Here is a 57,666-nt window from a genome sequence, read left to right as displayed (position 1 = left end):
GAGAAAATTATAGAAATACAAGAGAAATTAAACAATAGACCAAGAAAAAGATTTAATTTTGAAACACCTAATTATATGTTTAATCAAAAAGTTGCATTTATAACTTGAATCCTGCTATTTAAAAAGGGTATCAATTTAATTAAAACCAATGGGTTTGGGATGCGTGTTTTTAAAACAAAAAAATTCGCCAAGTTCTTGCGAACGAGACGAATTTTAATCTAAAAAAAACTAAAAAAAATTAAAAAGGCAATTTTAATTAACTGCTAGTAATACGTAAAACGTCTTACTTTAGCAATATATTTTGCCAGTCTAATGACTTGATGGCTATAGCCATATTCGTTGTCGTACCAAATGTACAATACGATATTCTTTCCATCCTTTGAAACGATTGTTGCGTTACTGTCATAAATTGAAGGTGCTGATGTACCTACAATATCCGAAGAAACCAATTCGTTATTCAATGAATATTTTATTTGTTCTACCAATTCGCCTTCCAATGCATATTTTTTCATAATAGCATTGATTTCGGCAACGGAAGTTTCTCTCGATACTTCTAGATTCAAAACAACAAGTGATCCGTTAGGAACTGGAACCCGAATTGCATTGGATGTTAATTTTCCTTCTAACGATGGCAACGCTTTTGCAACAGCGCTTCCGGCACCCGTTTCGGTGATTACCATATTTAGGGCTGCAGCTCTACCGCGACGGTATTTCTTGTGCATATTATCCACTAAATTTTGATCGTTAGTATAGGCATGAATAGTTTCTAAATGTCCTTTTACCACTCCCAAAGTGTCTTCTACTGCTTTCAAGATTGGCGTTATTGCATTTGTAGTACATGATGCTGCCGAAAAGATATTTATTTCATCAGGGTTATATTCGTTTTGGTTTACACCGTGGACGATATTTGGTACCCCTTTTCCTGGAGCCGTAAGCAATACTTTTTCAACTCCTTTAGATACTAAATGTCTGCTTAATGCTTCATGCGTGGTGAAAGCACCAGTATTATCAATAACTAGAGCGTTATCAATTTCATAAAGTGTATAGTCAATTTCCTCTGGTGAATTTGCAGTAATGACATGAACGGTTGTACCGTTGATGATTAATGCATTATTTTCCGGATCAGCAGTTACTGAACCTTGAAAATCACCGTGAATAGAGTCGTAACGCAACAAAGATGCTCTTTTTTCTAGAGTTGAACCATCATTTTTATCTCTGGTTACAATGGCTCTCAATCGCAATTGATTTCCTTTTCCGGTTTTTGACATTAATTCTCTAGCCAACAAACGTCCTATTCTACCAAAACCATAAAGAATTACATCTTTAGGTTGAATTTCTTCCGATGACTTAGCTCCTTTTAATTTGTCGATTACAAAATGTTTTGCATCTGGATATTTCTCATCTTCTAAACGATATTCATAAGTAAGTTTACCAATGTCCAATTTGGAAGGTGGTAAATCCAATTCTAAAATGACTCTGGCAATTTCAACCGAATCAAAAACGGTAATAGGTTTTTCCACAAATTCACCTGCATATTGATGCAAGTTGATGATCTCATTTACGTTTTTATCCAGTAATTGATTTTTAAACAAAACCATTTCTATGGATTTGTCGTACCATAAGTCGCTTATAATTTTGATTAATTCGACTCCGGCACGTCGTCTGTCGACTTGAAATGAAACTTCTTTTTGGTACAAAGTTGTATTGCTCATAGTTGAAAATTTGTAAAAATTAAGTAGTTATTTTTTTAAATTTGGCGCAAAAATACCTATTTCAATCGATTTCGTAAACTATTTTGTCATTTATTTTTGAAATAAAAAAACCATCTTGTTTTTGCAAGATGGCTGTAAAATTTGATTTTGGGAATATCAGATGATAATTTGTAGAAGCTGTCCGTTTTTATTGATCATTTCTATTCGTATGCTTTGACTCTCCTCTTTTTTATTTAAAAGTTTAGAGACCGTTTCAACATCCTGGGCTTTTTCATTATCAATACTCAGAATTATATTTCCTTTAAGCTCGTTTTCATATTGTCTCAAATTTTCATTTGTTAGCGCTTTAATTTTTACGCCATAAGTCAAATTAAATTTCTTTTTGTCGTTCGCATTGATGTTCTCTAATTCCATCCCTTTAAACTCGGTACTGAAAAATTCATTTTTGCTCAAGATTACAGGAAGCACTTTGTTTTTTCCGTCTCTGATAAAAGTAACCTGAACTTTGTCATTTGGTCGTTTTGTATTGATGTAACCCGAAAGGTCTGCATAGGTTGCCACATTTTGATTGTCGAGTTTTATGATAATATCTCCTTTTTCAAGTCCGGATTTTTCGGCTCCTGAATTTTTAGTTATACCATTGATATAAAATCCTTCTGTCTCAGCAATTCCAAGTTGTTTTGATGCTGTTGCATTCAATTCGCCTCCTTCAACTCCCAGAATTCCTCTTTGTACATTCCCGAATTCCATGATGTCCTCAATTATTTTTCGGGCAATATTAGATGGAATCGCAAAAGAATAACCAACATATGAACCGGTCATAGAAGAAATCATGGTGTTGATCCCAATTAACTCTCCTCGTGTATTTACTAATGCACCACCACTGTTTCCTGGGTTTACAGCAGCATCTGTTTGTATGAAGGATTGGATCCCGCTGGTGTCTAAATTCCTTGCTTTGGCCGAAACAATCCCTGCGGTAACAGTAGAAGTCAAGTTATACGGATTTCCAACTGCCAGAACCCACTCGCCAATTTTAACCGAATCAGAATTGGCGAAAGCCGTATAAGGCAATTTTTCGCCGGCATCAATTTTTAATAAAGCAATATCCATTTTTGAATCGGTTCCAATGAGTTTTGCTTTATAAGATTGCTTATTGTTCAGCGTGATTTCAATTTCTGAAGCATCTTTTATGACATGATTGTTAGTAACGATATAACCGTCTTCAGAAATAATTACACCAGATCCTGTTCCAACTTGTTCCTGAGTTTGTCCACCTTTGTATCCGTAAAAATATTCTAACATTGGGTTGGTGACTGTTTTTCGGGATACATTTTTAACGTGCACCACCGTGTGAATTGTTTTTTCTGCAGCTTCGGTAAAATCGACATTCTCTGCTGATAATCCCACATTTCTGCTATTTGAGTCTGAAGCAAGTGTCACAATTGGGTTGTTACCTTTAGAAAAATACCCGTTATTGTCAAATAATAACTTATATGCGCCTAGTGTAGTGGCGCCACTCAACAAAGACACTAAAAATAAGCTTGAAAATCGTTTCATATTACAATACAGTTTTAAATTATTTTAGAGTAAAAATAGCGTTAAAATATTTTTTTAAAAAACAGTTTAACGCTCTTTAACAATGATTAACATATCATTAATAGTTTGTACTTTTGTGTAACACAATTAAAATAAAATGCAAATAGAATTTTATAAATACCAAGGAACCGGAAATGATTTTGTGATGATTGATAATCGTTCGAATTTTTTTCCAAAAGACAACATTCAACTGATTTCCCGTTTATGTGACAGGCGTTTTGGGATAGGAGGAGACGGACTTATTTTATTGGAAAATGACACCGAAACTGATTTCAAAATGGTCTACTACAATTCAGATGGGAACCAAAGCTCTATGTGTGGTAATGGAGGAAGGTGTTTAGTGGCTTTCGCCAAAAAGTTGAACGTGATTCAAGATAATACTACTTTTATAGCGACGGATGGTGTGCATCATGCATCAGTTGCTGCTAACGGAATAGTTTCTTTGCAAATGATTGATGTTCCAGAAGTGAAAATTACCCCTGATTATGTATTTATGAATACCGGTTCGCCGCATCATATACAATTGGTTGAGGATTTGGAGCATTATAATGTCAAAGAAAACGGAGCGAGTATTCGTTATGGAGAATTGTATGGAAAACAAGGAAGCAATATCAATTTCGTAAAAAAAATAGATGAAACTACCTTTTCACTTCGTACATACGAAAGAGGAGTAGAAGACGAAACCCTGGCTTGTGGAACCGGAGCAACGGCTGTCGCAATCGCGATGAATGTTTTAGGTGAAACAAAAGCGAACTCGATAGACTTGAATGTCGAAGGAGGAAAGTTAGTTGTTTCTTTTGATGAAAAAGACGGAAAGTTTACCAATGTTTTCTTGAAAGGACCGGCGGAGTTTGTCTTTAAAGGAACTATTGATATTTAAATCGTTGTTACAAAGTTTTATTATTTAAATAGATTGAGAAAATTACTTTTACAAACGAAATAGGAAATATGAACAAAGTGATTGTCATTCCAGATGATATTATAAGTAGTAAAATTTACTTAATAAGAAATCAAAAAGTAATGTTAGACAAAGATTTGGCGGAGCTTTATATAGTTGAAACCAAACAGTTAAAAAGACAGGTTCGTAGAAATATGGAGCGATTTCCGGAAGATTTTATGTTTGAGCTTAGTCAACAAGAGTTCGATAATTTGAGGAGCCAATTTGGCACCTCAAATTGGGGAGGTACCAGATACGTACCTATGGCATTTACAGAGCAAGGAGTGGCAATGTTGTCTAGTGTGCTGAACAGTCCAACAGCTATTAAAGTCAATATACAAATCATACGTGTTTTTACTAAAATAAGAGAAATGCTTACTGATACATTGAGTATGAAATTAGAAATCGAAGAAATTAAAAAGAAACTTTCTAATCACACTAAAAATATAGAACTGGTTTTTAACTATCTCGATGAACTGATTGATAAAAAAGAAAATATAGAACCAAGAAAGAAAATAGGATTTAAAAGTAATTGAATTATTGTAATGGTAGATTTATCAATTTTAGTTTTGTTATTATTTATTTTTTGTTTTTTGGTCTTTTCTCAATTCAAGAATGGTGGATTTTCAAAAATGAATTATTATGACAAATATCGTTCAATGATTGGCTATTTACTTATTCCTATTGTGATAATAATTTTACTTGTTACTATTTTTAATAAATTGATTGCCAATTCGTAATTATTTTAAAATGATAACATTAAAAGGAGAGAATATCTACATTCGTGCATTAGAGCCCAATGACCTGGAATTTATATATGCCATTGAAAACGACCAAAGTATTTGGGAAGTGAGCAATACGCATAAGCCCTATAGTCGTTTTTTGGTAAAACAATATTTGGAAAATGCACATCAGGATATCTATGAAGCCAAACAATTGCGATTGGCCATTTGTCAGGATCAGGATTTTCCGGCTGTGGGATTAATCGATTTGTTTGATTTTGATCCAAAGAATAATCGGGCGGGAGTTGGGATTGTAATTCAAGGAAATGAAAACCGGAAACAGAATATTGGATCGGAAGCTTTAGAGCTCTTAATTCAATATGCGTTTCGTCATCTTAATTTACATCAATTGTATGCAAATATAGGTACCGAAAATGAAGCTAGTAAAGCTCTTTTTACTAAATTTGGCTTTCAAAATATAGGAATAAAAAAAGATTGGAATTTAGTTAACGGCGTTTATAAAGACGAAGCTATTTTTCAACTAATTAATCACACGAGCGTTAGCGAACTGGCGTAACAATTTAAAAATATTTATTTTGAACTTAAAGAAAATTATAACAATTATAGCCGTTGCAGTAATATCAGTATTAATAGTTTACGGATTTATTTTGATGCGTCAAATTTTTTCAGCCAATACAAAGTTTACTGATAAGGAACTCTATGTTTACATTCCCACAGATTCTAAATACGAAGATGTCAAAAAAATAATTGCACCTTATGTCGAAAATATGGATCGTTTTGAAACCGTTGCCAACAAAAGGGATTATCCTGAAAATGTAAAACCAGGACGTTTCTTGTTTACAAAAGGAATGAATAGTTATGATTTGGTAAAATCTTTAAGAAGTAATGTTCCGGTAAATCTGGCCTTCAATAATCAAGAACGATTGGAGAATTTTGCCGGCAGAGTGGGTTCTCAAATTGAAGCCGACAGTTTATTGTTACTGAAATCGTTTAAAGATTCAATCTTTTTGAAAGAAAATGGTTTTACCGAAGAAAATGTTTTGGCAATGTTCATTCCTAATACCTATGAACTGTATTGGAATACTCCGGCTGAAAAATTCCGAGATAAGATGATCAAAGAATACCGCAATTTTTGGAACAAAGAACGAGTGGCTAAAGCTGCAAAACAGGGATTAACCCCGATTGAGACAACCATCTTGGCTTCGATTGTGCATAAAGAATCCGTAAAAAAAGACGAAAGACCGAGAATTGCTGGCGTTTATTTAAATCGTTTAAGATTACAAATGCCTCTTCAAGCAGATCCAACCGTGATTTATGCGATAAAAAAGAAGTCTAACGATTTTGACCAAGTAATCAAAAGAGTATTCTATAATGATTTGACGATGTCTTCTCCTTACAATACGTATATGAATATCGGACTTCCCCCGGGACCTATCGCAATGCCTGATATTACGGCATTGGAAGCAGTTTTAAATCCGGAAAAGAATAATTACATCTATTTCTGCGCAAGTGTGGACCGTTTTGGATACCATGAATTTGCCGCTACTTTGGAAGAGCATAATAAAAACGCCAAAAAATATTCTGATTGGATAAACAGTCAAGGTGTAAAAAGATAGTTTTGGAGTATCAAAAGAGCTACAGTTTCCTGATTTTCTTTTTGATTGGATTCCAGACTGTTTTTGGACAAAGCAAAATCGACAGTTTCCTGAAACCGTCCGATTCTTTAAATACTAAAAGACAAAATGCCGTAATCATTTCTGAAGCTGTATTGGCTTCAGGAACTTTAATTGGCTTAAATCAACTTTGGTATGCCGATTATCCAAAATCTGATTTTCATTTTATAAATGACAACTCGGAGTGGCTTCAAATGGATAAACTGGGTCATTCCTTCTCTTCCTATCATTTAGGCAGACTAAGTGCTGAGGCCTTGAATTGGAGCGGAACCAGCAAAAAAAATCAGTTGGTTTACGGAGCTGGTTTAGGATTTGTCTTTCTGACCGCTGTTGAGGTTTTTGATGGATTCTCTGCGGAATGGGGCGCATCAACAGGCGATATAATAGCGAATGCATCAGGTACGGTTTTGTATGTTTCACAAGAATTAATCTGGAAAGAACAACGTATAACTCCCAAATTTTCTTTTCATACCACACAATATTCTGATCAAAGACCAGCAGTTTTAGGAAGTTCATTTACCGAGCAAATCTTGAAGGATTATAACGGGCAGACCTATTGGCTTTCGGTCAATTTATATTCCTTTTCTAAAGACTCAAAAATTCCTAAATGGCTGAATCTTGCATTAGGCTTCGGAGGAGATGGAATGATTACCGGAAATAGGGGAAATTATTCCGAAAATTCAATTTCAAATCCACAAAGATTCAGACAGTTTTATTTAAGTCTGGATGTCGATTTGACAAAAATTAAAACAAAATCCCATTTTTTGAAGACAATTTTTTCCGTGTTAAACACGGTGAAAATTCCAGCGCCAACGATTGAAATAAGGCAGTTCAACGGTATTAAATGGCACTTAATCTATTTTTAATTTTCTTTAACACATTGATTTTCAGTATTATTAAAATTGTTGTATCTTTGCAGGCAGAAATTTCTTAACGGGACAGCGTTTAGAAGAAAAACAATTTATGATAAAGAAATGGTATTTTTACACTGGTTTGGCTCTTATTATAGCTTTTTTAAGCTCTGGTTTTAAACCTTTTAATTTAGAAACTACCCCATGGTTTCTAGTTGACGAACAAGATGGATCACACTACTTATTCCCATCTGAAAAACAAAATGATTACACCAATTTGAATATCCCTTTTACTGGCAATTTCTTCATTGGTTTCAAAGAAGCAATCGGCTACAGAGAATCTGAAAGTAAATACAAAAAAATCAATTCTTTAGGATATTTAGGTAAATATCAATTTGGTATAGAAACGCTAAAATCAGTTGGAGTGCGCAATAGCACTGCATTTTTGAACAGCCCTGAAATGCAGGAAAAAGCATTCATCGCTCTTTTAGCACAAAATAAATGGGAGTTAAAAAAAGAAATTGAAAAATATTCGGGTACATTGCTGAATGGCATTTACGTTACAGAATCTGGAATTTTAGCTGCGGCGCATCTTGGCGGTCCCGGGTCGGTAAGAAAATATTTTAAAAATAAAGGCAAACGGTATTTCCGAGATGCTTACGGTACTTCCATACAAAGTTATATGAAAGCGTTCGGTGGATACGACACTTCATTTATAGTTGCTGATAGCAACGCAACAGTAAAAAGTATATAATTCCTTAAAGATTATTTCAAAATCCTGTATTTCGACCTACCTACTGTGTGGACACCAGTTTAAATTAGGAAATAGATAACTCTTATTATGTCGGTTTACACTGATTTTTAAGTTGATATTAAAAGTAGTTAAACACAAATTTCACAAATTTACACGAATTAAATCGTGTAAATTTGTGAAATTTGTGTTTAATATCCTATCCAATTTTTACCGCCACACGACAGGTTTTTAGATAGTTTTTTTTATTTTATTAATAGTGGTTTGCTTGTTTTAGTGATTTCTCCATTTGGTTTTACTACCAATTTAACAACGTCCTTACCTTTCTTGATTTTTATATTATACTGTTTTTTAGTAACATCTCCTTTCTCTTGGGTATAAAGGAATTTATCATTGACAATAGTCCACCCTGGATATGTTCTGTAAACAGAGTAAATCACCTCATTGGGAAGTTTTACATTTTTGAACTCTTCAACAACACGTATCAATTTCCCGGTATTATCGTAAGTTGCTGCCAGAGAACCATTTTTTGCCTCCATAATCAAAAGATATTCTTCAGCCCCTTCAGCGTCTTTACCAAGGTCATAAGCAATGAATTTTTCTTCTACAGCTCTTACTCTTTGATCAGGGCTATTACTGGGTAAAAAAACAGAAAAATCTTTTCCTGCTCTTTTAATAATAACTTCGGGTAGTTCTTCTATTTTAATTTTCCCTGTGTCCTGAGAATACGAAGATGTTGTTACAGCCAAAAAGACTAAAATAATAATAAATGTTTTCATAATGTTCAGTTTTAAATTAATATTGGGTTTTTATTTTTCAACAAACGATTTAATTTAAGTTTATCTTTATTGTTTATGTAATTCATTGTAAATCATAATTTTGCAATTATTTTTCTTGATCAAAAAATTCTTTATTCTAGTAAATTTAGGTTTTTTATTAGGAACTTTCAGTTAATATTTACTATAAGTTATGTTAATTTAAATTAATTTTCAAATAGTTTTTTAGTAGGAAAAAAGTACGTCTATTGTAGACAACTGAAAAAAAAAGCATCAATTTTAAAATTGATGCTTTCAAATATAACTGTTGTTCCGTCCTGAGATTGGGAACAAAAATAAATTGTTATGGAAAAAATTATTCCATTCCTTCCATTAAAATTTCTAAGATTTTAATTGCTGCCTCGCTAATTTTAGTGCCAGGACCAAATACGGCAACCGCGCCTGCATCAAACAAAAATTGATAATCTTGGGCAGGAATTACCCCGCCAACAACTACCATAATGTCTTCACGACCGTATTTTTTAAGTTCCTCTATCACTTGCGGAACCAGCGTTTTATGCCCTGCTGCGAGAGAAGAAACCCCTAGAATATGTACATCGTTTTCTATGGCTTGTTTGGCTGCTTCAGCTGGCGTTTGAAAAAGTGGGCCAATGTCCACATCAAAACCTACATCGGCATAACCTGTAGCGACAACTTTTGCTCCGCGATCGTGCCCGTCTTGCCCCATTTTGGCAATCATAATTCTTGGTCGACGGCCTTCTTTTTTAGCAAATTCATCCGCCAGTTGTTTCGCTTTTTCAAAGCTTTTGTCGTCTTTTATTTCTTTGCTATACACGCCGCTAAAGGATTTAATTTGTGCTTTGTATCTTCCGAAAACGGTTTCTAATGCATCGCTGATTTCACCTAATGTAGTTCGGTTTCTTGCAGCTTCTACGGCAATTTCCAGTAAATTACCTTCACCAGTTTGAGCACAAAGGGTTAATTTTTTAAGTGAATTCTGTACTTTTTCAGTATCTCTGGTTGCTTTAATTCGGTCTAATTGTTCCAGTTGCTGTTTTCGTACCATCTGGTTATCTACATCCAGGATTTGCAAAGGATCTTCTTTTTCTAATCGGTATTTATTGACACCTACAATTATATCCTGGCTGCTGTCTATTCTTGCTTGTTTTCTGGCAGCCGCTTCTTCGATACGCAATTTTGGAATTCCAGATTCAATGGCTTTGGTCATTCCCCCAAGTTCCTCCACTTCTTCGATTAGTTTCCAGGCGTTTTCGGCAATCTCATTTGTCAGACTTTCTACATAATAACTGCCTGCCCACGGATCAACTGTTTTAGTAATCTTAGTTTCTTCCTGTAAAAATATCTGAGTGTTTCTCGCAATTCTGGCAGAGAAATCGGTTGGTAAGGCAATAGCTTCGTCTAAAGCATTAGTGTGTAAGGATTGTGTTCCTCCAAAAGCGGCTGCTGAAGCTTCAATACAGGTTCGAGCCACATTGTTAAAAGGGTCTTGCTCTGTTAAACTCCAACCAGAGGTTTGACAGTGGGTTCGCAATGCCAATGATTTATCATCTTTTGGGTTGAATTGTTTTACCAGTTTTGCCCAAATCATTCTACCGGCACGCATTTTGGCAATTTCCATAAAATGGTTCATCCCAATGGCCCAAAAGAAAGAAAGGCGAGGAGCGAACTCATCAATTTTCATTCCTGTGGCAAGTCCTGTTCTAATGTATTCCAATCCATCGGCAAGTGTGTATGCCAATTCAATATCGGCAGTGGCACCGGCTTCCTGCATGTGATAACCTGATATCGAAATCGAATTGAATTTCGGCATTTTTTTACTGGTAAATTCAAAGATATCAGCAATGATTTTCATCGAGGGAGTTGGGGGATAAATATAAGTGTTACGCACCATGAACTCTTTCAGAATATCATTTTGTATCGTTCCCGAAAGTTTTTCCGGTTTTACCCCTTGTTCTTCGGCAGCGACAATATAAAAAGCCATGATTGGCAAAACGGCACCATTCATAGTCATAGAAACTGACATTTCATCTAAAGGGATTTGGTCGAATAATACTTTCATATCCTCAACCGAGTCAATTGCAACTCCCGCTTTTCCAACATCACCCACAACACGTTCGTGATCGGAATCGTATCCGCGATGTGTAGGTAAATCAAAAGCGATTGATAATCCCTTTTGCCCGGCGGCAAGATTTCTTCTGTAAAAAGCATTACTTTCTTCCGCTGTTGAAAATCCGGCATATTGTCTCACAGTCCAAGGTCTGCGCACATACATCGTTGCGTATGGTCCGCGTAAATTTGGTGCAAAACCAGCCCCAAAATCAAGATGGGTAAGATTTTCAATGTCTTGTTTTGAGTATGTTTCTTTTAATTCGATTCCTTCTGCTGTTAGAAATGCATAAGCCAAAGAATTTTCATTCTCAACTTTCAACGGCGTGCTTTCTAATTTTATATGTTGTAAATCTTTTCTTTTCATTTTTTTAGAAAATAATTTTATTGATTTTGAAGTTCTTTTAATATTAATTTTAACCCCTTTCAATCCACATTTCAGTATTTCTTGAAGTATCAAAAATAGCTTTAATTACAATTCTGTTATCGTAAATATTAAAATGAATTATGTAAGAGAAATTTTCAATTAAAGCTACTCTGGAATCGTTTTATCTTATTTGAAATTGGAGAGGATTTGACTTAATTATTTTCAAACTTTCTTTAAAAGAGTTTTTATATCTTTTGCCTAATTTAGGTTGTATATTTTTATACCATTCAAAAGTTTCTTTAAAATCAAGTTTAGCCTCTTCTATAATTACAATCTTATAATTCACCGTCAATTTCTTTTAGAAAATCATCAATGTCTTGAGCTGAAGAGGTATTTTTAAGATATTTTTCAGTTCTTTCTCTAACTTGGTCAATTTGCCATTGAGAGATTTCCATATTATTCGCTTTAGGAAGAATAATCATTTCAACTTCTTCAGCATTAAAATCATCTGGTAGCGTGATATTTGTTTTGTGATTTTTCACCTTAACGATTTGTCTTATGGCTTCCATTATTTTGTTTTTTAATAAATTAAATATAACTCTTTTTCAATCGTATAAATTCAAAATCTGTTTACTGATCACCGAACTCTGATTATTCTTTTTCCAGTCTCTCCTGTTCTATTTTTTCTGCCAGACGTTTCTTGATTATCGGGGTGATTAAGGTTTTTCTAGGATTTTGTTTTACAAAAGGAAACAATTCTAAATCGTGTTTCATTCTGTCATCCTTGTTGGGATATTTATTGGTTCCCAATAAAATTTCCTTTCCAGCATCAAATAATTCTTGTTCTTTGTCTGCACTTTCCTGGATTTTTCGTTTGATTAATCCCTCGTTTAACTGCTTTAAGAAACCTCCGTTGGCTTCGATATCTTTGAATAGAGCTAAAGATTTTTCAGCTAATTGATTGGTGATATTTTCGATGTAATAACTTCCGTCGGCTGGATTGTTGACTTTGTCAAAATAACTTTCATTCTTAAGAATCAATAACTGATTTCGGGCAATTCGATCGCCAAATTCATTGTCTTTATGATACAATGCGTCATAAGGTAAATTAGCAATAGCATCAGCACCACCAAGAATTGCCGACATACATTCCGTAGTCGTTCGCAACATATTTACGTTATAATCATAAAGTGTTTTGTTACGTTTTGTAGGGGAAACGATGATGTTACAATCCAGATTATGATTGTATTCTTTGGCAATTAGATTGAAAAGTAATCGTAAAGCACGAAGTTTTGCAATTTCAAAAAAGTAATTGGTCCCTACGGCAACTTCAAAAACTATGGGCTGATTTAGGATTGTTATTTTGTTGAAATATTCATTGGCATGCGCTAAACTATAAGCGATTTGCTGCACCATGTTAGCGCCCGCATTTTGATATAATGCAGAATTAATGCTTATTATAGAAGTAGCTGTTTCTTCTTTTGAAAGTAAATTCAGTGTTTCAAAATTATTTTTTTCTTTGGTTATAAACCAGTTTCCGTCTTTGGCCAATTGCCCGATAGGATCCAGATTACAAAAGATTGTCGCGTTTTTTTCTTTTGCAATTGTTTCAATTTTTTTTACGAAATCGATTGAAAGAAAAATCAAATTAAAGTAAATCGTTACCTTTTCTAAAGGAAGTTTTGCCAATAATTTTTCGATATCAATGGTATCATTTTCTATCGTAAAACGTAAACTTTCCGCACCTCGATTTATGGAGTCTAAAGCTCTTTCGATGGATTTTTCTATGTCATAAACAAAAATGCTTTGACATATTTTAAATTCGGTTGCTTTAGTAATAACCGGAAAAACTTTCGTGAATTCATCTTTATGATAAAATGGTTTTACCTTAATGTCTTCGGGTGAATTCCAAATTAATGTTTCATTATAATCGGCTCCATTGAGTTCAAATTGGATTTTTTGCTTCCATTCTTTGGAAGAAACGGGATTGAAATCATCGAAAAGGGTTGTAGCCATTTTGTTTGTTGTTTTCCTCACCCCAGCCATCTCCAAAGGAGAGGGAGCCGAAACTTGGTGTTATGTTTTTAATAATTACTATAAATTTTACATTCCAGTACCTTTGGGAAGGTTTGGGGATGGGATTTTATTTTTCAATCGTGTCACCTTCGAATTCGATGATATAAATATCTTCGCTATCTTTTTTCATATAGTATTTTTCGCGAGCGTATTTTTCTATTTGTTCTGAATTTTTTAATTGTTTGATGTTCTCTTGGTCTTTTTTTATTTCGCCTTTATAATAGGCTGCATTATCTTCGAGTTCCCCAATTTGCTTGTCTAGAAAACGGTGATCGAAATACGAATAATTATCAAGAAAAATCATCCATGTAGAAAAAAATAACAAGACCCAAACATACTTGTTGCTCAAGAATTTAAACCAAGGTTTGTTTTTATGCGGATTTGTCATCTAATGTGTTTTTAGCCCCGATTGAAGTGAAAATCCTTTCTAGTTCTGAACTTGTTTTAGGATACTGAAAACAAGTTCAGAACTAGAAAGATTGTAACGGAAAGCGGGAAATAGCTTCTAATAATTAATTGCAATAAAATTACAATAAAATTATAGAATTTTTTGATTTATTACCGCACGAACTACGTCTATGGCTACAGTATTGTATTTGTCGTTTGGTATTATGATGTCGGCAAATGCTTTAGTAGGTTCTATAAATTGCTCATGCATTGGTTTTAATGTCGTTTGGTATCGATTGATAACTTCGTGCATGTCACGGCCACGTTCTGCAATATCGCGTTTCATACGGCGGATTAATCTTTCGTCAGAATCAGCATGAACGTATATTTTTACATCAAATAAATCTCTTAATTCTGGATTTGCCAAAATTAAAATACCTTCGACAATCATCACTTTTCTGGGATGTGTAAAAACGGTGTCGTCAGTTCTGTTGTGCGTTACAAACGAATATACGGGTTGATGGATGTTGTTTCCTTCTTTTAATTCCTTAAGATGTGCCACCAATAATTCGAAATCAATGGCGCGCGGGTGGTCAAAATTGATTAGCGCTCTTTCATCAAAAGATAAACCATGGTTTTCCTTGTAGTACGAGTCTTGAGAAATAATACCAACTTCTGTTTGTGGTAATTCATTCATAATCTGATGAACAACGGTTGTTTTTCCGCTTCCCGTTCCGCCTGCAATTCCAATAATGAGCATAAATTCTTTGTTATGTTTCTATCACGCAAAAATAGGAATTAAATTGGGAGTGAATTTTATTTTGGAGAAATATTTGCTAATTTAATATAGGCCATGGTTTACTGTTGACTTTTCTTTTTTTTCGGGATTTAGTTGTGAAAAAATAATTTTCACTAAGTTTAGATTTATTTTTTTGCTCTTTAGAACTTGAAAAGGGCATAAAAAAAGGAGAATCAAACGAATGAATCTCCTTTCTATCTATTAAATTTAGTGTTATTTGTTCTTCTTCGCTTTGATCATCATTTCCAACTGATCCCAAAGTTCTTCGGGAATTGCTTCGAGAATATTGAATTGTCCGGCGCCTTTCAGCCATTCGCCACCGTCAATGACAACCACTTCTCCATTTACATAGGCTGAATAATCAGAAACTAAATAAGCCGCTAAATTGGCTAATTCCTGATGATCACCCACACGTTTTAAAGGCACCTTTTTTGCCATATCAAACTTTTCGGCTAAATCTCCCGGAAGTAATCTGTCCCAAGCGCCTTTAGTTGGGAAAGGCCCCGGCGCAATCGCATTAGAACGAATTCCGTATTTTGCCCATTCTACTGCAAGACTTCTTGTCATGGCCAAAACTCCCGCTTTTGCAGTAGCACTAGGCACCACATACGCCGAACCTGTCCAAGCGTAAGTCGTTACAATATTTAAAATGGTGGATGATTTTTGTTTGGTATCAATCCAATGTTTTCCAAATGCAAGGGTGCAGTTTTTAGAACCTTTTAATACAATGTCAATAACAGTGTCAAAAGCATTGGCAGATAGTCTTTCGGTTGGCGAAATAAAATTCCCTGCCGCATTATTCAGTAAAACATCCACTTTTCCAAAAGCTTTCAGTACTTCTTGCAGCATATTTTCTACTTCTTCATAATGACGTACGTCACATTGAAGAGGCAAACAAGTTCCTCCAGTTTCTGTTTCCAGTTCTGAAGCCGTGCTTTTTAGTTTCTCTAAATCTCTTGATGTAATGGCTACTTGCGCACCTAATTCCAAAAAATATTTAGTCATTGCTTTGCCTAAACCGCTACCGCCTCCGGTTACGACAATTACTTTGCCTTTCAAGGCATCATCACGTAACATTTTATCTGTATAACTCATAGTCTTTTATAATTTGAATTGTAAATATAATTAAATAGTATGCACGCATAATAAAAAACAAAATATTTTTTTTACTGAATAGCACACAATCTTTTAGCTGCAGCTTCCAATGTCGCATTATCTTTGGCAAAGCAAAAACGAATTAGTTTAAGATCTTTTCCGTCAGCATAAAAAGTCGAAATAGGAATAGCAGCAACACCGTGGTCTGTAATCAACCATTTGCAAAAATCAACATCATTTTTATCAGAAATAGAGGCGTAGGATGCAACCTGAAAATAAGTCCCTTCACAAGGCATGAGTTCGAACCGACTATTTTTTAATAATTGTCTAAAGTAGTTCCGTTTTTTCTGATAGAAGTTTCCTATCTCATTGACAGAAACCAAGTCCAAATACTCGCTAATGGCAACCTGACAAATACTATTTACGCTAAAGACCAAAAACTGATGTACCTTTTTGATTTCTTTCATCAAATGTTCAGGTGCTACTAAATAACCAACTTTCCAACCGGTAACATGAAATGATTTTCCAAATGAGGAAACCATCACGCAACGATTGAGTAATTTTTCGCGGCTATGTGCTGAAATATGCTTTTGTTCAAAAGTGATGTATTCATAAACTTCATCAGAGAGAACAATGATCTTTGAATATTTTTCTAATAGGGATTCTAAAATTTCAAAATCAGATTTATTTAAAATTTTCCCCGTCGGGTTATGCGGATTATTGATGATAATCATTTTGGTTTTCGAATTGCATGCTTTTTCTATCCTGTCCCAATTTGGCGTGTAATCATCGTTGAGCGACACCCGAACCGGATTTGCGTTGGATAATAATACGGGAGCTTCGTAGCAATCATAACTTGGATCCAGAATAAGCACTTCGTCATTGGTTTCCACCAATGCCGTTATGGTGGTAAAAATGGCTTGCGTAGCACCTGCGGTAATTAATAATTCGGTTTCGGGTTGAATAATCCTTTCGTATGAATTCTTGATGAATGCAGCAATTTTTGATAATAATGGGGGATGACCCGACATGGGTAAATATTGGTGTACATTTTCCTTTGCAAGTCGGGCTACAATATCCGTTAATCGTTCATCAACCGGAAAGTTTGGAAACCCCTGCGAAAGATTGATAGCATTATACTCGGTTGCCATTTTAGACATTATTGTAAATATGCTCGTACCAATATGTGGAAGTTTGCTCATAGAAAAAGACATTTATTATTATTCAGAAATGTATAAAAAAAAAGCCACCCGAAGGCAGCTTAAATTAAAGTTAATCGTAGTTATTTTTCTTTAACGATTTGTCCGTCCGCACTAACTACTAGTTTTCGAGTTTCTTTATCTTTTTTAATTTTAAGATTGTATTCTTTTTTAATTATATCACCTTCTTCTTGAGAATACAAATATTTGTCATTAATAATTTGCCATCCTGGAAAAGCTCTATAAACGGAGTAAACTACGCTACTTGGAAGTTTTACATTTTGATATTTTTCAACAACTCGTGTTAATTTTCCGTTTTCATTATAAGTAGCTGATAAAGAGCCGTCTTTTGTTTCCATTATCACCAAATAGTTTTCGTAACCTTCATAATCTTTACCCAGGTCGTAGGCAATAAATTTGTCTTGTAAATTCCTTACTTTTAAATCCGCATTTCGGTCTGGTAAATAAACAGAAAAATCCTTTCCAGCCTTTTTAATAACAACCGCCGGTAATTCTTCTATCTTAATATTTCCGTCAACTTTAAGCGTGTCTTGCGAATAAGAAACCGTAGTTAAACTTAAGACAAACAAAATAATAATTAATGATTTCATAATATTTAGTTTTAAAATTATTATTGTTTACGAAGAATTATAATGATTAATTAATTATGATAAGGCTTGTAAATTTCTCCCCCTTTTAATTCTTTTAAATTAATTTAAATCATTGTAGTTCAAAGTATTAAAGATTTGTTTTTGTTGAATTATGAATTCAATAAAATGGTGGGCATAAGTAAAGTTAATACTTTTTTTAGAATTTTACGGTTAATGATTTCTATAATTAATGTTAATTAAAGTTGCTTTTTTCAGCTAATTATTAATCGGAAAAAACCGCTATTATAGAAATGAATTTGAATATTGTTAATCACTAGAGGAAAAAAAATGAAAATTTTTACAATTATTCTAAAAGGAATTGCATTTTGAAGGTTTGTAAGTTTAGAGTATAAAATCGAGAGCATTATTTTCTGTTTTATTTCTAAAATAGCTAGAGTGTTTATTTTAGAATCGAAATAATCAAGACTACATCCTTATTAATTAAACCCAACGAGTTTAATTAGATTTAATTATTAAAAGTTACAAATTGTATAGATAATACTTATTGATTTTGTCATTTCGAGGAACCAAAAATCGCATTTTGTGAATCTATCATGTGATTCCTCCTCTGTCGGAATGACAAAATAACAACTTTTGTTATTTTTAAATAATTGCACCCAACAGGTTAATTAAGTTTTATGTTATAATTAATTTTGGACAATAATTTATAATTCAGGAATTTTACATTTTGTGAATTATAAAAATAGTGGGACGTTTATGTAGATCGATGATTTCTTTTTTCCAAGCTGCAATTTTCTTAGTCTTGATATATTCTGTTGGTAAGGTTATATCTGTAGCGATGCATAAATGGGTCTCGGGATGGAGAGTTTGTAATAAATCTTCTAGTAATTTATTGTTACGATATGGCGTTTCGATGAAAATCTGAGATTGATTTTTTTCGAAAGATACTCTCTCTAAGGTTTTAAAACTGGCTTTCTTTTCGTCTTTTTCAATAGGTAAATAGCCATGAAACGTGAAACTTTGACCATTCATGCCTGATGCCATCATCGCCAAAAGAATGGAAGAAGGACCTACCAAAGGAATAACCTGGATTCCTTTTTCATGGGCTAATTTTACAATTACAGCGCCCGGATCAGCTACACCGGGACAACCTGCTTCACTCATTAATCCCACATTTTTACCTTCCAATAAAGGTTTGATGAAATCTAAATGTTCTTTTATTTCAGTATGTTTATTCAAAACAAAAAGCTTTAGCTCGGATTGCTTCTTCTCGGGACTAACTTCCTTGATGGATTTGCGAGCTGTTTTATCGTTTTCAACAATATAATAATCAATAAAATCAATACTTCTTTTTATAGTCTGTGGCAAAACATCCATAGGATTGCAATCTCCCATAGTGGTAGGGATTAAATATAGTTTTCCTAAAAGAGTAGTTGATTTCATTGGTGCAATTTTATATTTCTAAAGCTAATTTAATAAATTGAAGTTTATTTATTGATGTTTGGCTATTAATTGCTTGGCAATCACATCGCATGCATCATCTAACATATTGTAAATGATTTCAAAACCGTTTGGTAAACCAAAGTATGGATCAGGAACATCTACATTTTCGTTAGGAAATAAAGCATTCAATACAAGGTGGACTTTTTCTTTTTGTTCTTGGTTTTCCGCAAGTTGCATTACATCATCGTAATTGGCATTATCCATTACAAATATATAGTCAAAAGAGTTGAAATCACTAGTGCTGAATTGTCTTCCTTTTTGTGTTGAAATATCTAACTTATATTTTTTTGCAACAGCAATGGAACGTTCATCAGGGGAATGACCAATGTGCCATGAACCTGTTCCTGCTGAATCTACTTTGAATTTATTTTTTGGAAGTTTAGCAGCCAATATTCCTTCAGCCAAAGGTGACCGACAAATATTTCCTAAACAAACCATTAAGATTTTTACGGGCATAATGCTTCTTATAGCGTTAATTTTTTATTAATGTCATCCACAAATTTTTTGAATTGTTTGTCGGTAGCCATTAAATTATCAACGGTTTTACAAGCATGCAATACGGTCGCATGATCACGATCACCAATTTGGGACCCAATATTAGCTAAAGATGCTTTTGTGAATTTTTTAGCAAAAAACATAGCCAACTGTCTGGCTTGTACTACATGCCTTTTTCTGGTTTTGGATTGAAGTGTTTCTAAATCCAATTGAAAATAATCAGAAACAATTTTCTGAATGTAATCAATCGAAATTTCTCGTTTTACATTCTTGACAAATTTCTCAACAACACTTTTTGCAAGTTCCAGTGTAACTTCTTTTTTGTTGAATGATGATTGGGCAATTAAAGAAATAATAGCCCCTTCCAATTCCCGTACATTCGATTTGATATTACGGGCAACGTATTCAATGATCTCTTCAGGAATTTCTACACCATCTCTGTATAATATATTTTTAAGGATAGAAATTCTGGTTTCATAATCTGGTTGGTGCAATTCAGCAGACAATCCCCATTTGAAACGAGATAATAAACGTTGTTCAATATCTTGCATATCAACAGGTGCTTTGTCCGAAGTCAAAATTACTTGTTTTCCATTTTGGTGTAAATAGTTGAATATGTGAAAAAATACATCTTGAGTTCCAGATTTTCCAGAAAGGAATTGAACATCATCAATAATTAAAACATCGATTAATTGATAGAAATGGATAAAATCATTTCTGTTGTTTTTCTTTACCGAGTCAATGTATTGTTGGGTGAAAATTTCAGCCGAGATGTATAAAACCGTTTTCTCAGGATATTTATCTTTTATTTCAACACCTATCGCATGCGCTAAATGTGTTTTCCCCAGACCAACACCACCAAAAATCAACAATGGATTGAATGAGGTTCCGCCTGGTTTATTGGCAACAGCCATTCCTGCAGATCTGGCTAATCTGTTAGAGTCTCCTTCGAGAAAATTGTCAAAACTATAGTTCGCATTTAATTGGGATTCAATTTTCAAATTGCGAATTCCAGGAATTACAAACGGGTTTTTTAATTCAGGGTTTAAGTTCTTGAACGGAGCATCAACTTCCTGAGGCTTCATAGGAACTCTGTTGGCACTTGGCAATTGTTCCGTAAACGGTTGTTTGTTGCCGTAAGTGTTTTCCATTCTGATTTTATAAAGTAACTTCGCATTTTTCCCAAGTTCTTTAGTAAGTGCCACTTTTAATAATTTCACGTAGTGTTCTTCTAACCATTCGTAGAAAAATTTACTTGGAACTTGAATATATAATGCGTTATCGGTAAGTTCAACTGATTTGATTGGTTCGAACCAAGTTTTGTAAGCTTGATCCTGAATGTTGTCTTTTATAAAAGACAAACAGTTTTCCCATACTGATTGAGCAGTTTTGTTCATATATTCGGTTAAATTATTTTTATTGGGGTATTTATTATCCTACAAAAAAAAGAGTGTGTTTCTATTATTTTTCAGGTTAACAAATATGTGAACAATTTTCTGTAAAAAAAAATATAATAGGTAATAATTTTATAAATTAATGTTGTAAGGCAAGTTATAAATTTTAAATTTTAATAAATATTTAATGAAAGATCATCAAATTCAAGTTCGGGTTCGCTACTCAGAAACGGACCAAATGGGCGTTGTTTATCATGGGAATTATATCCCATATTTTGAGATAGGAAGGGTGGAATGGCTTAGAAACAAAGGGATTTCGTATAAAAGTATGGAAGAAAGCGGGATTGCTTTACCGATTGTTTCTATGAACATAAATTATAAAAAATCTGCTCGATATGATGAGTTGCTTACCGTTCATACGGTTTTTAAAAGTCAGACTTCTGTGAAGATAGAATTTGATTGTGCTATTTATAATGAAGCGGAAGAGTTATTAACAACTGCACAATTTATTTTAGTTTTTGTGTCCTTAAAAACGGGTCGTCCAATTGCTCCTCCGGATTATATTTTAGAATTGTTAAAAACTATCGATTAACTGCTAAAAAAAACTGTTTAAACTCTAATTTAGCATTTTTTTATACTGATTTCAAAAATAGAATTAAAAATGTCGAAAATCATTTCGGCATTTTTTTTTCGAGTTTTAATCTCGATTTTCCCAATTGGAAGTCCTGAATTTTCATTTATTTCCATTTCTTGAGTCACAATTTCGAGCTTTTTTTCCTTAATTACTCGCATCACTTTATTCATGTTGATATAATCAAATGAGATTATAAAATGAATATCAATTGTTTTTTCGACTATTTCACACGCTTCAAGAATCATTTGAGCTGTCGTTTTGTAGGCAGAAATCAAACCTCCTACGCCTAATTTAACGCCGCCAAAAATGCGGACCACCACAATAAGCACATTGGTAACAGAAAATGACTGAATTTGACCATAAATAGGCATTCCTGCGCTATTGCTGGGTTCTCCATCATCATTTGCTCTATAGGTTATGGTGTCAGTACCTATTTGATAGGCATAACAGAAATGTCCGGCATTAGGATGTTCTTTTCGTAAACTGTCAATGATGGGTTTTACTTTGTCTTCGGATTGAATGGGGTAGGCGTAACCAAAGAATTTGCTGTTTTTTTCTTTGAATAGTACTGCTGAAGGAGAAAATTCAATGGTATTGTAGGTGTCTTTAAATTCCAAAAGGGATTGTTTTCTAAATTATTTTTTTGTCAAATAAATCAATAATATCTTCTTTGCCAACTTTTAAATGCCAAACTTCCAGCCCTAACTTGTGTGCAGCATCAGTATTTTCTTTTTTATCATCAATGAATAAAGTCCTCTTTGGAGACAATTCATGATTGTTTAAAATATAATTGAAAATTTCCGGACTTGGTTTCCTGAGTCCAACTTCAAAAGAAAAATATACTTTTTCAAAACATTGGTAAAAATCACTGTAAAAGGAAATTCCTGCTTTCTGTTCAAAAGTTTCTATGTGAATGGAATCGGTGTTGCTCAGTAAAAATAATCGATATTTTTTAGAAAGCATTTGAAGAAATTCCAATCGATACAGGGGGAAGTCTAATAGAATCGCATTCCAAGCAAACAGTATCTCTTTAATGCTTGCATTTGGGATGTGTTTTTGAATGCCAAAAAGAAAGTTTTCTCGCGAGATTTGTCCCATTTCAAACTGAGTATTTAAATGGTCTAAATCATCATTCCACTCGGATAATCCTAATTTTTTAAGGCCATCCATAGTGGCTTGTATATCTAAATTGATAAAGATATCTCCAAAATCAAAAATAATTGCATTAATCATCGTTTCTAGATAGTATTAGTTCATCACCACCAATTGTAAGTCTTTCGAATGGTCTTTTAACCATTGTTGGTGCTTTTATTCCTTCACTAATTTGGATGTCTCCAATAAAAATACGCGCTTCGTCCCAAAGATTTAAATCAATAAAGGTCTGTAAAGTTTTTCTGCCACCTTCAATAATTACGGATTGAATTTGATGATTGTAGAGTCTTTCAGTTATTTGTAGTGCTATATTTTGTTCGAAATCAATTACTTCAAAGATAATATTTTCTTTTTCAACTGCAGGTTTTAATTTCGAAAACACGATTGTTTTAACGTTGCTGTCAAAAAGATGGTGTTCGTTTGAAATGCGATTGTTTTGATCTAAAACAACCCGAATAGGATTGTTACCGGTCCAATCCCTCACGTCTAATTTTGGATTGTCATCCATAACGGTTTGGGTTCCTACAAGAATGGCTTGTTCTTCACTTCTCCATTTATGAACCAATTGTCTCGAATATTGATTGGTAATCCAAACTGGTTTTTTTTCTAATTTTTGTAAAGGAGCGATAAAGCCATCTTTGGTTTCGGCCCATTTCAAAATGATGTATGGTCTTTTCTTTTCGTGAAAAGTAAAAAAGCGTTTATTCAGTTCATTGCATTCGGCTTCAAGAATGCCAATGGTAACATTGATTCCGGCTTCGATTAATTTTTTGATGCCATTTCCAGCCACTTTCTCGTTTGGATCTGCAGTTCCTATAACGACATTTGGGATTCCAATTTTTATAATCAAATCACAACAAGGGGGCGTTTTTCCAAAATGACTGCACGGTTCTAGACTCACATAAATAGTCGCTTTTTTCAAAAGCGATTTATCTTTTACAGCATTTATCGCATTTACTTCGGCATGCGGTTCTCCTGCTTTTTTATGCCAGCCTTCTCCAATGATTTTACCGTCGTAAACTATCACGCTTCCAACCATAGGATTGGGATAGGTCGTTCCCAAGCCATTTTTGGCCAATTCGATGCAACGTTTTATGTATTTTTCATGTGTTTTCACTCTGCAAAAGTAGTTATTTTTGAGGTTAGCCATGAAGCTTGAGGATTTGTTTTAAAACTTTCGAAAATTATACTAAACAATTTCTACTTTTGTCAGTAAAATTAGCCCCGTTAAAAAATGGAAAATTACAGTATTAGAAAAATAAAAAAAGAGGACAATAGTGCAGTTGCAGCTTTAATAAGAGCTGTTTTTGACGAATTGAATATTCCAAAAGTTGGAACTGCTTACGAAGATCCTTATTTGGATTTGATGTTTGAGGAATACAATAAACCAAAATCGGTTTATTACGTCGTTGAAAAAGAAGGCCGAATTATCGGTTCAGCTGGAGTTGCTCAACTTGAAAATGAGGCGGAGAAGATTTGTGAATTGCAAAAAATGTATTTCTTTCCAGAAACTCGCGGTTTGGGAATAGGAAGCCAAATGATGGCCAAATGTTTGCAAAGTGCGAAGGATTTTGGTTTTGAGAAATGTTATTTAGAAACCATGCCTTTTATGCTCGATGCACAGAAATTATATAAAAAAGTAGGCTTCGAATACATAAGTGCTCCAATGGGAAGCACAGGCCATACTTCATGTCCAGTTTGGATGTTGAAGGATTTGTAAAGATAATTTATAATCATTTTTGAATAAAGATGAATTGCCGTTGGTTTTAACCAGCGGACTCTGAAATTTACATTATTATTGGCTTTAGCCAAAATTTGATGCTGAATTTTGGCGAAAGCCAATAGCTATTAATATATTTTATTCCGTTGATTAAAACCAACGGCAATTCAAACAATAAAATGAAAATAAAAGAATACAGAAGCCAATTTATTCAAGAACTCAATCCCATTTACGATGCGGGAGAAGCGGAGAGTTTTTTCTATTTGATTCTGGAAGATAAAAATCAGTTGAAAAGAATTGATTTGGCTTTGCGTCCTGATCTAGAATTTTCGCAAGAAGAAATTGTGGTTTGGAACTCCATTTTGGAACAACTAAAAAAGGAAATTCCAGTTCAATATTTATTGGGTAAAACGAGTTTTTATGGGTTGGATTTTGAAGTTAATGAAAACGTTTTGATTCCCAGATCGGAAACCGAAGAATTAGTCGAATGGATCATTAAAAGTAATTCAAAGATTACTTCGTCTGTTCGCCCTATGGGCTCGGGTGAAAAAATCAAAGATTTAAAAATTCTGGATATTGGAACCGGAAGCGGCTGCATCGCTATTTCATTGGCGAAAAATATTCCGAATTCACAGGTTTATGCCATAGATGTTTCTGAAAAAGCTTTGGCTACAGCCAATAAAAATGCGGAACTCAATAACGTAAAGGTTACTTTTATCGAACAAAACATTCTTGAAACAGAAGATTTGAAGCAACAATTTGACATCATAGTTTCCAATCCGCCCTATGTTCGGAATTTAGAAAAAGAGGAAATCAAGAAAAATGTTTTGGACAATGAACCTCATTTGGCTCTTTTCGTGGAGGATAATGATGCGTTGATTTTTTATAGGAAAATAGCGATATTGGCGCAAAAAAACCTTTCAGAAAATGGACATTTATTTTTTGAAATCAATCAATATTTAGGAAAAGAAATGATTGTTTTACTCGAAAAAATGAATTTCAAAAACATCGAACTTCGAAAAGATATTTATGGAAATGACAGGATGATTAGTTGCCATTGCGAAGAACGAAGCAATCGCCTTTAGCTTTGGTTGTTATATGCAAAAGTTTTGGTTTTGCAGGGGATGCGTGAGGGGTAGGAGCAAATTACCTTGTAATGCGGATGACCCGACCCCATTAAAAAAAGGGGCAACTTGCACGTATGCTGAGTAGCCCCTTTTTTTAATGGGGTCACGCCCAAATTGTTTTGGAAAATACAGAACGTGATTGCTTCGTTCCCCGCAATGACGCTAGAAAACTACTCATATCGCAAAGCCTCAATTGGATCCAGCAAAGCCGCTTTTACAGCAGGATATAAACCGGAAAATATTGCCACCATAAAACTAGTAATAAAGGCTGCCGAAATGGCTCCCCATGGAATTACAAAAACAAAATCCATAGCTGTCGCAATTCCAAAACCAATTAATATTCCAAAAATTATTCCTGCCAAACCGCCTAATTGCCCAATTAATAAAGTTTCTATAAAAAATTGAACGGCAATTGTTACTTTTTTAGCGCCCAATGCCTTACGAACTCCTATTTCACGGGTGCGCTCCGTCACCGAAACAATCATAATATTCATCAAAGCAATCGAAGATCCAAAAACGGTAATAATACCAATAAGCCAAGACGCAAGTCCTAGGTATTTGGTAATCCCTAAGATTCGATTAATAAGGTCATCACTTCGAACCACTCCAAAATTATTATCTTTTACCGGACTTAATTTACGAACTCCTCTCATCGTGCTTATGGCGTTATCAATGGCTTGATTCAATAATTCTTTTCTGGAAACCATGACACTTGTCGTGTAATTTATATTTGGTGCTGTAAACAGTGAACGAGCTACTTGAATAGGTATCAAAATCCTTAAATCTTGCTTATTGCCAAAAGTGGCCCCTTTTTCTTTTAAAACACCAATGACTCTAAATCGGGCTCCTCTAATCGATATAATTTTGTCGATTGGGTTGACATCTTTGAGTAATCCCTTTTCAAAATCAGAACCAACAACGCATACGTAAGCATTGTTTTGAATATCAAATCCGGTGAAATTTCGTCCTGAACTGGTTTCTAAACCAGAATTGGTCATGAAATATTCGTCGACTCCAACAATTGCATTTTCAGGATCCGTTTTAGCCCCTTCATACTTCACTTCGGCAGTAGTTGTAGCCGTAAAAGAAAGCGAAGTTTCAGTAAAAGGATACTTATATTTATTTTTGAAAGCAACAGCTTCCGGGTAGGAAATGATTGGATTTATGATTTTTCGTTCCTCTCCACCTTGTCTTCGAGCGGTATTTTCGTACTGATTGACATTAAAAGTGTTCGCTCCCATAGAAGCAAAATCAGATGAAATCGTGTTTTCCAGAGCAGCAACCACGGTTAGAATTCCAACCAATGCGGTAATTCCAATAGCAATTATCAAAACAGTAAGAATGGTTCTTAGCAGTTGTGTTTTGATAGATCCTAAAGCGATCCGAATATTTTCTTTGAATAATTTTAGCATAGTTTCTATTTGACACGAAAATACAATTTTTGTTACAAGTTTTCTTTTCTAAAATCCTAATTTATTTTTAGGAGCTATTTCCGACTTTCGTTACAAACGAAGTTCACTGAACTCAAATCTAAATATAAAATACGGGAAGTAATCAAGCGCTAAAAATAATTTATTTTCAATTGTCAAAAAGGAGCTTCCCTTGGTCGCTCTTTTCGCCAAGAAAATAATATTATTTTTAGCGCTTAATTTCCGCTCTATTCCGGGCTAGCAATTTGGGAAATAAAATGCGAATTTTTTTAGAAAGAATTATTTTAAAAAGTAAGATATTTGCAGGAAGAAATTTAAGATTTAAGTCCCGTCCCGAAACTTCGGGATTGGGATTAGATTTTAGATTTTCTAAAATGAAATATGATTTTGGATGTTTAAATCAATTTCGTTTCCTAAAGAAATGGATGAATAATCGTTCGTCAGTTCGAGTGTTTTATTAAAAAATGCGATAGCTTTTTTTAATAAAATGTATCGAGAACTCTAATGTTGTAGCTTCTCGATACTTTTTTGAATAGTAAAGCTGTCGCATTACTATTCAAAATCACTCGAATAGACGAGTAAATTAGTACGGGAACGACATTGATATTCGAATCTGAAATCTGCAATCTAAAATCTAATTAAAAAATGGCATCAAAACCAAGCATTCCAAAAGGCACAAGAGATTTTTCCCCAACTGAGGTGGCAAAACGACAATATATCATTCAGATCATAAAAAATAATTTCGAGAAATTTGGTTTCCAACCGATAGAAACACCTTCATTCGAAAACTCCGAAACCTTAATGGGAAAATATGGAGAAGAAGGCGATCGCTTGATTTTCAAAATATTAAATTCAGGGGATTATTTGGCGAAAGCCAATGCAACCCATTTAGAAAATAAAGACAGTACCAAACTGACTTCAAGTATTTCGGAAAAAGCATTGCGTTATGACTTAACCGTTCCCTTTGCTCGTTACGTAGTAAAGCACCAAAACGAAATTGAATTTCCATTCAAACGGTATCAAATACAACCCGTTTGGCGCGCTGACAGACCGCAAAAAGGACGTTTCAGAGAATTTTTTCAATGTGATGCTGATGTGGTAGGTTCGAAATCCTTGTGGCAGGAAGTGGAATTAGTACAATTATATGATACTGTTTTTACCGCTTTAGGTTTAAACGGAGTAACTATCAAAATCAACAATAGAAAAATATTATCTGGGATTGCCGAAGTGATTGGCGCATCAGATAAATTAATAGATTTCACTGTAGCTTTAGACAAGCTGGACAAAATAGGTGAGGATGGTGTGAAGAAGGAAATGATGGAGAAAGGAATTTCTGAAGAAGCGATCCTAAAAGTACAACCACTTTTCAGTTTTACCGGAACCATTTCTGAGAAAATAACGCAGCTTTCTGAATTGCTTTCTGAATCAGCAGAAGGAATGAAAGGAGTGGAGGAATTGCGTTTCATTTGTGACAACGTGATGAAATTGGGACTGAATAATTCCATTTTAGATTTAGATGTGACATTAGCACGAGGATTGAATTATTACACAGGAGCTATTTTTGAAGTGGCCCCGCCAAAATCAGTTGCTATGGGTTCCATTGGTGGTGGAGGTCGATACGATGATTTGACCGGAATTTTTGGATTGAAAGACATGAGCGGCGTTGGAATTTCATTCGGATTAGACCGAATTTACCTGGTTATCGAAGAGTTGAATTTATTTCCGGAAACAGTTACGGCAACTTCCAAAGCATTGTTTATTAATTACGGAGATCAAGAAGCTTTTTATGCATTGCAAGCCATTCAGAAATTGAGAGCTTCAGGAATAAAAGTAGAATTGTATCCAGATAATACAAAGGTGGCGAAACAATTTCAGCATGCTGACAAACGCGGAATTCCTTTTGCGGTGATAATTGGAGAACAGGAAATGGAATCCAATTTCTATTCGCTAAAAAATCTGATTACCGGAGAACAGGTTTCTGTTGATTTTGAAGGTTTAAAAAATGCATTGTTATACTATTAGGCTGAGGTCAATTATTATTCTATTTTTAAATTATTGGTAATCTGGGATATATAATTTGCATTTCTATCCGGCAAGGTCTTTTTTGACCTTGTAGGTATGACAAATTAATTGCAGCATACCTACAAGGTTTTTGAAACCTTGCAGGACTCCTTAACTTTTAATATACAGTGAATTATTAATTGAAGTCAGGTTACTAATTTTATAGCACAAAAAAAGCTTCGTTTGGAAAAACGAAGCTTTTTTTAATATAATACAATGGTGAATTAATAATTTTTTAGGGAACCTTTAGTTTTTTCATCTTTAAAAAAAACTTACACAAATTTATACAAACTATATCGAGATAATCATAAAATTATATTAAAATTTGCAGATTGAAGATGTAATTGTTTTAAGAAGAATAAAATGAAAATTAAAGGCTGTTTTAATAAAAGAGTGACAATTTGACATTTTGAAAGAATTGGCAGTACTTTTGCAATCCATAGAAAAGAATAAAAAATGAAGTTTAAGAATATTTTTAAAAATATAAGTAATATGACTACTGAAAATACAGAAATCGATCAAGAAATAGACGAAGTAACATTAGAGAATAATGCGAACGGAGAACAACTTATTATTGAGGAATTAAGTGTAGAAGAGCAATTAACACAAGACTTAGCCAAGGAAAAAGATAAGTATTTGCGTTTATTTGCTGAATTTGAAAATTACAAACGAAGAACTACAAAAGAGCGTATCGAGTTGTTTAAAACGGCAAACCAAGAGGTTTTATTGGCGATGCTTCCTGTTTTAGATGATTTTGACAGAGCTATGGTTGAAATAATCAAATCAGAAGATGAACTTTTATTGAAAGGTGTTGAACTTATCCATGAAAAATTAAAAAACACTTTAGTTTCAAAAGGATTAGAACAAGTTGAGGTTAAGACTGGCGATGTTTTTGATGCTGATTTTGCTGAAGCAATAACTCAAATTCCTGCTCCGAAAATGAAAGGGAAAATTGTTGATATTCTTGAAAAAGGATACAAATTGGGAGACAAAATCATCCGTTTTCCTAAAGTTGTTATTGGGCAGTAATAGATAGGCGATTAATCACGTCTTTGCATCACGCATAGAGGCGCACTAAGGTGCGGCTCAACAAAAGAAAAAATAAAAATGAAAAAAGATTTTTACGAAATATTAGGCATTTCAAAAAATGCTGATGCTGCCGAAATTAAAAAAGGTTACAGAAAGCAAGCAATTGCGCATCATCCTGACAAAAATCCTGGAGACAAATCGGCAGAAGAAAAATTCAAATTAGCAGCCGAAGCGTATGAAGTACTAAGCGATCCTCAGAAAAAAGCGAAATACGATCAATATGGTCATCAAGCATTTGATGGTTCAGGCGGTTTTGGCGGAGGTGGTCACGGCGGAATGAATATGGATGACATATTCAGTCAGTTTGGTGATATATTCGGAGGCGGTTTCGGAGGTTTTGGCGGAGGTGGCGGTGGCGGAGTTCGTCGCGCTAAAGGAAGCAACCTGCGTATCAAAGTAAAATTGACATTGGAAGAAATTGCCAATGGTGTTGAGAAAAAAGTAAAAGTAAAACGTAAGGTTCAAGCTCCGGGTGTTTCCTATAAAACCTGTTCTACTTGTAATGGTCAAGGTCAGGTAATGCGAGTTACCAATACCATTTTGGGTAGAATGCAATCTGCTTCAACCTGTCCGACCTGCGGAGGTTCTGGCCAGATTTTAGATAGAAAACCAGCAGAAGCAGATTCACAAGGAATGATTCTTGAAGATGAAACCGTATCTATAAAAATTCCCGCCGGTGTAGTTGACGGAATGCAATTGAAAGTGTCTAACAAAGGGAACGATGCTCCGGGGAATAGTATTCCTGGAGACTTAATTGTTGCCATTGAAGAACTGGAACATGAGTTCTTGAAACGCGAAGGAGAGAATTTGCATTACGATTTATACATCAGTTTTGCTGAAGCTGTTCTTGGAATTTCTAAAGATATCGAAGCGGTAAACGGTAAAGTGAGAATTAAATTGGAAGAAGGAATTCAATCCGGTAAAATTCTTAGACTAAAAGGAAAAGGTATTCCAAATATCAACGGTTATGGTAGTGGAGATTTATTAGTGCATGTGAATGTTTGGACGCCAAAAACATTGAACAAAGAGCAAAAACAATTTTTTGAAAATGCATTGACGGATGAGAATTTTATTCCAAATCCTGAAAAATCAGACAAATCATTTTTCGAGAAAGTAAAAGATATGTTTTCGTAATAGTAAATCTAGGGACTCGATTTATCGCGTCTAAAAAAAAATATATTTCCCCATCCTTGTTAAAACAAGGATGGGTTTTTTATGTAACAATTATAACTATTTTGGTACTAATTATTTACATTTACATCAATTAAATATTCAGCATGAGTAATATACTTGAAGTTAATAAAGTCGTGAAGCAATACGGTGATTATGTGGCGCTTAACGAGGTTTCATTGACTGTTCCTAAAGGCAGTATCTACGGACTTTTGGGCCCAAACGGAGCAGGGAAAACATCACTTATCCGAATCATAAACCAAATTACTTTACCTGACAGCGGCGAAATTATCCTTGATGGTGAAAAGCTACAGCCCAAACACGTTCAATATATTGGATATCTTCCGGAAGAAAGAGGATTGTACAATACGATGAAAGTCGGGGAACAATGCTTGTATTTGGCCCAAATGAAAGGACTTTCAAAAGCAGAAGCCAAAGCGCAACTGGAATATTGGTTTGAAAGATTAGAAATTCAAGGTTGGTGGAACAAAAAAATTCAAGAATTGTCTAAAGGAATGGCTCAAAAAATTCAGTTTGTTGTTTGTGTTTTACACAAGCCGAAATTGTTGATTTTTGACGAACCTTTTTCCGGTTTTGATCCCGTAAATGCGAATGTCATAAAGGATGAAATTTTGAAATTGAGAGAAGATGGAGCTACAATAATTTTTTCAACGCACCGAATGGAAAGTGTGGAAGAATTGTGCGATCACATTGCTTTAATTCACAAATCAAATAAATTAATTGAAGGAAAGCTGATTGATGTCAAAAGGCAATTCAAAACCAATAGTTACGAAGTGGGTGTATTATCGGATAATGTAGAAGGTTTGATGTATGATATTACGCAAAAATTCACGGTTGGCCCCGCTAATTTCAAATCGCTTAACAACGAATTAAAACTAGAAATTCAATTAGGGAATGCCACGCCAAACGAGTTATTGAATGTCCTCACACAACGTGGACAAGTAACGCATTTTGTAGAAAAGATTCCAAGTGTAAATGATATTTTTATTCAAACCGTAAGTAATAAATAGTGGTTAATGCATTTAAATCAAAAATCGTTAATCAAAAATCACATATCTAAATGAGCATCATTTCATTAATAATAAAAAGAGAATTTATTTCCAAAGTTCATAATAAGTCTTTCATTGTAATGACTTTTCTAAGTCCGTTATTATTCGTTGGAATAGCGGCGTTTGTCGGGTATTTGAGTTCCATGAAAGCGGATACCAAACGAATTGCAATTCATGACGAGTCAGGTTTATTTGCCAAAGAATTCACTTCGCAAAACACGAAGAAAGGGGAGTATAAATACCTAGATTTGTCTTTGATTGATTTGAAATTTCTTAAAGACAGCATCACAAATGAAAGCTACGAAGGATTATTATATATCCCAAAAGAAAAAAATACAAAGGATTTTGAAAATAAGATACAGTTTATTTCAAACAACAGTCCGAGTATTTCTTTCATTGAAAATGTTCAGGATATAATTGCAAAAAAACTGACCAAAACAAATCTCGAAAATGCACATCTTGACACCTTAGCCATAAAAAATGCCGAATCAAAAGTGAATATCAGTTTAGCAAAAGCCTCTGGCGAAGAAAGTGTAAAAGGATTAAACGAAATAAAAATAGGAATTGGCGGAGCCTTCGGGTATCTCATCATGATGTTTATCATCATTTATGGAAATATGGTGATGCGCAGCGTTATTGAGGAAAAAACAAATCGCATTGTCGAAATTATTATTTCCTCTGTGAAGCCATTTCAGCTGATGATGGGGAAAATCATAGGAACTTCGTTGGCAGGATTATTGCAATTTCTTATTTGGGCAATAATCGGACTATCATTAATGTTTGCAGCGTCCGTATTTTTTGGGGTAAATGTAGGACCAACAGCCAGAATTTCACCTGAAATAATGCAAAGTGCTCAACAAGAATTTGCTGGAACTGCCCAAATGTATATCAAAGAATTATGGAATTTACCCATAGGAAGTATTCTGGGTGGATTCGTGATTTATTTCATTGGAGGGTATTTTCTTTACAGTTCATTTTATGCCGCAATTGGCGCTGCTGTTGACAATCAAACTGATTCACAACAATTCCTTCTGCCTATCATTATGCCATTAATGCTGAGCGTTTATATAGGATTTTTTACGGTTATAAATGATCCACACGGAACAATTGCAATAATATTTTCGATGATTCCGCTCACATCACCCATTGTTATGCTTATGCGAATTCCGTTTGGCGTACCTTTGTGGCAAATAGCAATATCGGTAACACTATTATTTGGCACCTTCTTTTCCGTAGTTTGGTTTGCAGCAAAAATCTACCGAGTAGGAATACTCATGTATGGCAAAAAACCAACTTGGAGCGAATTATATAAATGGTTGAAGTATTAAATTATAGTTCGTTTCTGCTTCCGTTAAAATTTAATTAATTTATGGAGCTATTTCCCGCTTTCCGTTGTAATCTTTTTATTTTTAAGAAAAAATAAAAAGGATTTCCACTATAATCGGGGCTAGGGCATCAGTTTTTCAAAAACGGTGTCTATTAATTAGAACTAAAAACTATTTGCTTTTGTGCCTTCGGGGCTAAATAACAATAAAAAATATGTCAAAAATACTAATCATAGAAGACGAAGCCGCTATTCGAAGAGTACTTACAAAAATACTTTCCGAAGAAAATGACACCTATCAGGTTGAAGAAGCCGAAGATGGTGTTTCAGGTTATGAAAAAATAAAAAATAACGACTACGACCTCGTTTTGTGCGATATAAAAATGCCAAAAATGGATGGTGTCGAAGTCCTTGAAGCGGTCAAAAAAATCAAACCCGAAATTCCTATGGTTATGATTTCAGGCCATGGTGATATGGAAACGGCAATTAATACGATGCGTCTGGGTGCGTTTGATTATATCTCAAAACCACCGGATTTAAACCGATTATTGAATACGGTTCGCAACGCTTTAGATAAAAAACAGCTTGTTGTAGAAAATAAAATTCTAAAGAAAAAAGTCAGTAAAAACTACGAAATGATTGGTGAAAGCGAAGCAATCAATCACATTAAATTGATGATTGATAAAGTTGCGCAAACTGAAGCCAGAGTTTTAATCACCGGACCAAACGGAACCGGAAAAGAATTGGTTGCCCATCAACTACACGAAAAAAGTGAACGAGCTAATTTTCCTTTAATCGAAGTAAACTGTGCTGCGATTCCAAGTGAATTGATAGAAAGCGAATTATTCGGTCACGTAAAAGGAGCGTTTACATCGGCTGTGAAAGACCGCGCAGGAAAATTTGAAGCTGCTGATAAAGGAACCATTTTCTTGGATGAAATTGGAGATATGAGCCTTTCGGCGCAAGCAAAAGTATTGCGTGCTCTACAAGAAAGTATGATTACCAGAGTGGGTGCTGATAAAGACATCAAAGTAGATGTGCGTGTCGTTGCGGCTACCAATAAAGATTTGAAAAAAGAAATTGCAGAAGGTCGTTTCCGTGAAGATTTATACCATCGTTTGGCTGTAATCTTGATAAAAGTTCCATCGTTGAATGATAGACGGGATGATATTCCGATGTTGATTTCGCATTTTGCAGATAAAATTGCCTCCGAGCAAGGGAATACAATTAAAAAGTTCTCGGCGGCAGCAATTAATTTATTGAAAGAATACGATTGGACAGGAAACATCCGTGAACTGCGAAATGTGGTGGAGCGCCTCATTATCCTTGGCGGAAGCGAAATTTCCGAGAATGATGTGAAGCTGTTCGCATCGAAATAATTAAATAATTTAAAGATTGAATAATTTAAAAATTTGCGGAGTAATCTTTTAATTTTTGAATATTTAAATCTTTCAATCTAAAATAAATGAAACTAAAAAAAATAAACGAAGAGTTACAACAAGCCTTGATTGAGAACGGTTTGACTGAAGCCAATGCGATGCAAAAAGAAACATTTTCGACACTGAAAAGTGGTTCGGATTGTATCATTATTGCTCCAAAAGGTAGCGGAAAATCAACAACAATTGTGCTGAATGTGATTCAGAGATTGGCAGGCGCAACCGAAGAATCACCAAGGGCTTTGATTATTGTCGAAGATAAAGCGAAAGTGTTGGAAATGGAATCGCTTTTTGAAAAATACGGAAAGTATTCTAATTTAGAAGTCTATGGTGTTCATGATAAAGGAGATATGGAATATGATAAAAATTATATTTCCAGCGGAATTGACGTGTTGATTGGGACTCCAAATAAGTTAAGTGAAATGTTTACCACAGCTGGATTTAATGTAAACCGATTGAAAATGTTAATTTTAGATGATGCAGACCCAATTTTGAAATTACGTCATGAAACAAAAATTATGCGTATTTCGAATAGCATAGTCAGAACCCAACGTATTATTTTCTCGGAACAATTTACGGAAAGAATAGAAGTTCTTGCTGAAAAAATGCTAGTGGAGCCCTTTGAATTCGATTTTGATGGAGAAGATGAAGATGAAGAGGATGAAGATTTCGAAGAGGAAGAAAACTTGGAGGCGGAAGAAGATGGTGATTTTGAGGAGTTAGAAGGTGATGAAGAAAACGGCAATAAATAACTAAATAAAGAATAAGATGGGATTAATGAAAGTGTTTTCGGGAAGTGAAATTCTAGCAATGGCTTTACAAGAAAAAATCGAAGCAATTGGAGTAAATGTAGTGGTCAAAAATAATATACAATCTGCTCGATTGGGCGGTTTTGGAAATTCGGATTTAGCGGTTGAATTGTTCGTTCAGGAAACAGAATTTGCAAAAGTAAATCCAGTTATCGAAGAATTTAGAATGAGTATTTAAATTTGTACATTTGTTGTTCAAATAACTCTTTAAGATGAACATAGCCGCAAAAAAAATAGAATTGATGGATTGGTTGCTTCATATTAATGATGAAAGTAAACTAAAAAAAATAATAGCTCTTAAATCTGTTTTAGATAAAGAAGTTGTTGCTCATACTATTAGTGGTTATCCAATTGACAAAGAAGAATACATTAATATGGTTAAAGAAGCTGATGAACGAATTTCATCAGGAGAATATACAAGGATTGAAGATCTAGAAAAAGAAATCGAGAAGTGGTAATATGCAAAAGTCAATTACCATACTTTGGGATAATCAAGCTAAAGCTGATTTGAAACTAATCTTTGAATTTATCAAGTTAAAATCTCCTCAAGGAGCAAAAAATGTTATTACAGATATTGTGGCTCAAAGTAAAAACATTCATTTTGTTGAACAATATCAAGTGGATGAGTTCTTAGGAGAGCCTTTCAGAAGAATGATTGTTCGAGATTATAAAGTTATCTATAAAATTCATTCTAAAAATGAAATTCGTATTCTTCAAATTTTTGACACCAGACAATATTCAATTGAATTAAAAAGTAATTTGTGAATTTGTGGTATTTGAAAGTACTAATTTTTAAAAAATAGTAAATGAAATATAAAATGTTGGTCGTAGACATGGATGATACCTTGTTGACTGATGATCATAAAATTTCGAAGGAGAATAAAGAAATGTTGTTTAAGGCTCAGGAATTGGGTGTCTATGTTGTTTTAGCTTCGGGCAGGCCCACATTAGCCATGACTGCTTTTGCCAAAGAATTAGAATTGGATACCAATAATTCGTATATGTTATCTTTTAATGGAGCTGTAATTACGGATTTAAAAGAAGATAAAGTGTTGTTTGAACAAATGTTGACGCAACAACAAATTCATGAATTATATGATTACAGTTTAAAAAGCAAAACGGACATTATTACCTATATAGAGGGGAAAATTGTCAGCGAAACGGATTCGGAATATATTGACATAGAAAAAAATATTACCGGATTGCAGCATATTAAAGTTCCAAACTTCAAGCATGCTGTGACTTCTTCTGCAGTTAAATGTATTTTATTAGAAGAACCAAGTTATCTAAAAGAAGTAGAAAAGGATTTGAAAGCGGCAATGCCACATTTAAGTGTTTCTATGTCAAAACCTTTTTTCCTGGAAGTGGCTCAGAACGGAATTGATAAGGCTGCAAGTGTGAAATTTTTGGCTGAAAAGCTAAATATACATCAAAGCGAAATTATTGCGGTAGGAAATGCCGGGAATGATTTGAGCATGATAGAGTATGCGGGATTAGGAGTTTGGGTAGATAATGTAGATCCGGAATTAAGGGACAAAGGAGATGTTGTTGTGGCCTCAAATAATGATCATGGAGTTGCTGAGGTGGTGAGACGATTTATCTTGAACCAAAAATCCTCATTCTAAAGAGCGGATTTTAAACGCATGCAGTTAGGTTTGCCAGGTTAAAAAAACAAGAAGGAGTTGAAAAAAAACAACTCCTTCTCGCTGATTAATTTAAAAAAAATTATTCCTTTTTAGATTCGTAAGTTACCATATCAATATCAACAGTTATTTCTTTTAAACGTTTGGCTATATTTTCTGGCATATCTTGTTGGTATTTTCCACCAAGAATTCCCGCCAAGAATTTTTCTGTTTCAGCATACATAGCCATGCTGTTGACAGGTTTTCTAAAACCGTGACCTTCGTCATCAGCCAGCAGGTATGAAACTTGTTTTCCTTTTTCTCTCAAAGCAACAACAATTTGATCAGCTTCGGCTTTTTTAACTCTAGGGTCGTTTGCACCTTGAATTATCAATAAAGGTTTTACAATTTTATCGGCACTAAACAATGGACTTGCTTCTTGCATTCTTTTTTTACCTTCTTCTGTATTTGGATTACCAACCATTCCATATAATGAAGCTCTTGCAGCTTCCCAATAAGCCGGAATCGATTCTATTAAAGTAAAAAGATTACTTGGACCAACAATATCAACACCACAAGCATACAAGTCTGGAGTAAAAGCTAGTCCTGCCAAAGTTGCATAACCACCATAACTACCGCCCATAATGGCAACTTTATCTTTATTGGCAATTCCTTGGGCAATTAAATATTTTACACCCCAAGTAATATCGTCTTGCATCAATTTTCCCCATTGCAAATCACCGGCGTTCAGGAATTTTTTTCCGTAACCACCGCTGGCCCTAAAATTAGGTTGCAAAACCGCATAACCTCTATTTGCCAAAAATTGGGCGATTGAATTGTAGCCCCAATTGTCTCTTGGTCCTTTTGGTCCTCCGTGAATTAGCATTATCACGGGTAAATTTTTGCCATTTGAACCAACAGGAAGCGTTAAATATCCTGAAATTTCTAAACCATCACTACTTTTATATTTTATAGGTGTCATTGCTGCTAAATACTGTTCTACCTTTTTTAAAGCTGGTCTTGATACATATTGCAAAAGCAATTCTTTGGTGTCCATATTGAAAAAATATACTTCTGCAGCATATTTATCTCCAGAAATTGTTACCAATAATTTCTTTTCATCTTTTGTTAAACTTTGAAAACTTACTTCTCTCCCCGGGAATTTCGATTGTAAAAACTTGTAGCTAGATTCCCAGTTTTTATCTTTCCAGTAGTAGGTGGTTTTATCATCCGCATAAGAAGTGAAAATAATTTTGTGGGTTATATCGCTTGTGGAAAGCCCACCAAAATCAACTTTGCTTTTTGGGTCGCTTTCTATTTTGGTGATTTTTTGAGTTCCTAAATCCATTAAAAGTAAAGTAGAAAGATTTAAATCTCCTTTATTGCTAACAAAATAGGCTTGTTTGTTGTCTGGTGTCCAGCTGGCAATATAAGCTTGCTCTGTTACTGATGTTTCATAAATTGGAGTTAGTTTATCCCCTTCTTTTTTATATGCTGTGGTAGTTCCTTTATCATCAGTTTTAGAAAGAACCCTCAGGTTTTCATCCCAATCAAAGGTAAAACCGGTAACTCTTTCCTTGTTTTCATATATTTTAGTAAGTTCGCCCGTAGAAATTTTAAGTTGGTACAAATCGTGCCAAGCCTTGTCTCTTTCATTTAATAATACCATCATCAAATCAGGATTTTTCTTGCTGACCAAATTTATTCTTGCCGCAATTCCTTTTAGAGGGGTTAGATTTCTGGACACAGGAACTTTATTTGCTTCTGCTGATGCTATCGGGTCAACGGCAAAGATATTTATGTTTTCATCCCCATTCTCATCTTTAATATACAAGATATATTTGCCATCGTATGACCAGAAATAGCCTTGCATCGGACGTTTACTGTTAGTTAGTGGTCTAGCTTTTTCAAACGATTCGTCAATTTTTTTGACCCAAATATTCATTATTCCCTCATATTCCTTCATAAAAGAAATAAATTTTCCGTCGGGACTTAATTGCCCTCCAGTAATTTCTGGATTTCCAAAAAACAACTCTCGGTCCAAAATTGGAGTTTCGGTTTTGTTGGTTTTTGTCTGAGCAACTGCAACATTAACCGTGATAATAAATAGTGCAAGATGTAGAATGGTTTTTTTCATAAAATAAAGTTTTAAATGGTTTTAAGATTAGTTATTGATTGCAGAAAAAAGTTACAAAATTTTATCTTTTTTTTCTTGGGTTTTCTTTGTAAACTTTCCTTTCGTCTTTGTAAATACATATCAAATTGTTGTAAGTATTTGATTGTCAAAATTAAAAATAAAAAAAGTAGCTGTTTTAGAACACCTTTTTGAGGAAACTAAAAAGTGGAGGAAGGAATAAAATTAGATAGTAATTCAATTTGAACATTTGAAAATGACCACAATTGCGAAAGTAGTTGTAGTTTTTAATTGTTCTTTTTCTTTGTAAATTAACGATTTCATTTTAAAGTTTTTTGTTCGTAAATTTGCAACCTCAATTTTTTGACAACGATTTCATTAATTGAGCGATTTTATGGAAAATAGAAAAAAAGTTGCTTTTTACACGCTGGGTTGTAAACTGAATTTTTCGGAAACATCAACGATTGCCCGTTCTATTCAGGACGAAGGTTTTGATCGTGTAGATTTTGAGGAAGTGGCTGATATGTATGTAATAAATACCTGTTCGGTAACTGAAAATGCAGATAAACAATTCAAACAGATTGTAAAAAAAGCAATGAAGCTAAATAGTAAGGCTTTTGTTGCTGCGGTAGGTTGTTATGCGCAATTGAAACCGGAGGAATTAGCTGCGGTTGATGGGGTGGATTTAGTTCTTGGTGCAACTGAAAAGTTCAAAATCACCGATTATATTAATGATTTGTCCAAAAACGATATGGGCGAAGTGCATTCTTGTGAGATTTCGGAAGCTGATTTTTATGTGGGAAGTTACTCCATTGGTGACAGAACCCGCGCTTTCTTGAAAGTGCAGGATGGTTGTGATTATAAATGTACCTATTGTACGATACCGTTAGCAAGAGGAATTTCACGAAGTGATGAATTAGAAAATGTCCTTCAAAATGCGGCGGCAATTTCGGCCCAAAATATTAAGGAAATTGTTCTTACCGGAGTAAATATTGGTGACTACGGAAAAGGAGAATTTGGCAATAAAAAACACCAACATACCTTTTTAGAATTAGTTCAAGAATTGGATAAAGTAGAAGGAATTGAGCGTTTGCGTATTTCATCTATCGAACCCAATTTATTGAAAAACGAAACAATTGAATTTGTATCGAAAAGCAGGACTTTTGTTCCGCATTTTCACATTCCGCTGCAATCTGGAAGTAATGATATTCTAAAGTTGATGAAACGTCGCTACCAGCGCGAAGTATATACCGAAAGAGTAAATAAAATACGTGAAGTTATGCCTCACGCTTGTATCGGAGTAGATGTGATTGTTGGATTTCCTGGCGAAACCGACGAGCATTTCTTGGAGACGTATAATTTTCTGAATGAAATGGATATTTCATATTTGCACGTTTTCACGTATTCAGAGCGGGATAATACAGAAGCGGCAGCAATGGAAGGTGTTGTTCCTGGAAATGTCCGCGCCAAGCGCAGCAAAATGATGCGTGGATTATCGGTTAAGAAGCGTCGTGCTTTTTATGAAAGTCAGTTGGGAACCAATAGAACCGTTTTGTTCGAAAGTGAAAATAAAGAAGGATACATTCACGGTTTTACGGAAAATTATGTGAAAGTAAAAACACCTTGGAATCCGGAATTAGTAAATACATTACACGAAATCAATTTGACTAAAATCGACGAAGATGGAAGTGTGCGAATGGATTTTGTTACGGCTTTGGTTTAATTGCTAAACATGCGAGTCACATAAGTTTTAACCATTAAGGGATTTAAGAAAATATAAGTGGGTTTATAGATATCTGACTTATAAGCATAAACTAAAAAAAGGGTCAAATGTGTATCATTTGACCCTTTTTTAATAGTTGTTTAAATTATATCTTTTTCATCTGATCTTTCATCATTGTGATCTGATCTTTCAACATATTCTGTTTGTCTAATTTTTTGGCTTCATTCAATAAAGAAGTCGCTTCTAGTTTACGACGGCGTGTCATGGCAACTCCGGCTAAATTTAATTTGGCTACAGCCAAATCCATATCCATAGATAATCCAAGCTCAATTGCTTTCTTGAAATATTTCTCCGCTTGATTGATATTCGTTTGCGAAAGCATGATTCCGTGTAAGTAATTAAAATATCCTTGTTGTTTTTGTACCAAAGCCGTTTCCGGGTTTTTGATGTATGCTAGCCATTTTTTAGCACCCTCAAAATCCTGTTTTCTTAATTTTAAGAAGGCCAAAAGGATGAATTCGTTTTTGAAGTAAAGAAAAATAGGAATTGCACTCAATAATATAAGGAATATTCCGTTTCCGATATTTCCTTCGGTCATTTGCCAAATGCCAGTAGCTATAATAAGTCCGGCGATAATAAGTTTAATATTTCTGTGAAACATAGTGTGATTATTTTAAGATCACAAATATAGTAAAATGAATTGAAAATATTTTTACAAAACTGCTTGCGAGAAAAAAAAGTCTTTGTATATTTGCACTCGGTTTTAGAATAACAGTTATTCGAAATAGGAAGACATATAAATAAGATTTTAAAGATACAAAGCAATGAGCAAAAGAACGTTTCAACCATCGAAAAGAAAAAGAAGAAATAAGCACGGATTTATGGACAGAATGGCTTCTGCGAATGGAAGAAAAGTTCTTGCTAGAAGAAGAGCTAAAGGAAGACATAAATTGACTGTTTCTTGTGAACCAAGACACAAAAAATAATGTTTGTATAAACATAGATAAGGCGTTACTTTTTTTAGTATCGCCTTTTTTTATACCTAATCGTTAAAAAAAGAATAAGATTTACCGCTAAGGGTTTAAAGTAGAGTAACTTTGATCTTAAAAAACAACAACTACACAAAACAATAATTACAACACAATGCCAAAAGATACATCCATAAAATCAGTTTTAATAATAGGTTCAGGTCCTATTGTTATTGGTCAAGCATGCGAATTTGATTATGCGGGATCACAATCCGCACGTTCAATTCGTGAAGAAGGAATCGAAGTTATCCTGATAAATTCGAATCCAGCTACCATCATGACTGATCCAACCATGGCCGATCATGTATATTTGAAACCATTAACGACCAAATCAATCATTGAAATCCTGAAAGCACATCCTCAAATCGATGCTGTTTTGCCTACAATGGGAGGACAAACCGCTTTGAACTTGTGTCTGGAAGCGGATGAAAAAGGAATTTGGGCTGATTTTGGAGTAAAATTAATCGGGGTTGATGTAAACGCCATTAATATTACTGAAGACAGAGAGCAATTCAAACAGCTTTTGAAAAAAATCGGAGTACCATCTGCTCCTGCAGAAATATGTACTTCTTATCTTAGAGGAAAAGAAATCGCTCAGGAATTTGGTTTCCCATTAGTAATCCGTCCTTCGTTTACTTTAGGTGGAACCGGAGCGGCTATTGTTTATAAAAAAGAAGATTTCAACGAACTTTTAACCAGAGGTTTAGAAGCATCACCAATTCACGAAGTCCTTATTGATAAGGCGTTAATGGGTTGGAAAGAATACGAATTGGAACTTTTGAGAGATAAAAACGACAATGTTGTGATTATCTGTTCTATCGAAAATATGGATCCAATGGGAATTCATACCGGAGATTCCATCACCGTTGCACCAGCAATGACTTTGTCTGACACGACTTTTCAAAGAATGCGCGATTATGCAATCTTGATGATGAGAAGCATCGGAAACTTTGCCGGAGGTTGTAACGTGCAGTTTGCCGTTTCGCCAGATGATAAAGAAGATATCGTGGCGATTGAAATCAATCCTCGTGTTTCTCGTTCTTCGGCTTTGGCATCAAAAGCAACAGGTTATCCTATTGCAAAAATTGCTTCCAAACTGGCTTTAGGTTACAACTTAGATGAATTGCAAAATCAAATTACCAAATCAACTTCGGCCTTGTTCGAACCAACTTTGGATTATGTAATTGTAAAAATTCCACGTTGGAACTTCGATAAATTCGAAGGAGCCGACAGAACGTTGGGACTTCAAATGAAATCCGTAGGTGAAGTAATGGGAATTGGACGTTCGTTCCAAGAAGCGTTGCATAAAGCCACTCAATCATTGGAGATCAAAAGAAATGGTTTAGGTGCTGACGGAAAAGGATATAAAAACTACGAACAAATTATCGAGAAACTGACTTTTGCGAGTTGGGATCGTGTTTTTGTGATTTATGATGCTATCGCGTTGGGAATTCCTTTGAGCCGTATTCATGAAATCACTAAAATTGATATGTGGTTCTTGAAACAATACGAAGAGCTTTATACATTAGAAAAAGAAATTTCAAACTATAAAGTAGATTCTTTGCCAAGAGAATTGTTGTTGGAAGCGAAACAAAAAGGTTTTGCCGACAGACAAATCGCGCACATGGTAGGTTGTCTGGAAAGTCAAGTACATACGTTACGAACTACAATGAACATCAATCGTGTATTCAAATTAGTGGATACGTGTGCGGCGGAATTCAAAGCAAAAACGCCTTATTATTACTCGACTTTTGAAGCCGAAATAGAAAAAGCGGACGGAACACGTTATGTTGACAACGAAAGTGTCGTTACCGATAAAAAGAAAATAATTGTTCTTGGGTCAGGCCCAAATAGAATTGGACAAGGAATCGAATTTGATTATTCTTGTGTTCACGGTGTGCTTGCCGCCAAAGAATGTGGCTACGAAACCATCATGATCAACTGTAACCCAGAAACAGTTTCAACTGATTTTGATACAGCCGATAAATTGTATTTCGAACCGGTTTTCTGGGAACATATTTACGATATTATCCAACACGAAAAACCAGAAGGTGTAATCGTTCAGTTAGGTGGTCAAACGGCTTTGAAATTAGCTGAAAAACTATCTAAATACGGTATAAAAATTATAGGAACTAGTTTTGACGCTTTGGATTTAGCCGAAGACAGAGGACGTTTCTCTGAATTGTTAACTGAATTAAAAATTCCTTTCCCACAATTTGGAATTGCCGAAACGGCTGACGAAGCTTCGGCTTTAGCAGATGTTTTAGACTTTCCATTATTGATTCGTCCTTCGTACGTGTTGGGTGGTCAGGGAATGAAAATTGTAATCAACAAACAAGAACTAGAGGAACACGTAATCAATTTATTGAAAACGATTCCAGGAAATAAATTGCTTTTAGACCATTATTTAGATGGCGCAATCGAAGCGGAAGCCGATGCGATTTGTGATGGCGAAAATGTGTACATCATAGGAATTATGGAGCACATCGAACCTTGCGGAGTGCACTCTGGAGACAGTAACGCCACTTTGCCTCCATTTAATTTGGGTGAATTTGTGATGCAACAAATAAAAGACCACACCAAGAATATTGCGTTGGCTTTGAGAACCGTTGGATTAATCAACATTCAGTTTGCGATAAAAGATGATATCGTTTACATCATTGAAGCGAATCCTAGAGCATCTCGTACAGTTCCTTTTATTGCAAAAGCCTACGGAGAACCTTATGTAAACTACGCAACTAAAGTGATGTTAGGTCATAATAAAGTTACCGACTTCACTTTTAACCCACAGTTAAAAGGATATGCCATCAAGCAACCGGTTTTCTCTTTCAGCAAGTTCCATAATGTGAACAAAGCATTAGGACCAGAAATGAAATCAACAGGAGAAAGCATCTTGTTTATTGATGATTTGAAAGACGACCAGTTCTACGAATTGTACTCCAGAAGAAAAATGTATTTGAGTAAATAAAACTTGAATTTGTTATATGTAAAAAGCCCCGTTTGGGGCTTTTTTTGTGGGGTAATATTTTCCAAATGATTTGTATGTGGCATATAGTAGATTCACAATTCGAACTTATTCCTACTTTTCTTTCCATAAAAAATGCCCCAAATAGTGTCTAACTTTTTGGGGCATCTTTAATGCAAATTCGGGCTTTTCTTCTACTTCTTTGTTACTAGTCTAAATCCTGATTAAAAATCTCGTAGAGGTTTTTGTGTTGTTTTGATCATAAATATCAATCAAAATGTAGGTATCCTTTGTGATACCAGTTATTAAATAGGAGTAAGGATAGCTGTTTTTATTTTTTGCCGTTGTGTCATCAATGATGAATGGAGCAGTATCCCCTTCTTTTGTAACAATCACCTTTAATAACGGAACTGATGACGTAATTGTACCAGTAATAGTATATTGTCCATTTACAGCTTTTCCTTCTGCCTGTGTAAATGCAATCGCTGGCGATGATGTTGGTTCGTCTTTACTACAGCTTACAATTGATAGCGCAATAAATAAAAATGCGAGAATTTGTTTCTTGATCATAAAATGATTGTTTAATTGGGGTTGAATTTTTACCTTTTTGTTTAAATAAGGATTAGTTCTCAAATGTAGCTAAAAATTAATGGTTGAAGTAATTATCTGTGAATTATGAAAATATAATTAATTTTTATATAAATTAATTTTTCAATAATTGGAATAAAAAAACAAGTAGATTTATTATGGTTGACTTTTCATGAAACTTACCACTCATATAATTTCGGATTTTTCAGTTACCATTCTTAATAAGTATTCCAAAAAGCATCGCGCATTGGTATTGTCATTTTTATTCAGGCAGAAAGAGCTGCGAAATTGATGGCCGAAAGACGATCAATTCTACGAATTGTACTCCAGAAGAAAAATGTATTTGAGTAAATAAAACTTGAGTTTGTTATATGTAAAAAGCCCCGATTGGGGCTTTTTTTGTTGAACAGCTTGGCGATTGTGTTGCAGCAGTGCGGTTGAGATTCTTTTTAAAACTACAAACCAAATCGCGTAAAACAATGTTAGCGGCAATTTTCTATTCAATTGCCATTTTGTTTTGTGTGCAGTCAATGTACAAACTGTTGTTTAAAAAGATCTTGTTGCCCAACATTCCCGTCATACTGGAAAATTTCATCATTGCGTACTGGGCTTGCGAATATCCCTCAACGTAAGTAACCCTATTTAAAGGTATTTCTAGATTGGAGAACTGTATTTTATGATTGCAATTGGCCGTGTAAACCGTTAGAACTTTATCCCACGATTGTGATTTGTCGACTTTAATTTTTGAATTTGGGAGTTTAAGGGTATTCCACACTTCTTTGTCGGTCAGTAATTCGTAAGCACTTGTTCCGGAGTCAAACAAAAATTCTTCTTCTTCGCCTTTCAGAAAACCCTTAACGATCATTCTTCTTTTTTTGAATTTAAAATCAAATAATTTGGTTTCCAGTCGAGACGGAACTTTAGCTAAATTTAAAGCGATATAATTCTCTCTAAAATTGATGACTGTTTTTCTGTTTTCTAAAATATCTGCTCCAAGAGTTCCAATCATTTGTATGGAATCATTACTGTCTTTTCCTTGATCATAAATTTTGAATTTATCCGAAGTTATTTTAGTTTTTCCAATGGAGAAAGATGCTGTAGCATGATCTTTATCCAAGGTAATTTGGCTAATTTTTTTAATGGCATCGGAGTACAACACAGTATGAGGCGAACCGGTGTCAAATTGCAAGTAAAAAGTCTTTGCATCTTTCGGAAAATGTAGAGGTATCAGCAAAATATTTTTGTCAGCACCCATCCAAGTAAAAGGGATACTGCCACTTTCATTCTCTACTTTCAAATAATTTTTTTCTGGAGTGAATTTTTGGTCAAAGTAAACGTAGCTGCCAAGCGCAGCAAAGACTAAAACGCCAATAAGAGCAAACACAAATTTTTTCAAAACTTTCATTAGAATATTTTTTTTGCAAACATCTAATTTTGCAAACTATTTTCGCGTAAAAGTACTACGCCAATTTTACGTCAATCGGCTGGCGGTAGTTATAAATAATTGATTTTTAGATTTTTATGTAAATCATTATTTTTGTTCAAACTGATGCCATTTATGATAATCAGCGCAATTTTCAGGCAAATAAATACCAGTAAAGGAAGCATAAAAAGCGGAAATTGTAGCGCTAATCCTTTTTGAAGGAACGGACTTGTGATTAGTGAAACACTTAGTACGGCTACAAGGAGCATTTGAAGACTCACTATACATTTGCCAAGTTCTCTATTTCTTGTGTCTTTTGTTTTATAGGTTAGAATCAATGGTATTATGACTCCTCCAAACGGGATTATAAGACCTAACAAGGCGGAAAAATTAATCAGTTTTGCTCTATCAAGATTGGTGCTTTCTTTAGGGGGTAACAGATTTTCGGGAGCGGTCTCAAGGGCATTTGCTAGCACCTTCAATGTAAATCCTTTTGGGACTGTTCCAGCTTCAACCCTTTGAACTGTTCGTAGCGAAAGCCCGCTTTTCCCGGCAAGTTCGGTTTGGGTTAAGTTCTTTTCCTCTCTTAATTGTTGCACTATTGTTTTCATAATTGTATTCTTTGCAAGCACATAGATTTTCTTGTTATACGTTCTCGCTTGTGGCTTTTTCGGAGTTTGAAGATAAGTATTTTCGGCTAAATGAAAAAAAGAATTGAAACGGTAATTGCGCTAAACTCCAACTAGCTCAAGACAGCTTTTGTGCGTTCGTTTTTTTATATTTTTTCAACTGTTTTTAACTTTCGATCTACATAGATTACGTTTTGATTATTCAATTGTTGATTTCCATATTATATTATCTTTTATTTTGTAAATTATATTTTCATATTTTTCATCAAATAATCCATTTTTTCCTTTTGGATAAGAATTATAAACATCTTTATTTTCCAATTTAACTTTGCTTGATTTTGAGAAAAAATTTATAAAAGCCTTTTCAGCATCATAATAAATAGATTCGTTATTTGGTAATTTGAATAGATTTTCATTATCTAAAGAATGACTTGGATTAATTGTTTTTGCTTGATATATATCACTAATTTCTAGCAGACAGACACAAAGTTCTTTTGAAATTTGCATTCCTTTTTGCATTGGTTGAGTGGTTGTTAAAATTCTTTGAATATTACTATGGCTTTTAATTCGATTTCCTATAAATTGTTTTACAGAGCGACCAATATACTTAACATCAAATTCTAAAAGTTTATTTGTTTCTCCATAAATATTTACTTGCCACAATTTTTTATAATGCCTTTGCAAGATTAGATCAGGTGTTATTGTTTTAGAAAATTCTGTTTGTTGTGGAATTTTTATACCAATAACGTCGATGAATTTATTGATTTTTTTTTTCATCCTCTAGGCTTTTATTGTAACAATATAAGATTTGAATATCTAATATTTTATCAGATTCAATTACGTCTTTTTGATATAATGGTAATTCAAATTCAATATAATTAACTGTAAAAGGTTGTGCAATTTCTCCTTTGATAAATTCTAAAGTACATTTTATATTTCTAAATATTAGGCATTGTCGTTAAAGAATAAAATATAAGGAGGCTTGTTCTGCGATTCTTTTTAATTCTTTATCTTCATATAAATAGCTAAAATCGTCAAGGTTAAAAATACCTAAAGGATTTTCAAATTCTATTTGAATATTTTTCTGCATTTTTAATATTTAAAATGACGCATAACTAGTATAAAATACTAACAAAATCAGATTTATCACCCCAATTTAAGTTGGATTAGCCCGATAAACATCAGATATTATTTATTTTCAAATATAACTAAATTCCATCTACTTTAAGATTTACAAAGTATTTTCTTAAACAATAATCTTTTCAAAAAAGTTGTCAGGACTAATAAGTTCTGTTTTTGCATCGGGATAACTGTTGGTGAATGCTTTAGTAATTTTGCCTTTGTTTCCCCATTTCATTTCGTAAGCCGTGATTTGTTGTTCGTCTTGAACTATAAAATCCACCTCCTGTTGCTGCAAGGTTCTCCAAAAATAATAATTGAAATCCTTTTGTGCATATTCATTGGCTTTTATAATTTCCATAACCACAAAATTTTCCCATAATGCACCCACGTCGTTACGTAATTCTACGGGTGAAAAATTGTCAATTATGGCATTGCGAATTCCTAAATCATAAAAATAGACTTTTCGCATTTTGGTAACCTCTTTTCTATCATTGGTGGCATAACTTTTCAAACGAAACAACACAAACGATTTCTCCAACAAATCGATGTAATTATCCACCGTTTCCGACTTCACTTTTAGTTGCATAGCCAGTTCGTTTAGTGATACTTCATTGCCTATTTGATGCGCCAAGAGTTGCAATAATTTATTCAATAAATCAGGTTTTCTGATGTCTTTCCAAGCCAAAACATCTTTGTAAAGGTATTGGTTGGCAATGCTTTTCAGGTATTTTTTGGCGTGATTCCGGTTGTTTAAAACATCGGGATACATTCCATAAATGAGATGCCAATTTAGATTTTCCGTGAATTTCAGAAAACCATTTTTGGTGTATATTTCTTCCATACTCAAAGGGTATAAATGAAATACAAAATGCCTGCCTGTCAATGGTTCAAAAATTTCGTCCGCTATTTCCAAAGCAGAAGAACCGCTGGCAATAAACTGAACATCTTTGATGTTGTCAAAAAGCATTTTTAAACACAATCCGATGTTTTTTATTTGCTGGGCTTCGTCTATTAGTACGATTTTGTTGTCGCCAACAATTTGTCGCAATTTTTCGACGGTGGGTTCTTCAAATAATTTTTTTATATGGGATTCCTCGCCGTTTAAACTCAAAAACGGATAAGGCAATTGTTGCAATATCTCTTTCAGCAAGGTAGATTTCCCCACTTGCCTTGCTCCAATAAGCACAAGAACTTTATCTTTAAAAAGCCATTGTGTGAGTGTTTGTATTTGTAATCTTTGATACATAATGAAGCAAAGATATAAATATTTATAAGTTAATGTAAAAATAAATACTTTTTTTTCCATTATAACGGAAATATTAATATTAATATTTCCGTCATAATGGAAATTTTAATATTTTTGAAGTTAAGTTTTCTTTAAAAAAATCCCAATAACGGGGCTTTTAAAAATATAATTATTTCTTCTTCAATTTATCCTTGAAAAAATCAATTGTTCGGGTCCACGATAAAGTGGCGGCTGCTTCGTCGTATCTGGGAGTTGTGTTGTTATGAAAACCATGATTCACTCCGGGATAGAAATAAGCGGTATGTTCTACTTTGTTCTTTTTAAGGATAGCTTCAAAAGCGGGCCAACCCTCATTTACGCGAGTGTCTAAACCGGCATACTGCGCTAGGATAGGTGTTTTTATTTTTTCGGCATCTGCTTCTGTGGGTTGTCCACCGTAGTAAGGAACTGCGGCGCATAATTTTGGTATTTTCACCGCCATCATATTGGCAATCCAACCGCCAAAACAAAATCCCACCACACCAATATATCCATTACAATCTTTATGGGATTTTAGGTATTCATAAGCTGCAATAAAGTCTTCGAGCATTTCTTCACGGGTACGTTTTTTTTGTAATTCCCTTCCCGCATCATCATTTCCGGGATATCCGCCCAGAGGAGATAAAGCATCGGGTGCCAAAGTGATGAATCCTTCAACAGCGGCTCTTCGTCCTACATCTTCAATATAAGGATTCAGTCCACGGTTTTCATGTACTACGATGATTCCCGGTAGTTTCTTTTTGGTTCCCGTGGGTTGCGATAAAAGCCCTTTGGTTTTTCCTCCGCCTTTGGGAGAATCGTAAATGATATATTCTGATTTCAGCCTTGGATCTTCCGGCTTGATTAAAATAGAATCAACGTAATTGGGCGTCATAAAGCTAAGAAGTGATGGTATGGTTAGCGTTCCAACCGCAAACAGGGATAGTTTCTCGACGAATTGTCTTCTTTCAATTTTATTATGGGCGTAGTCATCGTATAAGTCAAATACTTCCTGACTGATATCTTCTTTGGCTAGTTTTTTCATAGCATTTATTTTGACTCAACTAATTTAGTAAAAAAAACAATAAAAGCCCCAATCACGGAATTTAATTGTAGTATAGTAAAAATTTATTTCGCCTGATTTTCTATAAAATTTACCATCCAATTCACGCCAAATTTATCGGTGAACATACCGAAATAAGCGCCCCAAAAAGTATGGTCCATGGACATTGTTACTTCGCCACCATCTGAAAGAGTAACAAATAATTTATCGGCTTCTTCTTTAATGTCCGTATCGATTGAGAGCGAAAAATTATTCCCAAAAGTAGTTTTTCGCCCAAAATATTCGGTATAATCATTTCCCATTAAACTTCTCTCTTTTGCATATAGGCAGAGAGATATGCATTATTTTTTCGCCATCTTCAGCAGAAATTTTTTGGACATTATTTGAAGGCATTTCTTTATACTTTCCAAAATAGGAATATTCACCTCCAAATACGGATTTGTAAAAATAAAAAGCCTGTTCACAATTGCCGTTAAATACTAAATCCACATTTACTCTTGCCATGGTTCTTTGTTTTAATAGTTGGTTTTTACAAATTTAGAATCGGTATTAATCCTCTTTTTTTGTCAAATATCTTTTGTACCATGCAATCGCCAAATCGGCAACTTCCAATAATTTTCCCGGTTCTTCAAACAAATGAGTAGCTCCTAGAATAATTTTCATTTCTTTAACTGATTGTAACTCGTCAAAAGCCATTTTGTTCATTCCAATTACAGGAATGTCCTCGCCGCCAACAATTAACAGGGTAGGAGCAGTTACCATTGGCAATTCTGTTATGGCCATATCAGGTCGGCCTCCAAGTGACACAACCGCTTTTACAGTTTTTCCAAAATAGGCTGCCGCCCGTAATGCAGATGCTGCTCCGGTACTTGCGCCAAAGAAGCCTACAGGTAAACCTTTTGCACTTTTGTTTTCCATCAGCCATTCGGTTGTTTCTATCAATCGGCTGGTCAGTAAATCAATATTAAAGCGGTTTTCATAAATTTGATCTTCTTTTTCTGTAAGCAGATCAAACAAAAATGTAGCAATATTATGTTTCTGAATCAGCTCTGCAACCATTCTGTTTCTGGAACTGAACCTGTTGCTGCCACTTCCATGGGAAAAAATAACAATCCCAATGGCATTTTCAGGAATCACTAAATCCCCTTTGAGTATTAGAGTAGATAAAGGGATATCGATCTCTAATTTTTTCATAATCGATTGTATTTAAGATGAACAATACTAGATTTAAGGTTCTATTCAGTGGGGCTTACAACACTCAACAATTTAATCACTTCGTCATCTTCCACCTGATTAAAGTCTTCATAAAATCCACCAACTCCCCTAAATTTTTTGGAAGCAATCAGGTAAATAAACTCATCTGTATTTTTTTCAAATAGGCTCACGGTGTCATAGGGTATCACGGGCACCGCAACAATAATTTTTGCAGGATTTCTTTTTCGTAACATATTTATACTAACCAGTATTGTGTTTCCGGTTGCTATGCCATCATCTACCACAATTACGTTCTTGCCTTCAATATCAAGAGGGGTACGCTTGTCCATGTAGATTTCGTATTTTTCTAGTATCAATTTTCGGAGTTTCACAACTTCTTTTTCTATATATTCTTTGGGAACGTCAGGATGCTCATCAAGAATCATTGAATCCATCGATACGGCACCAATAGCAAATTCTTTATTGTAAGGATGTCCAATTTTCTTAGAGAGTACAATATCCAAAGGGAGGTGCAAACTTTTGGCAATTATAGCTGCCACCGGCACTCCGCCTCTGGGAACAGCAAGAACAATGGTATTGCTATTCTGATACTTTTTTAATTTTTCAGAAAGCAATAAACCCGCCTCAATTCTATCTTTTAGCAGCTCGTCATACATAATATTTAGTTTTAATAATTAAACAAAAAAGAAACATAAAGGTATTGATTTTCAGTTGTTTTGAATATTTTTTATGTTTGATTTTAATATGTTAAAAATTGAATTTTAGCGTTGAAAGTTCTTCGATTCACTTCGTTTTTATTTGCCAATAGAAAATGATTAACGTTTTTATTTGGAATTTAATTTAAGTAGAAAAAGCATCTTTTTTTTGAACCGGATTTTTACTAAATTTACTATCAAATAATTATAAAAAATTCTTCTCTTGAACAGTATAAATGCTAAAGCAAAAGCCGATAAGAATACCGGTTTTGGAACTAACGCCAATAGTTATGGCGGACGTTTCGTTAATAAAAACGGGACGGCAAATGTAGAGAAACGGGGAATGCATTTTTTGCATCGTATCAGTTGGTATCATACTATGATTGATATGTCTGGATGGAAATTTATCCTGATTATTCTCGCCTTTTATGTGGCGATCAATTTTATATTTGCCTCTGTTTATTACGGAATTGGAATCGAACATTTGAATGGAATTCAAAACTCGGGTAGTGAATGGGTCAAATTTGGACAGGCTTATTTTTTCAGTGCTCAAACCTTCACCACAGTGGGTTACGGACATATAAGTCCTTCCGGTTTTTTAACCAGTGCGCTTTCTGCCGCCGAAGCACTGATAGGTTTATTGAGTTTTGCCATTGCTACGGGTTTGTTTTTTGGTCGATTTAGTAAACCTACCGCCTTTTTGAAGTTTTCTCACAACGCTGTCATTGCACCGTATGGAGAAATTACGGGTTTGATGATTAGAACCACGCCTTTTAAAAACACGAATTTTACCGATGCCGAAGCCAAAATGACTCTGGGAATGAGCGTCGATGAAAATGGCAAGATGACCAATAAATTCTATGCTTTAGAATTAGAATTGGACAAGATTAATGCATTGACTTTAAGTTGGACCTTAGTTCATCCTATTACAGAAGACAGTCCGCTTTATAAATTTACGGCAGCCGATTTTAAAAAGACCAATGGCGAGATACTCGTTTTTATTAAAACCTTTGACGATATGTTCAGTAATACGGTTGCAGCTCGAACCTCTTATACTTTTGATGAGTTGGTTTATGGTGCTAAATTTGAACCGATGTATACCCGAAGTGATGATAATTCAAGAACAATTCTGAATTTGGATAAATTGAATATGTTCAATAACGTTGATTTATAATATTAACCACAGTTTTTAAGTCATTTTGAGTATAATGTTAAATTAATATTTTACATTTGTTTATTAAATTTTGATAAACGATGAACAATGTTAAAAACGTATTCAGTATAAAAGATCTTGAAAACCTGTCAGGGATAAAAGCGCATACGATACGGATTTGGGAAAAAAGATATGATATACTTCAACCAATGCGCACGGATACTAACATTAGGTTGTATGATTTAGCCAGTTTGCAAAAACTTTTGAATATTACTTTGTTACATGATTATGGATACAAGATATCTAAAATTGCCACCTATCCACAAGATAAAATACCTTCACTAGTTCGAGAAATAATTTCCAGTAAAACAGCCAAAAGCCATGCCATCAGTGATTTAAAGATGGCAATGATGAACTTTGATCAAGAGCTTTTTTTTACTACCTACAATTGGTTAATTGCTGATAAATCATTTAAGGAAATTTTTCACGAAGTCTTTATCCCTTTGATGAACGAACTTGGTTTGTTATGGCAATCGGATACAATAACGCCTGCTCACGAACATTTTATCAGTTATTTAATTAAGCAAAAGCTATTGGTAAATACTGAAAAACTGCAGGTTTTAAAACTAACTAAATTCGATAAAGTGTTTGTTCTTTCTCTTCCAATGAATGAAATACATGAGTTGGGTTTGATGTATTTGAATTATGAGATTCTTTTAAATGGATACAAAACGATTTATTTAGGAGAAAGTATGCCTATTGAAAATTTGAAAGATTTAAAGAAACATTTTGATTCGATAGTTTTCGTTTCTTACATGACTGTTCAGCCAGAAAGAGATTCTGTAAATGAATATGTAACCAAAATGATCGATGAATTAGTAGATGATACTACTGAATTATGGTTTACAGGTCGACTGACTGAATTTATAAAAAAGGAAGGACTTTCGGATAAAATATCTATTTTTAATTCTATTTCGGAATTACTAGATAAGATTTAATTAATTCGTTTAATCTTTTTGTATATTTGCTAAACAAATGAAGAAAAAAATTACAATTATAGGCTCGGGATTTTCAGCATTAGCTGCTTCCTGTTATTTGGCAAAAAGCGGTCACCAAGTTGAAGTTTTTGAGAAAAACGGATCAATAGGTGGTAGAGCGAGACAGTTAAAAAGAGAAGGATTCACCTTTGATATGGGACCAAGCTGGTATTGGATGCCAGATGTATTCGATCGTTTTTTTGCTGACTTCGGAAAAAAGACAATTGATTATTATGAGCTCATAAAATTATCTCCAGCATACAGAGTCTATTATGGAATCGATGATTTTATAACAATTGCAGATAATTTAACGGATATAATATTCGCTTTTGAAGAAATTGAAAAAGGGAGCGGCAAAATATTGAGTGAATTTATGGCTGAGGCCAAAAGTAATTATGATATTGCCATTAAAGACTTAGTATATCGTCCCGGAGTTTCACCATTGGAATTGATAACGGTTGAAACAGCTAAAAAAGTAGGGCAGTTTTTTAGTAACATCAGTCGGGATGTTCGAAAGAAATTTAAGAACGAACGGTTAATCCAAATTTTGGAATTTCCTGTTTTGTTTCTTGGAGCAAAACCATCAGATACACCTTCGTTTTATAGTTTTATGAATTATGCCGATTTTGGTCTTGGAACCTGGCATCCTAAAACGGGTATGTTTGATGTGGTTCGTGCCATGGAAAGTTTAGCAAGAGAGTTAGGAGTTGTTTTTCATACGAATTCAAACATTGAGAAAATAATTGTTGAGAATAAAACGGCTAAAGCTTTATTGGTAAATGGTGAACGGATCCAATCAGATTTAATTTTGAGCGGAGCGGATTATCATCATACCGAAACATTATTAGACGAAGAACATCGCGCCTATTCAGAAAAATATTGGGACAGCCGGGTTTTTGCCCCGTCATCATTATTATTTTACATTGGTTTTGATAAAAAAATAAAAAATATTTCGCATCATGCTTTGTTTTTTGATGTCGATTTTTATCAGCATGCCAAAGATATTTACGATGAACCAAAGTGGCCTAAAGAGCCTTTGTTTTATGCTAATTTCCCTTCTTTGACAGATAAAACAGCAGCTCCGGAAGGAATGGAATCAGGTTTTTTTTTAGTGCCGTTGGCACCAGGAATTATCGATACCGAAGAATTAAGGGAAGAATATTTTGATAAAATAATTGACCGTTTTGAAGCTTTAACACAACAAAGTGTGAAAAATAATATTATCTTTAAGCAGTCGTTTTGTAAAAATGATTTTGTTTCAGAGTACAACTCCTATAAAGGGAATGCCTATGGAATGGCGAACACATTATTACAGACCGCTTTTTTAAGACCAAAGTTAAAGAGTAAAAAAGTGAAAAATTTATATTTTACAGGCCAATTGACCGTTCCGGGACCCGGGGTTCCGCCAGCATTAATTTCTGGAAAACTAGTGTCAGATTTAATTAATAAGCAATTTTCAGATCAATAAATATGAAGCAATTATTTGACGATATATCTTTCAAGTGCAGTAAACTAGTAACAAAAAACTACAGTACTTCATTTTCATTGGCAGTATATATGCTATCGCCAATCATCAGGGATGCTATATACAGCATTTATGGTTTTGTTCGTTTTGCCGATGAAATTGTCGATTCATTTCACGGTTTTGATAAGGAAGAATTGATTAATGATTTCGAAAAAGAATATTATAAATCGTACAATTCTGGCATAAGTCTGAACCCAATTTTGAATTCTTTTCAGCATACGGTTAAGAAATATAATATTACTGACGACTTGATTCAGGCTTTTTTGAAAAGTATGAAATTGGATTTGGTGAAATCAGATTACAACAGCAAAGCAGAATACGATGAATATATTTATGGTTCGGCAGATGTGGTTGGATTAATGTGTC

56 protein-coding genes and 2 pseudogenes (1 of these 58 only partly in view) are annotated in these 57,666 nt (G+C 34.2%); 28 read left to right on the top strand and 30 right to left on the bottom strand.

Going from position 1 to position 57,666, the window contains the following annotated elements; translation table 11 throughout:
- A pseudogene (locus ACFX5E_RS16255) lies at window positions 1–108 on the top strand (IS30 family transposase); the annotation flags it as partial.
- Between the two features lie 155 nt (window positions 109–263).
- On the opposite strand, the gene ACFX5E_RS11445 reads toward ACFX5E_RS16255, so the two are convergent.
- Window positions 264–1,712, bottom strand: a complete 1,449-nt coding sequence (locus tag ACFX5E_RS11445) for a glyceraldehyde-3-phosphate dehydrogenase (protein ID WP_379855290.1) — start codon at window positions 1,710–1,712, stop codon at window positions 264–266.
- A gap of 156 nt (window positions 1,713–1,868) precedes the next feature.
- On the bottom strand, window positions 1,869–3,269 hold the full coding sequence (locus ACFX5E_RS11440) for a trypsin-like peptidase domain-containing protein (protein WP_379855289.1): 1,401 nt from the start codon (window positions 3,267–3,269) through the stop codon (window positions 1,869–1,871).
- A 136-nt stretch (window positions 3,270–3,405) separates the two neighbouring features.
- Here ACFX5E_RS11440 and dapF point away from each other — a divergent pair, with 136 nt between their 5' ends.
- From dapF to ACFX5E_RS11410, 6 genes are all read left to right on the top strand, one after another.
- Window positions 3,406–4,188, top strand: coding sequence for a diaminopimelate epimerase (gene dapF, locus ACFX5E_RS11435; RefSeq protein ID WP_379855288.1), 783 nt, complete (start codon window positions 3,406–3,408; stop codon window positions 4,186–4,188).
- Between the two features lie 68 nt (window positions 4,189–4,256).
- Window positions 4,257–4,781: an ORF6N domain-containing protein gene (locus ACFX5E_RS11430; RefSeq protein ID WP_379855287.1), complete on the top strand. Its 525-nt coding sequence runs from the start codon at window positions 4,257–4,259 to the stop codon at window positions 4,779–4,781.
- Window positions 4,782–4,995: 214 nt separating this feature from the next.
- Window positions 4,996–5,544: a GNAT family N-acetyltransferase gene (locus ACFX5E_RS11425; RefSeq protein WP_379855286.1), complete on the top strand. Its 549-nt coding sequence runs from the start codon at window positions 4,996–4,998 to the stop codon at window positions 5,542–5,544.
- A gap of 19 nt (window positions 5,545–5,563) precedes the next feature.
- Window positions 5,564–6,604 carry an endolytic transglycosylase MltG gene (mltG, locus tag ACFX5E_RS11420; protein ID WP_379855285.1) on the top strand — a complete coding sequence of 347 codons (1,041 nt, stop codon included), beginning with the start codon at window positions 5,564–5,566 and terminating at the stop codon, window positions 6,602–6,604.
- Window positions 6,605–6,606: 2 nt separating this feature from the next.
- Window positions 6,607–7,527, top strand: a complete 921-nt coding sequence (locus ACFX5E_RS11415) for a DUF2279 domain-containing protein (RefSeq protein ID WP_379855284.1) — start codon at window positions 6,607–6,609, stop codon at window positions 7,525–7,527.
- Window positions 7,528–7,624: 97 nt separating this feature from the next.
- Window positions 7,625–8,266 carry a peptidoglycan-binding protein LysM gene (locus ACFX5E_RS11410; protein ID WP_379855283.1) on the top strand — a complete coding sequence of 214 codons (642 nt, stop codon included), beginning with the start codon at window positions 7,625–7,627 and terminating at the stop codon, window positions 8,264–8,266.
- Between the two features lie 242 nt (window positions 8,267–8,508).
- Here the strand turns inward: ACFX5E_RS11410 and ACFX5E_RS11405 are convergent, their stop codons facing one another.
- The 12 genes from ACFX5E_RS11405 to dnaA form a co-directional block, all read right to left on the bottom strand.
- Window positions 8,509–9,042, bottom strand: coding sequence for a hypothetical protein (locus tag ACFX5E_RS11405; protein ID WP_379855282.1), 534 nt, complete (start codon window positions 9,040–9,042; stop codon window positions 8,509–8,511).
- A 352-nt stretch (window positions 9,043–9,394) separates the two neighbouring features.
- Window positions 9,395–11,533, bottom strand: a complete 2,139-nt coding sequence (gene scpA, locus ACFX5E_RS11400) for a methylmalonyl-CoA mutase (protein ID WP_379855281.1) — start codon at window positions 11,531–11,533, stop codon at window positions 9,395–9,397.
- A gap of 335 nt (window positions 11,534–11,868) precedes the next feature.
- Window positions 11,869–12,102 (bottom strand): hypothetical protein, encoded by a 234-nt coding sequence (locus tag ACFX5E_RS11395; RefSeq protein ID WP_379855280.1) that lies wholly within the window; start codon window positions 12,100–12,102, stop codon window positions 11,869–11,871.
- Window positions 12,103–12,184: 82 nt separating this feature from the next.
- Entirely contained in the window at window positions 12,185–13,549 is a 1,365-nt protein-coding gene (locus ACFX5E_RS11390) for a methylmalonyl-CoA mutase subunit beta (RefSeq protein WP_379855279.1), read from the bottom strand.
- Between the two features lie 127 nt (window positions 13,550–13,676).
- Window positions 13,677–13,997: an FtsB family cell division protein gene (locus ACFX5E_RS11385; RefSeq protein WP_379855278.1), complete on the bottom strand. Its 321-nt coding sequence runs from the start codon at window positions 13,995–13,997 to the stop codon at window positions 13,677–13,679.
- A gap of 150 nt (window positions 13,998–14,147) precedes the next feature.
- The gene (gene udk, locus ACFX5E_RS11380; protein WP_379855277.1) at window positions 14,148–14,756 is read right to left on the bottom strand and encodes a uridine kinase; all 609 of its coding nucleotides are present in this window, start codon (window positions 14,754–14,756) and stop codon (window positions 14,148–14,150) included.
- A gap of 252 nt (window positions 14,757–15,008) precedes the next feature.
- A complete protein-coding gene (locus ACFX5E_RS11375) occupies window positions 15,009–15,890 on the bottom strand; it encodes an SDR family oxidoreductase (RefSeq protein ID WP_379855276.1) in 882 nt (293 codons plus the stop codon).
- 71 nt (window positions 15,891–15,961) lie between these two features.
- Window positions 15,962–17,092, bottom strand: a complete 1,131-nt coding sequence (locus ACFX5E_RS11370; protein WP_379855275.1) for a methionine aminotransferase — start codon at window positions 17,090–17,092, stop codon at window positions 15,962–15,964.
- 80 nt (window positions 17,093–17,172) lie between these two features.
- Window positions 17,173–17,700: a hypothetical protein gene (locus ACFX5E_RS11365; RefSeq protein ID WP_379855274.1), complete on the bottom strand. Its 528-nt coding sequence runs from the start codon at window positions 17,698–17,700 to the stop codon at window positions 17,173–17,175.
- Window positions 17,701–18,420: 720 nt separating this feature from the next.
- On the bottom strand, window positions 18,421–19,143 hold the full coding sequence (locus ACFX5E_RS11360) for an SAM-dependent methyltransferase (RefSeq protein WP_379855273.1): 723 nt from the start codon (window positions 19,141–19,143) through the stop codon (window positions 18,421–18,423).
- Between the two features lie 48 nt (window positions 19,144–19,191).
- Window positions 19,192–19,659 carry a low molecular weight protein-tyrosine-phosphatase gene (locus tag ACFX5E_RS11355; protein WP_379855272.1) on the bottom strand — a complete coding sequence of 156 codons (468 nt, stop codon included), beginning with the start codon at window positions 19,657–19,659 and terminating at the stop codon, window positions 19,192–19,194.
- Between the two features lie 8 nt (window positions 19,660–19,667).
- Window positions 19,668–21,095, bottom strand: coding sequence for a chromosomal replication initiator protein DnaA (gene dnaA / locus ACFX5E_RS11350; protein ID WP_073210580.1), 1,428 nt, complete (start codon window positions 21,093–21,095; stop codon window positions 19,668–19,670).
- A gap of 184 nt (window positions 21,096–21,279) precedes the next feature.
- Between dnaA and ACFX5E_RS11345 the strand changes: the two genes are divergently transcribed.
- Complete coding sequence (locus ACFX5E_RS11345) at window positions 21,280–21,684, top strand: acyl-CoA thioesterase (RefSeq protein ID WP_379855271.1); 405 nt, start codon at window positions 21,280–21,282, stop codon at window positions 21,682–21,684.
- A gap of 29 nt (window positions 21,685–21,713) precedes the next feature.
- Here the strand turns inward: ACFX5E_RS11345 and ACFX5E_RS11340 are convergent, their stop codons facing one another.
- The 3 genes from ACFX5E_RS11340 to ribD are packed head-to-tail and all read right to left on the bottom strand — an operon-like array spanning window position 21,714 to window position 23,995.
- Entirely contained in the window at window positions 21,714–22,343 is a 630-nt protein-coding gene (locus tag ACFX5E_RS11340) for an IMPACT family protein (RefSeq protein WP_379855270.1), read from the bottom strand.
- A gap of 13 nt (window positions 22,344–22,356) precedes the next feature.
- Window positions 22,357–22,959: an HAD family hydrolase gene (locus ACFX5E_RS11335; protein ID WP_379855269.1), complete on the bottom strand. Its 603-nt coding sequence runs from the start codon at window positions 22,957–22,959 to the stop codon at window positions 22,357–22,359.
- Entirely contained in the window at window positions 22,952–23,995 is a 1,044-nt protein-coding gene (gene ribD / locus ACFX5E_RS11330) for a bifunctional diaminohydroxyphosphoribosylaminopyrimidine deaminase/5-amino-6-(5-phosphoribosylamino)uracil reductase RibD (protein ID WP_379855295.1), read from the bottom strand. The genes ACFX5E_RS11335 and ribD overlap by 8 nt, the downstream gene beginning before the upstream one ends.
- Before the next feature lie 117 nt (window positions 23,996–24,112).
- Here ribD and ACFX5E_RS11325 point away from each other — a divergent pair, with 117 nt between their 5' ends.
- Together ACFX5E_RS11325 and prmC are read left to right on the top strand one after the other, a co-directional pair.
- The gene (locus ACFX5E_RS11325; protein ID WP_379855268.1) at window positions 24,113–24,598 is read left to right on the top strand and encodes a GNAT family N-acetyltransferase; all 486 of its coding nucleotides are present in this window, start codon (window positions 24,113–24,115) and stop codon (window positions 24,596–24,598) included.
- Window positions 24,599–24,777: 179 nt separating this feature from the next.
- Window positions 24,778–25,683 (top strand): peptide chain release factor N(5)-glutamine methyltransferase, encoded by a 906-nt coding sequence (prmC, locus tag ACFX5E_RS11320; protein ID WP_379855267.1) that lies wholly within the window; start codon window positions 24,778–24,780, stop codon window positions 25,681–25,683.
- A gap of 212 nt (window positions 25,684–25,895) precedes the next feature.
- On the opposite strand, the gene ACFX5E_RS11315 is transcribed toward prmC, so the two are convergent.
- Window positions 25,896–27,137, bottom strand: a complete 1,242-nt coding sequence (locus ACFX5E_RS11315) for an ABC transporter permease (protein WP_379855266.1) — start codon at window positions 27,135–27,137, stop codon at window positions 25,896–25,898.
- Between the two features lie 663 nt (window positions 27,138–27,800).
- On the opposite strand from ACFX5E_RS11315, the gene hisS reads away from it, so the two are divergent.
- The 11 genes from hisS to ACFX5E_RS11260 all read left to right on the top strand — a co-directional run bounded on the left by hisS (window position 27,801) and on the right by ACFX5E_RS11260 (window position 37,739).
- Window positions 27,801–29,177 (top strand): histidine--tRNA ligase, encoded by a 1,377-nt coding sequence (gene hisS / locus ACFX5E_RS11310; protein WP_379855265.1) that lies wholly within the window; start codon window positions 27,801–27,803, stop codon window positions 29,175–29,177.
- Between the two features lie 495 nt (window positions 29,178–29,672).
- Window positions 29,673–30,245 carry a nucleotide exchange factor GrpE gene (locus tag ACFX5E_RS11305; protein WP_379855264.1) on the top strand — a complete coding sequence of 191 codons (573 nt, stop codon included), beginning with the start codon at window positions 29,673–29,675 and terminating at the stop codon, window positions 30,243–30,245.
- Window positions 30,246–30,323: 78 nt separating this feature from the next.
- The gene (gene dnaJ, locus ACFX5E_RS11300) at window positions 30,324–31,439 is read left to right on the top strand and encodes a molecular chaperone DnaJ (RefSeq protein WP_379855263.1); all 1,116 of its coding nucleotides are present in this window, start codon (window positions 30,324–30,326) and stop codon (window positions 31,437–31,439) included.
- Between the two features lie 143 nt (window positions 31,440–31,582).
- Entirely contained in the window at window positions 31,583–32,506 is a 924-nt protein-coding gene (locus tag ACFX5E_RS11295; protein ID WP_379855262.1) for an ABC transporter ATP-binding protein, read from the top strand.
- Between the two features lie 50 nt (window positions 32,507–32,556).
- Window positions 32,557–33,873 (top strand): ABC transporter permease, encoded by a 1,317-nt coding sequence (locus ACFX5E_RS11290; RefSeq protein WP_379855261.1) that lies wholly within the window; start codon window positions 32,557–32,559, stop codon window positions 33,871–33,873.
- A gap of 211 nt (window positions 33,874–34,084) precedes the next feature.
- The gene (locus ACFX5E_RS11285; protein WP_379855260.1) at window positions 34,085–35,248 is read left to right on the top strand and encodes a sigma-54-dependent transcriptional regulator; all 1,164 of its coding nucleotides are present in this window, start codon (window positions 34,085–34,087) and stop codon (window positions 35,246–35,248) included.
- Between the two features lie 86 nt (window positions 35,249–35,334).
- Window positions 35,335–36,057 (top strand): DEAD/DEAH box helicase, encoded by a 723-nt coding sequence (locus tag ACFX5E_RS11280; protein WP_379855259.1) that lies wholly within the window; start codon window positions 35,335–35,337, stop codon window positions 36,055–36,057.
- A 16-nt stretch (window positions 36,058–36,073) separates the two neighbouring features.
- Window positions 36,074–36,292 (top strand): DUF2007 domain-containing protein, encoded by a 219-nt coding sequence (locus tag ACFX5E_RS11275; RefSeq protein ID WP_113633582.1) that lies wholly within the window; start codon window positions 36,074–36,076, stop codon window positions 36,290–36,292.
- 34 nt (window positions 36,293–36,326) lie between these two features.
- On the top strand, window positions 36,327–36,572 hold the full coding sequence (locus ACFX5E_RS11270; RefSeq protein WP_379855258.1) for a hypothetical protein: 246 nt from the start codon (window positions 36,327–36,329) through the stop codon (window positions 36,570–36,572).
- Window position 36,573: 1 nt separating this feature from the next.
- Window positions 36,574–36,879, top strand: a complete 306-nt coding sequence (locus tag ACFX5E_RS11265; protein WP_379855257.1) for a type II toxin-antitoxin system RelE/ParE family toxin — start codon at window positions 36,574–36,576, stop codon at window positions 36,877–36,879.
- Window positions 36,880–36,920: 41 nt separating this feature from the next.
- A complete protein-coding gene (locus ACFX5E_RS11260; RefSeq protein ID WP_379855256.1) occupies window positions 36,921–37,739 on the top strand; it encodes a Cof-type HAD-IIB family hydrolase in 819 nt (272 codons plus the stop codon).
- Between the two features lie 100 nt (window positions 37,740–37,839).
- On the opposite strand, the gene ACFX5E_RS11255 is transcribed toward ACFX5E_RS11260, so the two are convergent.
- On the bottom strand, window positions 37,840–39,873 hold the full coding sequence (locus ACFX5E_RS11255) for a S9 family peptidase (protein ID WP_379855255.1): 2,034 nt from the start codon (window positions 39,871–39,873) through the stop codon (window positions 37,840–37,842).
- Window positions 39,874–40,264: 391 nt separating this feature from the next.
- Between ACFX5E_RS11255 and mtaB the strand changes: the two genes are divergently transcribed.
- On the top strand, window positions 40,265–41,593 hold the full coding sequence (gene mtaB, locus ACFX5E_RS11250; protein ID WP_379855254.1) for a tRNA (N(6)-L-threonylcarbamoyladenosine(37)-C(2))-methylthiotransferase MtaB: 1,329 nt from the start codon (window positions 40,265–40,267) through the stop codon (window positions 41,591–41,593).
- A 145-nt stretch (window positions 41,594–41,738) separates the two neighbouring features.
- Here mtaB and ACFX5E_RS11245 read toward each other — a convergent pair whose 3' ends face one another.
- Window positions 41,739–42,254, bottom strand: a complete 516-nt coding sequence (locus ACFX5E_RS11245; protein WP_104000613.1) for a hypothetical protein — start codon at window positions 42,252–42,254, stop codon at window positions 41,739–41,741.
- A gap of 163 nt (window positions 42,255–42,417) precedes the next feature.
- Here ACFX5E_RS11245 and rpmH point away from each other — a divergent pair, with 163 nt between their 5' ends.
- Complete coding sequence (gene rpmH, locus ACFX5E_RS11240) at window positions 42,418–42,579, top strand: 50S ribosomal protein L34 (RefSeq protein WP_007136275.1); 162 nt, start codon at window positions 42,418–42,420, stop codon at window positions 42,577–42,579.
- Between the two features lie 157 nt (window positions 42,580–42,736).
- On the top strand, window positions 42,737–45,589 hold the full coding sequence (gene carB, locus ACFX5E_RS11235) for a carbamoyl-phosphate synthase large subunit (protein WP_379855253.1): 2,853 nt from the start codon (window positions 42,737–42,739) through the stop codon (window positions 45,587–45,589).
- 210 nt (window positions 45,590–45,799) lie between these two features.
- Here the strand turns inward: carB and ACFX5E_RS11230 are convergent, their stop codons facing one another.
- The 10 genes and pseudogenes from ACFX5E_RS11230 to ACFX5E_RS11185 all read right to left on the bottom strand — a co-directional run bounded on the left by ACFX5E_RS11230 (window position 45,800) and on the right by ACFX5E_RS11185 (window position 53,546).
- A complete protein-coding gene (locus ACFX5E_RS11230) occupies window positions 45,800–46,156 on the bottom strand; it encodes a hypothetical protein (protein WP_379855252.1) in 357 nt (118 codons plus the stop codon).
- Window positions 46,157–46,670: 514 nt separating this feature from the next.
- On the bottom strand, window positions 46,671–47,579 hold the full coding sequence (locus ACFX5E_RS11225) for a hypothetical protein (RefSeq protein ID WP_379855251.1): 909 nt from the start codon (window positions 47,577–47,579) through the stop codon (window positions 46,671–46,673).
- 89 nt (window positions 47,580–47,668) lie between these two features.
- Complete coding sequence (locus tag ACFX5E_RS11220; protein ID WP_379855250.1) at window positions 47,669–48,208, bottom strand: helix-turn-helix domain-containing protein; 540 nt, start codon at window positions 48,206–48,208, stop codon at window positions 47,669–47,671.
- Window positions 48,209–48,424: 216 nt separating this feature from the next.
- Window positions 48,425–49,003, bottom strand: a complete 579-nt coding sequence (locus ACFX5E_RS11215) for a hypothetical protein (RefSeq protein WP_379855249.1) — start codon at window positions 49,001–49,003, stop codon at window positions 48,425–48,427.
- A gap of 181 nt (window positions 49,004–49,184) precedes the next feature.
- Entirely contained in the window at window positions 49,185–49,316 is a 132-nt protein-coding gene (locus ACFX5E_RS11210) for a hypothetical protein (RefSeq protein WP_379855248.1), read from the bottom strand.
- A 156-nt stretch (window positions 49,317–49,472) separates the two neighbouring features.
- Window positions 49,473–50,654 (bottom strand): ATP-binding protein, encoded by a 1,182-nt coding sequence (locus ACFX5E_RS11205; RefSeq protein ID WP_379855247.1) that lies wholly within the window; start codon window positions 50,652–50,654, stop codon window positions 49,473–49,475.
- 109 nt (window positions 50,655–50,763) lie between these two features.
- Complete coding sequence (locus ACFX5E_RS11200) at window positions 50,764–51,657, bottom strand: dienelactone hydrolase family protein (RefSeq protein WP_379855246.1); 894 nt, start codon at window positions 51,655–51,657, stop codon at window positions 50,764–50,766.
- An 83-nt stretch (window positions 51,658–51,740) separates the two neighbouring features.
- Window positions 51,741–52,179, bottom strand: a pseudogene (locus tag ACFX5E_RS11195) (VOC family protein).
- A gap of 45 nt (window positions 52,180–52,224) precedes the next feature.
- A complete protein-coding gene (locus tag ACFX5E_RS11190) occupies window positions 52,225–52,869 on the bottom strand; it encodes a dienelactone hydrolase family protein (protein WP_379855245.1) in 645 nt (214 codons plus the stop codon).
- 41 nt (window positions 52,870–52,910) lie between these two features.
- On the bottom strand, window positions 52,911–53,546 hold the full coding sequence (locus ACFX5E_RS11185) for a phosphoribosyltransferase (RefSeq protein WP_379855244.1): 636 nt from the start codon (window positions 53,544–53,546) through the stop codon (window positions 52,911–52,913).
- Window positions 53,547–53,799: 253 nt separating this feature from the next.
- Between ACFX5E_RS11185 and ACFX5E_RS11180 the strand changes: the two genes are divergently transcribed.
- The 4 genes from ACFX5E_RS11180 to ACFX5E_RS11165 form a co-directional block, all read left to right on the top strand.
- On the top strand, window positions 53,800–54,759 hold the full coding sequence (locus tag ACFX5E_RS11180; RefSeq protein ID WP_379855294.1) for an ion channel: 960 nt from the start codon (window positions 53,800–53,802) through the stop codon (window positions 54,757–54,759).
- Between the two features lie 80 nt (window positions 54,760–54,839).
- Window positions 54,840–55,736 (top strand): MerR family transcriptional regulator, encoded by an 897-nt coding sequence (locus tag ACFX5E_RS11175; RefSeq protein WP_379855243.1) that lies wholly within the window; start codon window positions 54,840–54,842, stop codon window positions 55,734–55,736.
- A 37-nt stretch (window positions 55,737–55,773) separates the two neighbouring features.
- Window positions 55,774–57,243, top strand: a complete 1,470-nt coding sequence (locus ACFX5E_RS11170) for a phytoene desaturase family protein (protein WP_379855242.1) — start codon at window positions 55,774–55,776, stop codon at window positions 57,241–57,243.
- 2 nt (window positions 57,244–57,245) lie between these two features.
- On the top strand, window positions 57,246–57,666 hold the 5' portion of the coding sequence (locus tag ACFX5E_RS11165; protein WP_379855241.1) for a phytoene/squalene synthase family protein. 419 nt of this gene lie beyond the right edge of the window; 421 of the gene's 840 nt are visible here — the first part of the coding sequence; its start codon is at window positions 57,246–57,248; the stop codon falls past the right edge of the window.

The organism is Flavobacterium xylosi, assembly GCF_042787345.1.
Lineage (GTDB): Bacteria > Bacteroidota > Bacteroidia > Flavobacteriales > Flavobacteriaceae > Flavobacterium > Flavobacterium xylosi.
Note: the sequence above shows the minus strand (reverse complement) of the source record. Positions and strands in the feature narration are given on the sequence as shown.

What these genes read in the sequence shown, in the direction of transcription:
- ACFX5E_RS11445 (WP_379855290.1), bottom strand. Translation starts at nt 1,712, where the DNA reads ATGAGCAATACAACTTTGTACCAAAAAGAAGTTTCATTTCAAGTCGAC.
- ACFX5E_RS11440 (WP_379855289.1), bottom strand. Translation starts at nt 3,269, where the DNA reads ATGAAACGATTTTCAAGCTTATTTTTAGTGTCTTTGTTGAGTGGCGCC.
- dapF (WP_379855288.1), top strand. Translation starts at nt 3,406, where the DNA reads ATGCAAATAGAATTTTATAAATACCAAGGAACCGGAAATGATTTTGTG.
- ACFX5E_RS11430 (WP_379855287.1), top strand. Translation starts at nt 4,257, where the DNA reads ATGAACAAAGTGATTGTCATTCCAGATGATATTATAAGTAGTAAAATT.
- ACFX5E_RS11425 (WP_379855286.1), top strand. Translation starts at nt 4,996, where the DNA reads ATGATAACATTAAAAGGAGAGAATATCTACATTCGTGCATTAGAGCCC.
- ACFX5E_RS11410 (WP_379855283.1), top strand. Translation starts at nt 7,625, where the DNA reads ATGATAAAGAAATGGTATTTTTACACTGGTTTGGCTCTTATTATAGCT.
- ACFX5E_RS11405 (WP_379855282.1), bottom strand. Translation starts at nt 9,042, where the DNA reads ATGAAAACATTTATTATTATTTTAGTCTTTTTGGCTGTAACAACATCT.
- scpA (WP_379855281.1), bottom strand. Translation starts at nt 11,533, where the DNA reads ATGAAAAGAAAAGATTTACAACATATAAAATTAGAAAGCACGCCGTTG.
- ACFX5E_RS11395 (WP_379855280.1), bottom strand. Translation starts at nt 12,102, where the DNA reads ATGGAAGCCATAAGACAAATCGTTAAGGTGAAAAATCACAAAACAAAT.
- ACFX5E_RS11390 (WP_379855279.1), bottom strand. Translation starts at nt 13,549, where the DNA reads ATGGCTACAACCCTTTTCGATGATTTCAATCCCGTTTCTTCCAAAGAA.
- ACFX5E_RS11385 (WP_379855278.1), bottom strand. Translation starts at nt 13,997, where the DNA reads ATGACAAATCCGCATAAAAACAAACCTTGGTTTAAATTCTTGAGCAAC.
- udk (WP_379855277.1), bottom strand. Translation starts at nt 14,756, where the DNA reads ATGCTCATTATTGGAATTGCAGGCGGAACGGGAAGCGGAAAAACAACC.
- ACFX5E_RS11375 (WP_379855276.1), bottom strand. Translation starts at nt 15,890, where the DNA reads ATGAGTTATACAGATAAAATGTTACGTGATGATGCCTTGAAAGGCAAA.
- ACFX5E_RS11370 (WP_379855275.1), bottom strand. Translation starts at nt 17,092, where the DNA reads ATGAGCAAACTTCCACATATTGGTACGAGCATATTTACAATAATGTCT.
- ACFX5E_RS11365 (WP_379855274.1), bottom strand. Translation starts at nt 17,700, where the DNA reads ATGAAATCATTAATTATTATTTTGTTTGTCTTAAGTTTAACTACGGTT.
- ACFX5E_RS11360 (WP_379855273.1), bottom strand. Translation starts at nt 19,143, where the DNA reads ATGAAATCAACTACTCTTTTAGGAAAACTATATTTAATCCCTACCACT.
- ACFX5E_RS11355 (WP_379855272.1), bottom strand. Translation starts at nt 19,659, where the DNA reads ATGCCCGTAAAAATCTTAATGGTTTGTTTAGGAAATATTTGTCGGTCA.
- dnaA (WP_073210580.1), bottom strand. Translation starts at nt 21,095, where the DNA reads ATGAACAAAACTGCTCAATCAGTATGGGAAAACTGTTTGTCTTTTATA.
- ACFX5E_RS11345 (WP_379855271.1), top strand. Translation starts at nt 21,280, where the DNA reads ATGAAAGATCATCAAATTCAAGTTCGGGTTCGCTACTCAGAAACGGAC.
- ACFX5E_RS11335 (WP_379855269.1), bottom strand. Translation starts at nt 22,959, where the DNA reads ATGATTAATGCAATTATTTTTGATTTTGGAGATATCTTTATCAATTTA.
- ACFX5E_RS11325 (WP_379855268.1), top strand. Translation starts at nt 24,113, where the DNA reads ATGGAAAATTACAGTATTAGAAAAATAAAAAAAGAGGACAATAGTGCA.
- prmC (WP_379855267.1), top strand. Translation starts at nt 24,778, where the DNA reads ATGAAAATAAAAGAATACAGAAGCCAATTTATTCAAGAACTCAATCCC.
- ACFX5E_RS11315 (WP_379855266.1), bottom strand. Translation starts at nt 27,137, where the DNA reads ATGCTAAAATTATTCAAAGAAAATATTCGGATCGCTTTAGGATCTATC.
- hisS (WP_379855265.1), top strand. Translation starts at nt 27,801, where the DNA reads ATGGCATCAAAACCAAGCATTCCAAAAGGCACAAGAGATTTTTCCCCA.
- ACFX5E_RS11305 (WP_379855264.1), top strand. Translation starts at nt 29,673, where the DNA reads ATGAAGTTTAAGAATATTTTTAAAAATATAAGTAATATGACTACTGAA.
- dnaJ (WP_379855263.1), top strand. Translation starts at nt 30,324, where the DNA reads ATGAAAAAAGATTTTTACGAAATATTAGGCATTTCAAAAAATGCTGAT.
- ACFX5E_RS11295 (WP_379855262.1), top strand. Translation starts at nt 31,583, where the DNA reads ATGAGTAATATACTTGAAGTTAATAAAGTCGTGAAGCAATACGGTGAT.
- ACFX5E_RS11290 (WP_379855261.1), top strand. Translation starts at nt 32,557, where the DNA reads ATGAGCATCATTTCATTAATAATAAAAAGAGAATTTATTTCCAAAGTT.
- ACFX5E_RS11285 (WP_379855260.1), top strand. Translation starts at nt 34,085, where the DNA reads ATGTCAAAAATACTAATCATAGAAGACGAAGCCGCTATTCGAAGAGTA.
- ACFX5E_RS11280 (WP_379855259.1), top strand. Translation starts at nt 35,335, where the DNA reads ATGAAACTAAAAAAAATAAACGAAGAGTTACAACAAGCCTTGATTGAG.
- ACFX5E_RS11275 (WP_113633582.1), top strand. Translation starts at nt 36,074, where the DNA reads ATGGGATTAATGAAAGTGTTTTCGGGAAGTGAAATTCTAGCAATGGCT.
- ACFX5E_RS11270 (WP_379855258.1), top strand. Translation starts at nt 36,327, where the DNA reads ATGAACATAGCCGCAAAAAAAATAGAATTGATGGATTGGTTGCTTCAT.
- ACFX5E_RS11265 (WP_379855257.1), top strand. Translation starts at nt 36,574, where the DNA reads ATGCAAAAGTCAATTACCATACTTTGGGATAATCAAGCTAAAGCTGAT.
- ACFX5E_RS11260 (WP_379855256.1), top strand. Translation starts at nt 36,921, where the DNA reads ATGAAATATAAAATGTTGGTCGTAGACATGGATGATACCTTGTTGACT.
- ACFX5E_RS11255 (WP_379855255.1), bottom strand. Translation starts at nt 39,873, where the DNA reads ATGAAAAAAACCATTCTACATCTTGCACTATTTATTATCACGGTTAAT.
- mtaB (WP_379855254.1), top strand. Translation starts at nt 40,265, where the DNA reads ATGGAAAATAGAAAAAAAGTTGCTTTTTACACGCTGGGTTGTAAACTG.
- ACFX5E_RS11245 (WP_104000613.1), bottom strand. Translation starts at nt 42,254, where the DNA reads ATGTTTCACAGAAATATTAAACTTATTATCGCCGGACTTATTATAGCT.
- rpmH (WP_007136275.1), top strand. Translation starts at nt 42,418, where the DNA reads ATGAGCAAAAGAACGTTTCAACCATCGAAAAGAAAAAGAAGAAATAAG.
- carB (WP_379855253.1), top strand. Translation starts at nt 42,737, where the DNA reads ATGCCAAAAGATACATCCATAAAATCAGTTTTAATAATAGGTTCAGGT.
- ACFX5E_RS11230 (WP_379855252.1), bottom strand. Translation starts at nt 46,156, where the DNA reads ATGATCAAGAAACAAATTCTCGCATTTTTATTTATTGCGCTATCAATT.
- ACFX5E_RS11225 (WP_379855251.1), bottom strand. Translation starts at nt 47,579, where the DNA reads ATGAAAGTTTTGAAAAAATTTGTGTTTGCTCTTATTGGCGTTTTAGTC.
- ACFX5E_RS11220 (WP_379855250.1), bottom strand. Translation starts at nt 48,208, where the DNA reads ATGAAAACAATAGTGCAACAATTAAGAGAGGAAAAGAACTTAACCCAA.
- ACFX5E_RS11215 (WP_379855249.1), bottom strand. Translation starts at nt 49,003, where the DNA reads ATGAAAAAAAAAATCAATAAATTCATCGACGTTATTGGTATAAAAATT.
- ACFX5E_RS11210 (WP_379855248.1), bottom strand. Translation starts at nt 49,316, where the DNA reads ATGCAGAAAAATATTCAAATAGAATTTGAAAATCCTTTAGGTATTTTT.
- ACFX5E_RS11205 (WP_379855247.1), bottom strand. Translation starts at nt 50,654, where the DNA reads ATGGAAAAAAAAGTATTTATTTTTACATTAACTTATAAATATTTATAT.
- ACFX5E_RS11200 (WP_379855246.1), bottom strand. Translation starts at nt 51,657, where the DNA reads ATGAAAAAACTAGCCAAAGAAGATATCAGTCAGGAAGTATTTGACTTA.
- ACFX5E_RS11190 (WP_379855245.1), bottom strand. Translation starts at nt 52,869, where the DNA reads ATGAAAAAATTAGAGATCGATATCCCTTTATCTACTCTAATACTCAAA.
- ACFX5E_RS11185 (WP_379855244.1), bottom strand. Translation starts at nt 53,546, where the DNA reads ATGTATGACGAGCTGCTAAAAGATAGAATTGAGGCGGGTTTATTGCTT.
- ACFX5E_RS11175 (WP_379855243.1), top strand. Translation starts at nt 54,840, where the DNA reads ATGAACAATGTTAAAAACGTATTCAGTATAAAAGATCTTGAAAACCTG.
- ACFX5E_RS11170 (WP_379855242.1), top strand. Translation starts at nt 55,774, where the DNA reads ATGAAGAAAAAAATTACAATTATAGGCTCGGGATTTTCAGCATTAGCT.